The organism is Nonomuraea sp. NPDC049637 (assembly GCF_040675235.1).
Lineage (GTDB): Bacteria > Actinomycetota > Actinomycetes > Streptosporangiales > Streptosporangiaceae > Nonomuraea.
Genome location: NZ_JBFAOM010000028.1, coordinates 55,643 through 111,530 on the forward strand (window position 1 = coordinate 55,643; position 55,888 = coordinate 111,530).

Sequence of the window (55,888 nt, forward strand, 5' to 3'; positions counted from 1 at the left end):
CCCGCCGCGACGCCGACGGCGAACGGCTCGACGCCCAGTTCCCGTTCCGGCGGGTCGAACTGCTGACCCTGGTCACCCCCGACCTCTCGCCGCCCGCCGACGTCCTGCCGGTGCGCGAAGGGCAGCACGCCTTCTTCCCCGCCGTCCGCGACCAGGACCCGTTCCTGTTCCAGGTGCGCGCGACCGACCTGGCCGGACGGGTGACCGAGTTCAGCACTCCGCTGCTGTTCCTCACCGAGAACTTCAACAAGGGCGCCGACCTGGTGGCGGCGGCAGCGGCGTACAACGCCCTGGACCCCGGTCCGGCAGAGGCGCCGCCGGACCGGCTGAGCGCCGACCTGCACGGCGCCCGGGTCGCCGTCGCCGCGCCCGCCGCGCCCGACGACACCACCGTCGAGGCCGCGACCCTCGTCTGGGGGACGGCCCTGCCGACGGACCGCGAGGACCAGCTCCACCAGCGGATCCCCGGCTTCCTGCCGGTGCTGCGCTGGGCGTCGGCGGTGGTCCCGGCCGTGAGCAGGCTCACCGGCGCGTCCGGGCCCCGCCCGGTCCGGTACGCCCGGCGCTACCGGCTGGCCGCCTTCGACCGGACGCCCGACCGGCCCGGCGACCCCGTCAACCCCGGCGAGGTGTTCCTGGAGCTGGTCAGCGGCACGTCCCCGCTGGTCATGGACTTCGACGACCAGCGGGACCGCGCCGGCGGCCTGGCCGCGCCCACGTTCACCGTCGCGGGCCTGTCCCGGCTGACCGGCCCGGTCAGCGCCGCCAGAACACCCGCCGGAACGCCCGCCGCGGCGGCCGACCCGCTCGGCACGGTCGCCGACGGCACCTTCCGGCCCTCGGACTTCTTCGACGCGATCGGCGCGAAGCTGTTCGGCGTCATCCCGCTGTCCGCCCTGGTCAAGGCCGCCGGCCTGGACGAGGAGCTGAAGGCGCCGCGGTTCGTCACGCAGACCCTCAACGCCGCCACCGCCTTCCTCACCGACCTGCGCCGCGCCGAACGCCGGCTCACCGAGGTGGCCGCCCGCTTCCCGGCGGTGGCCGCCGCGGCCGAGCGGGTACGGACCACCGCGCTGACCCTCGCCGCCGCCGTCGAGGCGTTCATCGCGGGAACGGCCGACCTCGGCCGGGTGGACGCGGCCTTCCGCGACTTCAGCGCCGCCCTCGACGCGCTCGGCGCCGGCCTTCCCGCCGACGTGGACCACGCCGTCGTCACCCTGCTCGGCCACCTGCGACAGGCCCTCGCCATCTGGGACGACGCCCCCGCCGGGGTGCTGCCGCTGCGGCGGGCGATCGAGAGCGCCGGAGCCGGCCTGCGGCTGCCGGAGTCCGTCGCCGCCCGGCTGGAGTGGACGCCCGACATCCAGCCCTGGTCGTTGCGCGAGGGCGAGCAGCCGATCTTCGTCCCGCACGACGGCCACGGCGACCCGGCGCGCAAGGGCCGCTTCTCCGTGGTCGTCGACCTGCGCGCCGGGCTGCGGCCGGACACGCCTCCGGCCGCCGACGTGACCTGCACGCTGGAGGAGTTCGACCTGGTGCTGCTGCCGGGCGTGCTGGAGGCGATGCGGCTGGACTTCCGGCGGATCAGGTTCACCATGCGGGCGGGCGAGAAGCCCGACGTCGAGGTGGCGTTCCGCGACGTCGAGTTCATCGGGGCGCTGTCGTTCGTCGAGACGCTGCGCCGGATCATCCCGCTCGACGGGTTCAGCGACCCGCCGACGCTCGACGTCTCCCCGCGCGGCGTGCTGGCCAGGTACGGGATGCCGCTGCCGAACCTGGCGATCGGCGTCTTCAGCCTGGCGAACATCTCTCTCAACGCCTACCTGGACCTGCCGTTCGCGGGCACCCGGCCGCTGGAGATCGGGTTCGCGTTCTGCCGCAGGGACGCGCCGTTCCGGCTCACCGTCTCGCTGTTCGGCGGCGGCGGCTGGTTCGGGATCGTGCTGTCGCCCGACGGGGTCCGCGCGCTGGACGCCGGCCTGGAGTTCGGGGCGGCGGCGTCCGTGGACTTCGGGGTGGCCAGCGGCAGCGTGTCGGTGATGGCCGGGATCTACTTCCACCTCGACGCCGCGACCGGGCAGGCCGTCCTGTTCGGCTACTTCCGCGCCCGCGGCGAGGTGGACGTCCTCGGCCTGGTCTCCGCCTCGATCGAGCTCTACCTGGAGCTGGGGTACGAGGGCGGCGACGCGGTCGGCCGGGCGCGGATCACGATCACCATCGAGATCGGGTTCTTCGAGGAGTCCGTCGAGATCAGCTGCGAGAAGCGGTTCGGCGGCGCCCGGTCACTGACCGCCGCCGCGGAGCTCGCCGCGGGAGCGGTCATGGACGGCGGCGAGACGGCCGGCTCCGCGGCCACCTTCGCCCAGATGATGGCGCCGTACCGGGATCCGGTCACCGGCGCGCGACGAGACCCGGTCGCCGAGTACTGCGGCGCCTTCGCGGAGGTGGCCTGACATGAGCGAACGGACCGGACAGAGTACGGGGGAGCGCATGGGCACGTTCAAGGTTCTGTGGACGGCGTTGCCGGCCGGGGTGGCCGGACCGGGCGAGGTCCGGTTGTCGGTGGCCGTCGGGCCCCGGCTGGAGGCGCCGCGCGGCCGGCTCGACGACGTCGCGGAGTTCACCGACTGGCCGAGGACGTTGCGCGAGACCGTCCTGCCGGCCCTGCGAATCGTGTGGGACGGCCACGCGGCCCCGGTCGTCCCACACCCCGACCCGCGATCCCCCGCCCCCGACTCCGACCTGTGGGGCAGACTCTTCCCGGCCGCCTCGCCGGTGCGGTCGCGCTCCCTGGCCGCCGCCGCCCTCGGCGCGGCGGTCGCGGCCGGTTCGCCGGGCGTGCGGGTGTTGCGGTCGTTCCCCGCGGCGCTGGTCCACGAGCGCATCGCCACGCTGTACGACCAGATCGGCCAGGCCGTGATCAGCGACCGCCTCACGCCTCCGGGAAGCGGCGAGGCCGCCCTCGGCCGGCGCGGGGACGGCCCCCTGCGACGGCCCTGGCGTCAGCCGTACACCGGTCTGGTCCGCGAGCTCCCGGTGGTCGGCGAGATGAGCAGGTTCAGCGGCGACCCCCAGGCCGCCTACCGGGCCATCGACGGCATGATCGGCGGGGGCGTCCGCGCCGCCGCCGACTCCGGCCCGGCCACCCTCGACCGGACGAGCGAGGCCTACCGCAGCGACGAGACGAGGTTCGCGCTGGCCGAGGCCGTCAGGTTCTACGACCGGCCCAAACCCCCCGGCGACGGCGGCGGCCCGGCGGGCGCGGCGGCCGGCGGGGCCCGGCCGGAGCCGCCCGACGTGGAGTTCCACGGCGTCTGCGGCTTCCTGGCCGACTATCCGGAGCTGTGCCGCCGGCTCGGGCTCGTCCTCGACCTCGTCGTCCCCGTGCCGCCGGGGCTCGCCGCCGCCGGACGGCTGCGGGTGGCGTTCGAGGACGTGCCACCGCCGTTCGACACCGACCGGCTGCGGCCGTGGACGCTCTACGACTTCGCGCCGGGGGAGCGCTTCACCGCCGCGTCGCCGCCGGGGCACCCCGTCCAGGGCGGCTGGCTCGGCCTGGGCGGCGACGACTGGACGGTCACCGACGCCGACATCGACGGCTCGGCCATCAAGGCGGCCGACTTCACCGCGCTGATCGAGCGCATGCACGGGCTGAGCGGGCCGAGCGGCCAGCCGAGCGCCCAGCACCTGGGCACCGGCACGACGGCGCTCCAGGGCGCCGGGCTCACCGTCTTCCACCGCGGACGGGACGCCTGGCTGGCCGCCCAGATCGGCGACGACGCCGCCCACCAGCGTGGATCGGCCGACCAGGTGCCCGAGCTGCACGCCGGGCACCTGGTCCGCGGGTTCCGCGTGGACGCCGGGGTCGTCGGCCCGGACGGCGCGGTCACCGGCTGGCTCTCCCTGTGCCGCCGCCGGGGCTCCTACCTCATCCGCCGCGGCGGGCAGCCGCCGTACTGGATCGAGGGGATCGCCGACGACGAGGGCGCGGTCCGGGCCAGCGCCGTCACCCGCGACGCGACCAGGACCGACGAGCTGTACGTGCACCAGGCGCTGTTCGGCTGGGACGGCTGGAGCCTGGCCGCCCCGCTGCCCGGCCGCACGCTGGACAGGTTCGGCCGGCCGGTCGTCGCCGATCCGGAGGTGGACGCGAACTTCCCGCTCGACACCAAGTTCACGCCGGTGCCCGGCTCGCTGCCGGCGCTCCGGTACGGGCGCACCTACCGGCTGCGGGCCCGCGTCGTGGACCTGGCGGGCAACGCCCTGGCCCCGGAGGCGCAGGCGCCCGCGTCCGCGTTGTCGCGGGCGATCACGTACTCGCGGTGGGAGCCGGTGCCGCCGCCGGTGATCGTCGAGCGCAAGCCGTTCAACGAGGGCGAGTCCAGCCAGTGCCTGGTCATCCGGAGCACCGTCACGGCCGACGGACGCGACGTGCCCGCCTGGGAGTGGGCCCTCGACCGCCAGGACGTCCCCGGCCACACCGACCACCCGCCCGCCGCCGACGGGCTGAGCCGCCGGTACGTCTACTACGACGAGCGGTTCGTCGCCCCGCCCAAGACGTCGCTGCAGATGGCCGAGCGGCACGGCCGCTTCGACGACGCCATCGGCGGCGACCGGCCGCAGGAGGTGCGCAGAAGGTTCTTCACGGCCGCCGCGCGCGAGTCCGGCACGTTCCTCGACACCGTGGTGAGCTACGCCGACGACCCGCGCCGCACCCGCGACCTGCTGTTCTTCGGCGAGATCGCGGTCGCCAAGCACGACGCCGCCGACCCCGAGCCGGTCACCCGGCTGCCCGTGGCGCGCGGCGCCGGGCTGAAGCGGGGCGAGTTCGTCGTGCACACCGCCGCCGAGCTGATCCTGCCGTACCTGCCCGACGTCCTGGCCAGGGGCGTCACGCTGTACGGACTGCCGGGCGCGCCGCCCCTTCATCCCGTCTCCTTCTACGACGGCTTCCACGACGCCTGGCCGGACGCGGCGCCGTTCACCCTGCGGATCGAGGAGGGGGACGGGCCGCCGCGATGGCAGGACGTCCCGCGCCGGCTCACCGTCCACCTGCCCAAGGCCGAGACGGCGACCGTACGGCTCAGCTGCCGGCTCACCGCGGCCGACCTCGCCCTGCTGCCCGTCTGGCAGCGCCTGCTCGTCTCGGACTTCTGGCGCGACCTGACCGACGCCGAACGTGAGCTGATCGCCGAGGAGACCGTCGCCGGGCTGAACTGGCTGCTCACCCCGTACACGGAGCTGCGCCTCGTGCACGCCGTCGAACGCCCGTTGTCGCCGCCCGCGCTCGCCGGGCTGGACTTCGCCCGCGACCCCGAACAGACCTTCGCCGACCTGCGCGGCGCCCTGCGCGCGCACCCGCGCAGCACCGGGCACGTCGACATCGACGCCACCTGGACGCGCTGGATCGACGACGTCACCGAACCGGCCCCCCGCCGGATCAGGGAGCACGCCCACGTCGGCCGGGTCGAGCTGGCCTACGCCGACCGCGACGAGGTGCGCCTGCCGCACTCGGCCACCCCGCTCCGCCATGACTTCGGCGACACGCTGCACCGCAACGTCGCCTACCGGCCGACCGCCACCACCCGGTTCCGCGAGTACTTCCACCCGTCGATCACCGCCGACCCGGGCCTGGTCACCAGCGCCGGCGAGCCGAGCGCAGGGCCGTCCGGGCGGGGCTGGCCGGTGCCCGCGAGCAGGCGGCCGGAGCCGCCGAAACCGTCGTACCTGCTGCCCACCTTCCGGTGGAGCCGGCAGCAGGACCGCCGCGAGCGGCGCTTCGTGTCGGTACGCGACGGGGCCGGCGTCCGGGTCCACCTGGACCGGCCGTGGTTCTCCTCCGGCGACGACGAGTTGCTGGCGGTCGTGCTCGACCCGCCCGGGGGCGACGCGCTGCCCGGCCGGCTGGCGACCCGGTGGGGCACCGATCCCGTCTGGTCGGACGCGACCGTGCTGCCCCCGCCCGCACCCGGCAACTTCCCCGGACCCGTCACCGCCGTCGGGCTGCGGCTGGCCGAGTCCAGGGAGGGCCGCGAGCTGACCGGGGCGGTCGTGGCGTACGAGCCGTCGTACGACGCGGCCAAGCGCCTGTGGTTCGCCGACGTGGACGTGGACCTGGGCGCGGCCGGGCAGGCGTCGGCCTGCTTCCCGTACCTGCGCCTGGCCCTGGCCCGCTACCAGCCGCACGCGCTGACGGGGCTGGAGCTGTCGCCGGTGGTGCAGGCCGAGTTCGCGCAGCTCGTGCCGCGCCGGACCCTGACGGTCGAGGAGGTGTCCGGCGGGGGATTGCGCGTCGTCCTCGCCGGGCCCGCCGCCGCCACCGAGCTCGGCGCGCAGGCCGGTGCCGGGCTGCCCGGGGTCGCGGCGAGCCACCGCGTCACCGCGACCGTCCAGCGGCGGCCCTTCACCAGCGCCGAAGAACTGGACTGGACGGACACGCCGATCAGAGCCGAACTGACCTGCGGCACGGCCCAGACCGGCTACCAGTGGTCGGCGGTGATCCCGCCGGCGGTGCTGGACATCGTCTGGCAGTACCGCCTCCTGGTGGAGGAGCGCGAACGCTACCGCACCGACCCCGGCACCGCCGACGAGACGGTCGTCATCGACGCGGCCGGGGGTGGCGCGCCGCAGCGGATCCCGGTGGGCGAGCGGCTCGCGCACGCCGACAGCGTCCCGCTGCGGGCCCGGCTGGGGCGGCTGGTCATCGACTTCGACGCCTGACGCCTCCCCGGACCGCCCGGCCCTGACCGGCGGCGACGGCCGCCGGTCCCCCCTTCGGACGGCCTTGGGACGGCGGGCGGCCTCCTATGGGCGGGACTTCCGGCAATGGGCTGGGCTCAGCGGTCGCGTGGCGGGACTTCCGGCCATGGGCCGGGGCTCACCGGTCGCGTGGCGGGGCTTCCGGGGCGGCCAGCAGGCTCAGGGCGCGGCCCGCTCCCGGCACCCGGGCCAGATTGGCGCTGATGCACGCCGCCGTCTCGCGCACGGCGTCGGCCAGCAAGGGCAGCCGGGACGTGCCGACCACCACGACGGCCGCCGCGGCCACCACGGCCCCGGTCGGCGCGCGGACGGGGGCGGCCACACATCCCAGGGGCGGCAGGGCCGCCTCGAAGTCGAAGGCCACCCGCCGCTCGCGGGCGTCGCCGACCCGCCGCGCCCACTCGGCGGGGGAGTGCCCCTCCGGCAGGCTCCAGCCGGGGTCAGGACGGCGGCCCGACGCCGGGTTGCCCACCGCCAGCACGACCTCCGCGGCGCTGGCCGCCGGCAGCACCAGGCCGGGACGCATGCGAAAGACCTCGTCCACGGCCGGGTCGCCGATGCCCGAGACGACGATGACGTCGTCGCCGTCCCTGACCGCGATGGTCACCGCGCATCCGGCGGCGGCCAGCCGGCGCAGCGGCCGCACGGCGGCCGTGCTCAGCACCTGGGCCGGTGACCAGCGCTGACCCCAGCGGAACATCCGCGTGCCGATGCGGTAGCGGCCGTCCTCGCGGTGGACCAGGCCGAGGTCGGTGAGCCGGCACAACAACCGGTGGGCGGTCGCCTTGGGCAGGCCGGTGGCCACGGCGAGCTGCGTCAGCCCGGCCTCCTCCACCCGCGCGAGCTCCTCCAGCACCGCGAACGCGCCGTGCAGCACGCCGCGCCCGGCGGCGGGCCCGGCTCGTCCGTCGGCACCGTGGCCGCCGAGCTCTTCCGGGCAGAATTCCATCGCGCACCCCCCGGGGTCGCACTGACCCACCCGTTCGTATCACCAGGACGGGCGCGCTCCCCAGAATCCCGATCGCCATAAGTGACTAACCAATCACGCACAGTGATGGTGCGAGGCGAGTGCACACTTCAGGGCCTGCGTCGCAAGAGGTGCGGACGGCTATAGGCGAGTTTCTCCGTCGATAGGGTGACGTGTCGCAATGACACGACTACTTATCGTGTGCGAGCGGTATCAGTCGTTCGGCCGGACGGACACCGGCGACGGGTGCGAACAGTTCGCGAAGACGCGTCCTTCGCCGGTCCTTTCCCGTGTCCCGCAAAGCCCCGCCTCCAGGAAGGGACTACATGCGCAGCAAAGTCGTCGCGGTCTTCCCGGGCAGCGTAGCCATGCCCGCCGCCGGGGTGCTGGCGCCCCTGGCCGCCCGTACGCCGGCCGTCCAGGAGCTCCTGCCGGAGATCGACGCCGTCGCCGCCGAGTACGGCTCGCCACCGCTCAGCGCCTACCTCCTCACCCCGGACGCCCCCCGCCAGCCCGGCCCCGAGAGCCACTACCTGGCCCTGATGGCGGTGTCGTTAGCCGCCTTCGACACCCTCGTACGGGAGGGGCTCCAGCCGTACGCGCTGGTGGGCCACGGCCTCGGGGAGCTGTGGGCCCTGGTCGCCGCCGGGGTGCTGAGCGCGGGCGACGGCGCGCGCCTGGCCTGCGCACGCAGCCGCGCACTGACCGGCCTGGACTGGCCGGGCACGATGATGTCCCTCGACGTCTCCGCCGTGCAGGCCCGGCGCCTGGTCGCGCTGCTCGACCATCCCCATCTCGTGGTCGGCTGCGACGACACGCCGCGGCGGTGCGTCCTGTCGGGGCCGCGCGAGCTGATGCCGCAGGCGGCCCGGATCGCCGGGCATCTGGGCTGGACGAGCGCCCCGCTCCAGGTCCCGCACCCCGCCCACACGCCCGCGGTCGCCGCCGCGGCCGCCGAGCTGAGAGGCCGCCTGCCCGGCGTCAGAACGGCTCCGGCGCGCTGGCCGGTGTTCTCCCCGACGCTGGGACGCCTGCTCACCCCCGACGACGACCCCGTCGCCGTCACCGCCGACGCCATGGTCGTCACCGTGCACTTCCACCAGGCCGTCCGGGGGCTGGCCGCGCGCGGCGCGGAGGTCTTCCTGGAGTGCGGGGCGGGCGAGGACGCGGTCGCGCTGGTCCGCGCCATCGTCCCCGCCGCCACCGCCGCGTCCCCGCTCGCCGCCGGGGGCCCGTGGCGGCCGGGCGAGCCGCTCCACCCCGCCGTCCCCCTGAACACCCCCGCACCGAACGGCTCCGCGCCCACCTCGGCTCCGGCGACGCACGCCGGCCCTGCCCTGCTCCTCGACCGAATCGGACCGCCGCGGCACGACGAACCCGCAGAACCCGCCCAGCGCGACGACCCCACAGAACCGGCCCCGCCTGACGGATTCGCAGAGCTTGCCCAGCGTGACCGGCCCGCAGCGCTTGGCCGGCGCGGCGAAGCGGCGGAACGGGGCACGTCGCCGCAGGCCGGTGCCGGGCTCGTGCCCGCCCCGGCCCGTCCGGGGGACGCCGATCAGGAGCCGAGCCGGTCGGGGACGGCCCACGTCACGCCTATCGGTCAGGAGGCGGGCCGGTCGGTGGTCGGTGCCACGGCTCTCGGTCAGGAGGCGGGCCGGTTGGGGGCGGCCGGTGTCTCAGCTTTCGGTCAGGGGGCGGGCGGGTCGATGGTCGGTGGTGCGGCTTTCGGGGAGGTGGCGCGGCCGCGGCTCGCCCCTGCGCCGCCACTGGCGCCGCCGCTGTTCCCGTCCGTCGAGCGGATGTTGCCCCCGGCGACGCTTCTGCTGTGCGGCGGGGCCGACGTCCTGGCGTTGCGGGCGCTGACCGACGATCGTGACGACGTGGTGGTGGCCGACGCCGACACCATCGACTGGACCTGGCTCCCCCTGACGCCCCGGCACCTGCGGGTGGTCGCCCGCCCCGGCCCCGACGCCGGACCGGTGCACGAGGCGATGATCGCCACCGCGGCCCGCTTCCCGCACCTGCACAGCATCGCCGCCCTCGTCCTGGACGCACTGCGCCAGGAGGTGGTGCCGCACCCGATCGCCGGCCTGTTCGCGGGGACGATCCAGCCGCTGGCCGCCGAACTGGCGGGTTGCGCCTGCGTCGCGGTCGCGACCGCGGACGTCGACCTGCCCGCCGCGCTGGACGTCCTGGCCGCCGAGCTGGAGGCGGCGCCCCCGCTGCTGGCCGCCTTCTACCAGGGCCCGCAACGGCTGCTGTACGAGCTCACCCCGGCCTTCGGCGACCAGCCGTGGCAGGGAAATGGAGGATCGTGGCCCTCGCCGACCAACACGGCATGAGCACCCCGCCTCCCTGTCGCCGACGCCCGGGGAAGCGACTCCTGACGAAACCGCGCCTTCCGTCTCCGCCACTCCTTGCGTACGCTGCATGACGGTAAGTGACAGACCAGCATTCGTTCAGGAGGGGCATTGCGCAAGACAAGGCATGTCGCGGCGGTCGTCGCCGGGTCCGTCGCCCTGCTGTCGCTGGGGTTCACCGCGCCGGCGTCGGCCGCCACGGTCCTCGACTGCGACACCTTCGTCCACAACAACGACAACTACCTCGGCATCGCGATGTGCAGCAACCCGACGGGCCAGACCTGGCGGTTCCGGGCCGTGATCACCTGCGGCTGGGCGCCCGACGTCGTCGGCGACTGGGTCGACCTCCCGCCCGGTCGTTCGGGCCAGTCCCAGGGCGTCTGCGGCCGGCTCGGCACGGGCGTCGGCGCCGTGGGCGTCGACGAGCGCCGCGTCTGAACCTGAAGATCGGAAACCGACGGTGAAGGCCCTCGGCCGTGCTCAAGGAGCCCTTCACGACCGTCAGGATCGGCCGATGCCCTCTCCGTGCGGCGTGCGGGCATCGGTCCGTTCCTCACGCAGTGGGAGAGCTGGAGCGCATACCAGCTCTCCCGCGCCCACCTGCCCTCCTGGCGATTCGGCAGGGCGGGCGGATGGTGGATGGGGAGTCAGTCGGTGGGCTCCGCGCCCGGTTCCTCCTCGCCGGAGTCCGCGCCGGAGTCCTCGCGGGACTCCTCGGCCACCTCGCGCCGCTCCTGGGCGACCTTCTCCTCAGGGTCGGGCGGCGGCTCGACCGGCTCGGCGGGGATCGGCCGGGGAGTGTCCCGCACTTCGACCGCCGCCCGTGCGGCGGTGGTGTCGCTCTCCCCGTTGACCCGTCCGACCGCGGGCGGCATGTCCTCGGGCAGCTTGTCCTGTTCGTCCATGACTCGCAACTGCCCTGACCTTGACCTCTTGAACGAAAACCGACACGGGCCCCTCTCCGGGCACACTCCGTACCATCCGGCCATGACGCCTGCGCCCGCAATACCGCCTATCGATGACTGAACCGGTTGTTCGGAGTGAGACTCAACAAAAGCGAGATCACCCTCATTCACGGATAAAACTGGTGCGAGTCGGACATAAAGGTGCTGTAGTTACGTTTGGGTTCTGCCGCGAGGGACTCTGTCCGACAAAATGCGCAAAACAGTAGTTCGCGTCATTTCCTCCTTACGGACACGCCTGAGGCAGGAGTATCTTTGACATCCTTGGCGGCGGGCGGCAGCAGCAGAGGATGGCATTGATGCAGTTAATCCGCTTCGAGTCCGAGGATGGCGCGGCTATTTACGTCGAGATCGACGACAACGAACCGGGAGTCGTCGCCGCGTCCCGGCTGAGCGAGTCGATCGCCGCGGCCGCCGGATCCTTGGAAGGCGGTCTCGACCAGATTCGCGGACTGGCCCGCACCACCTTCGACCGGCTTGTAGCTTTGCCTCACCCTCCTGACGAAGTCAACGTCGAATTCGGCGTCCGGCTCAATGCGAAGGTGGGCGCCGTCATCGCGCACAGCGAGGGCGAAGGCCATCTCAAGGTGTCCATGACCTGGCGGCGGGTGCCGGACGATCCGGCCTGACGCGGATCACCCGGCAGGCGGGATCGCCGTGCGGACCGGCGGTGCGAGGGGCGGCGTCGCCGTGCGGCCCCGACGGTGTGGACGAGGGGCAGGGAGGCGAGTCGTGGGGCCCGAACGGGGACAGGTGCGCGTGTTGTCGCCCGACGGCGCGCTCTGGGGGGCGGGCGTGCTCACCATGGTGGGCGCGGCCGGTCTGCACGTCGTCACCTGCGCCCACGTGGTCACCGCCGCGGGCGGCGAACCGCCTGGCGAGGTGACGGTCGACCTGTACGGCCGGGGCTGGACCACCGTGGCCCGGTCGTCGCCGGAGGCGTGGTCGGCCCCGCCCCCGCTGCAGGAGTCCCCGTCCGGCCTCTCCCTGGACGGCGACGGCGACTTCGCCGCGCTGACCCTGCGCGCGGGGCACCCGCCGCTGCCACGCGGATGCGGCCCCCTGCCGCTGCTGCCCTGCGGCCCTCCCGACGGACGCAGAGTGGCGATCATCGGCTACCCCCGCGGCACGATGTCGGGCCTGATCGCCACCGCCGTCCTGGTCGGCACCGGCGGCCCCTACCCCGACTGGGTCCAGCTCGACGGGCTGCGGCCCACCGGCCCCACCGTCGAGCGCGGCTTCAGCGGCGCCGCGGTGTGGGATCCCGCGGCCCGGCGGGTGATCGGGCTGGTCACCGCCGCGCACACCGACCGGGCGGCCAAGGTCGCGTGGATGCTGCCCGTGGAGGCCGCGGTGCGGCTCTGGCCGCCGCTGGCCGCCGCCGTCCGCAGCGCCGCTCCCGCCGCGTGCCGCCCGCCGTCCCCGCAGGACCGCTACCGCCTCGCCGACGCCCTGCTGGAGGTGCCGCAGATCGATCACGACGCGGGCGACATGCTCAGGGAGGCGCTGCCCGCGGCCATCCGCCGCGACGTCCGCAGGCACCCGTGGCCGCGTCAGCAGGTTCAGGCCATCGTGCAGGCGTGCGTCGACCACCAGGACGGCTGCGCGGCGCTGCGCGCGGCGGTGCTGCACGTGGGCGGCGAGTCGGACTCGGCGCTGAGGTCCCTGGGAGTGCTCGACGAGGTGTGCTGTTCCGGCGGCCCCCGACCGGAGGAGGACGCATGAGGGTGGCCACGCGAGTCCTCCCGCGCTACCTGGTCGACGCGGTGGCCGATGTCAGCTGTCTACGGGATGCGGAGACGCTGCGGAACATCGTCGAGAGCCTCGGCGCCGACCGCACCCGCGCGAGCTTCGACGTCGCGGGCGGCGTCTCCCTGCGCGGCGTGATCATCAAGCTGATGAACGAGCTGTCCGAGCAGCCGACCGGCCTGGCCATGCTGGTGGAGGCGCTGGAGCGGTGGGAGGGCGGTTCCGCGGCCATCCGGCGGCTCAGGGTGGCCACCGCCGCCTGGGAGGTCGAGCTGCTGGAGAACGAGGAGTGGGACCAGCTCTTCACGCTGCTCGACCGGGTGCGCATCCCCGATCTCCACCGCCAGTACTGCCTGTTCCTCCAGAGGTGCGGGCTGCCCCTGCCGCCCGTGCGGTGCACCGAGCCCTGGACGGTGTTCCTGCACGCGGCCACCCTGAACGCCCGCCCCGGTTCGGCCCTGCCCTGCTTCGACGTGCTGCGCGACCTGCTGGCGATGGGCGCGGAGGCCGACAGCCAGCTGGAGATCCTCGACTGGGCCGCGGAGCACGACCCCCATGCGCCTCTCGGCGACGAGCCGGTGGCCGGCGACGAACCGGTGGTCAAGGGAAGCGTCTGGAGCCCTTCTGACTACCTCATCATCAGGGTCCGTCCGCTGCTGGAACGAGGCGAGGGCAGCGACGCGATCCTGTCCCACTGGCAGCGTACCCATCCGGGCGGGCAGATCCGGGGCGCGGACCGCCGCGTCTCGCTGAGGCACGCCGAGAAGGAGGTGCGGACACTGATCAGGCAGATCGAGTCCGACCTGGCCCACCGTTCCACGTCCGACCTGGCACTAGAGTTCGTGCTGCCGCGCGACCTGCTGCACCTGCGGGTGGAGCAGTGGAGGAAGGAGTCCTTCCAGGGAGCCGTCGGCGTCCTGGGGGAGGATCACGAGGTCGTCGTGCGCAGCATGGAGCGGCTGGAGCGGCTCGACCTGCACGGCCGGTGGATGAGGCGGTGGAAGGCGTTCTCGGAGGAGCGGGCCGGGCGCGTCCACTGGTTCCCCGAGGACGGCCGCCCCCACCTGCTCTCCGATCCGCCGCCCGCCGTCGTCGTCCTCAGCGTCGCGCCCGGCGAGGTCACCGGGAGACCGGCGGCGGAGGGGCCGGCGCTGGACGAACTGGGCGAGGCCCTGCGCGTGGGCGTCCCCGTGATCGTCTGGGCGCGGACCGGGGCCGACAGCGCGACGTTCCGGGCCGCACTCAGATCGCTGCTGGAGCACCGTGAGGGTACTCGCGACCTGCCGAGTCTTGTCAAGGCGCTACGGATAGCGTCCAATGGGCCGCAAACGCACGATGACGCGCTGATCGGCCGGCACGTCGCTCTGCTGTGGGACGACCCGACCCGGATGCCGGTCGCCTCCGGAGCGGGGGGTCCGTCCGACTCTTCAGAGGTGGAGGGCGCATGATCCACCCCGACACCCCGTCCGGAGCCGCCGACGCCCTCGGCGTACGCCCCCGCTGGTGGATCTACCGCGGCACGGGCGAGCCGCTGCGCGACACCCGGCTGGGCGAGTTGCTGCCGCCGCCGCCTCCCTGGCGCACCTTCGCCGGCGGCGACGTGCTGCAGCCGCCTCCGGAGGACGACGCGGAGATCGTGCGCCGGCTGGGCACGCGATGGCCCGAACGCATCCTGTCCGACGCGGTGCGGCACGAGGCGGAGATGGTCAACGCCGCGCTGCTGCTGCGCCGGCCGTTGCTCGTCAGCGGGCGTCCCGGCACCGGGAAGTCCAGCCTCGCCTACCGGATCAGCCGCGAGTTACGCCTCGGCCGGGTGCTGCGCTGGCACATCACCAGCCGCTCGACCCTGCAGGGCGGGCTCTACGCCTACGACGCGATCGGCCGCGTCCAGGACACCGCCGCGTGGCGGGCCGGGACGGCCGACGACCGCGACGGCGGCGGCGGCGAGGTCCTGCTGCCGCCGCCGGAGATCGGCGAGTACATCCAGCTCGGCCCCTTGGGGACCGCCCTGCTGCCCTACGCCGAGCCGCGCGTGCTGCTGATCGACGAGCTGGACAAGAGCGACCTCGATCTCGCCAACGACCTGCTCAGCGTCTTCGAGGAGGGGGCGTACGCGATCCCCGAGCTGCTGCGGGCGCGGCGCAGGCATCCCACGGTGCGCGTCCGCACGGACGACCCGGACGGCGAGGCCGACATCTCCGGCGGGCGCATCACGTGCAAGGCGTTCCCCATCGTCATCATGACGTCCAACAGCGAACGCGAGTTCCCGCCCGCGTTCCTGCGCCGGTGCCTGCTGCTCGATCTGCACGAACCCACCCGCGAGGACCTGGCCGGGATGCTCGCGGCGCACTTCGGGCCGGAGACGGCCGACGAGCTGGGCGGCATGCTGATCTCCCGCTTCCTGGAGCGCAGCAGGGAGCGCGGGGGCCTGTCCATCGACCAGTTGCTGAACGCCCTGTTCCTGGCGACCTCGCGGCGCGACGGCAAACAGGACGACATCGTCCACATGGCGGACTCGTTGTGGCACCGATTGGACGGGCGGGCGTGGGAATGAGGTCACGATGACCCCGTCAGCCGATCAACCACCCGAACCGTCGTGGTTGGAGCTCCGGGACGCGCTGTATCTGGCCGCCTACCAGGACGCCGCCGCGCCCAGCCGCCGCCGGGACGTCCCGGCGCCCCGCCGTCCGGACCCGGCGCCCGACGGCGGCGCGAGCACCCCGCCGGCCGGGAAACCCCGGGACGAGGCCGCAGGGGAGGACCCGCCCCGCGTTCCCTCCCCCACGACGCCCGGCGACGACGCCGCGGAGGAGACCCGGGAGCCCGGCACGGACGACCCGCCGTACGAAACCCCGCTCGGACAGGGCGCCGGGCCCGACCGGACGCCGCCCCGGCGCTCCACGGGCGGCCGGACCGCGCTGCCGGGGGGCCACGCGCTGGGGCTGGCCTTCAAGCCGTTGAGGTTGTCGCGCCCCTCTCCCCACGACTGGGAGCTCGACGAGGAGGCGACGGCGGAACGCGTCGCCGCCGACCGGTTGTGGCTGCCGGCGTGCCGGCCCGCCGCCGAACGGCTGCTGTCCCTCGTGCTCGTCGTGGACGCCCACCCCTCGATGGTGCTCTGGGAGGACCTGGTCCGACAGTTCCGCGGGCTGATGGAGCAGACGGCGGCCTTCCGCCACATCACGGCGATCTCCCTCGACATCGCGGAGGCCGGCGCCTGGGCGCGGCGGCGCGGCGGCCCGCCGCGCGGTGTCGGCGAGCTGGGGCCGAACCAGCTCGTGCTGGTGCTCACCGACGGCCTGTCCAGAGGCTGGCGCACCGGGGACGCCGCGGCCTTCCTCCATTCCGTCGCGGTGACCTCGCCGGCGGCCGCGCTCAGCCTGATGCCGCAGGAGGTGTGGGAGTTCACCTTCCCCACCGCCGTGGGGGCCGGGCTGGACGCCCATGGCCCGGCACTGCCCAACCGGCTGCTCAAGATACGCGAGATCAGGGCCTTCTCCTCGTGGCTGAGCGAGCCGTCCAGGGTGCCGCCGCACGCCCCCGTGCCCGTGCCGCTGATGGAGCTGACGCCCGGCTCGCTCGGCCGCTGGTCGAAGCTGGTGGGCAAGGGCGGCCGCCATGACATGGCCGTGCTGCTCACCTCCCCCCAGGGCGACCTGAACGGACGCGCCGGCCCGCACGATCCGGTCGCCGCGCCCGTGCACGGCGACGCCCGCCAGGTGGTCGAACGGTTCATGTCGCGGGCCACCCCCGCGGCGGCCGGACTGGCCAAGAGGCTGGCCGCGGCCCCGCTCAACCTGTTCGTCCTCCGTGTGATCCAGGCCATGAGCCCGCATGCCCAGCTCTGGAACCTCGCGGAGATCATGCTGTTCGGCCTGCTCCGCCGGTCCGGCCGGGACGCGGACATGGAGGACGCCGGACAGGTGACCTTCGACTTTCCCGAGGGGGTCCGCGAGGAGCTGCTCGGGAAGAGCACGCGGGCGGAGACGCTCAGCGTGCTCAAGGAGGTGTCGCGATGTCTGGGGCCACGCCTGGAGGCGCTGATCGCCAACGGGGCCGCCCTGGTCGCCTGGCAGACCGACGCCCCCGACCCGCCCGTCACCGGGAGGACCCAGCCCTTCATCCGGACGCTCTGGACGGCTCTTTCGGCGCTGTCCGGACCCTACCTGGCCCGGGCCAACCGTCTGCGCGGCCTGCTGGCCGAGGAGCGAGCGCGGGCGGAACCGGTACCGGATGAAGACGGGCTGCCCGCGATGACTACGGTAGGTAATAGTTCAGATACTCTTAGTCCTAGCTCTTCTCCGTCTGATCAAGGAGAGCTATCTCCGGCTTCCCTGGGAGGTCTTGTGTCTGGTTCATCCAAGATTGCGTCGCCGGTTCATCACGAAGAATCCCAACAAGGGCCGCGGCGGATCGGTTCTAATCTGCCCTTGCGCAATCGCAACTTCACCGGCCGGGAAGAGTTGCTCACCGAACTCGGGCGGCGGCTCGCCAGTGAGGCGACCACCGCGGTCCTGCCCGAGGCGCTGCACGGCATGGGCGGCGTGGGGAAGTCTCAGATCGCCATCGAATACGTATACAGAAACAGCAAAGATTATCAGCTCATCTGGTGGATTCCCGCGGAACAGACAAACTCGATAGTACAGTCCCTAATCGAGCTCGGTGAGCAAATGGGACTGCAGGCGGGAGCCGACCGCAGTGCCGTTCCGGCGGTGCTGGAAGCCTTGCGGGTGGGCCGGCCCTACTCCAACTGGCTTCTGGTCTTTGACAACGCCGAGAATCCGGGCGAGGTCAGGAAATTCTTTCCCAACGACGGACCCGGGCGTGTGATGGTAACCTCTCGTAACTCTCAATGGTCGACCATGGCCAGCTCTCTTGAGGTTGATGTTTTCTCCCGGTCGGAGAGCATCTCGCTTATCAAGCGGCGCAGCCCGCAGATTCCGCACGAAGCGGCCGACAGTTTGGCAGAGGCCCTGGGAGACCTTCCACTGGCCGTCGAACAGGCCGCGGTGTGGCTGGCCGAGACGGGGATGCCCGCGCACCAATATCTCGAACTCTTCGAGACCAAATGCGCCGAGCTGCTGGAGGTGGCCCCGCCGGCCGACTACGACCTGCCGGTCGCGGCGGCCTGGAACGTCTCCCTCGACCGGCTGCGGGAGGATTATCCGGCGGCGCTGCAACTGCTGCAGTGCTGCGCGTTCTTCGCGCCCGAGCCGATCGACCGCGACTTCTTCTCGGCCGTCCGCGGGATCAGCGCTCCGCCTGCGCTGCGGGCCGCGCTCGACGACCCGATCAAGCTCTCCCAGGCCGTCCGCGAGATCGGCCGTTACGCCCTGGCCCGCATCGACCATCGCAATTCCACCATCCAGGTGCACCGCCTGGTGCAGCGCGTGCTCATCGAGCAGATGAACCCGCAGGAACGCGCGGAGATGCGGCACTGCGCCCACGAGATCCTGGCCAACGCCGACCCCAGGAACCCGCAGCGGCCGAGCGAATGGGCCCGGTACTCCGCGCTGCTGCCGCACGTGCGGGCCACCACCATGGTGGAGTGCGAGGACCCCTGGACCCGCCAGCTCGTCCTCAACGAGGCCCGCTTCCTGCTGGCCCGCAGCGACTACGCCGAGGCGCTCGAACTGGCCGAGGAGGCCGCCAGGATCTGGCGGCGGGTGCTCGGCGACGACCACGAGCACGTGATCCAGGTCGACCAGGTGCGCGCCGAGGCGCTGCGCTGGCAGGGCCGCCACGGCGACGCCTACAAGCTCCAGTCGGAACTGGTCGAGCGCTGCCGCCGGGTGCTGGGCGAGCGCAACGAGAACACCCAGCGCGCGCTGAGCGTGCTGGCGATCCTGCTGCGCCTGCGCGGCGACTTCTACCGGGCCCGCGAGCTCGACCAGGCCGCCTACGAGACCACGCTGCGCGAGTTCGACGCCGACGACCCCGGCACCCTGCAGGCGGCTCACAACTACGCCGTCAGCCTGCGTCTGGCCGGTGACTTCGAGGAGGCCTACCGGCTGGACGAGGACACCCACCAGCGGCTGGTCGAGGTGCTCGGCGACGACCACCGGCAGACGCTCAACAGCCTGCACTCCCTCCACATCGACCAGCAGGAGCTCGGCCGCTTCCAGGCGGCGCTGGAAGGACAGGAGAAGCTGCGTGACCGGGCAGTGCGGCTGCTGGGCGAAGACCACTCGCTGACCATCTGGGTCGCCCGCGAGCTCTCGGTGACGCGACGCAAGACGGGCGACCACCAAGGCGCGTTCGAGCTCTCGCTCCAGGTGCTCGAACTCCTGCAGCAGGTGCAGGGAGGCAGGTCGCTCGACACGGTCCGGGCGGCCCTGAACCATGCCACCGACCTGCGCCAGACCGGCGACCTCGCGGGGGCGGCCGAGCTCGGCCGGGAGACGATGGAGCAGTGCGGCGCGCTGCTCGGCCCCCGGCACCCCCACACGTTCGCCACCCAGACGAACCTCGCCGTGACGCTGCGGCTGCTCGGCCGGCTCGACGAGGCGTTCGAGCTGGACAGCACGGCCGTCGAGGGCCTCGGCGAGGTCCTGAGGGCCGACCATCCGCGCACCTTGCTGGCCCGGACCAACCTGGCCAGCGACCATTTCGCGATGGGCCGCTTCCAGGAGGCCTACGACATCGACACCGAGGTTCTGGAACTGAGCACCCGCGCGCGGGGGGAGCGGCACTCCGCGACCCTGGCCGTCATGGCCAACCTGAGCCTGGACATGCAGAGCCTCGGCCTGACCAACGAGGCCAAGGAACTGCAGAGCAAGACGCTGAGGTTGTTCCACAAGGTCCACGGCGCGGAACACCCCGCCACGGTCGACATGGAGAACGGCGTCAGGGCCAACTGCGACATCGACCTGCTCAGCATCTGAGGCGGTCGTGGCCCGCGGCTCATGAGCCGAGCCATTCGGCCAGTTCCTCGGGCCCGGGCGGCTGCACGCCGCGGCGCAGCAGCGCGGCGTGCAGCGCCAGGACCAGTTCCGGGCGTTCCACCAGGAGCGACGTTCGCGAGTCCGCCGCCAGGCCCAGCCCGATCCAGGCTTCCGGGCTCGGCGTCGAGCGGCGGTAGAGGTGCCGGGCCTTGGCGGTGTCCTGCGACACCAGCGCCGCGTCGGCGGGCGTGGCGTCGGTTATCCCGAAGGGGCTGGTCGCGCCCGTCTCCAGCGCGGCGCACGCCTGCTTGAACGCCTGCTGGTCCGTGCACCGCAACCGGGCCAGCCAGATCCGCGCGTTGCCCGGCAGGCTCGGGCGGCTCGCGCCCATGCGCGCACCGGGCAGTGCCGGCGGGGACAGGCCGGCCGACCAGCGGCGGGCCAACTCGTCGGCGTCGCCCGGCCGCACCACCAGGTGGGCCGCTCGCCAGCCGGCCACCAGGTCGCGGCAGCACAACTCCGCCAGCCGGGCGCCAGGGCCGTTCACCTGCTCGGCCCACAGCGGGCGGGCCGCGTCCGCGAGCGCGGTGACGATGCGGCCGCCTGCCTCGGTCAGGCCGGTGGCCCCGCCCAGCGCGGCCAGTGCCGTGCGCAGCTGCCAGCGGTGGAAGGCGAACTCGAAGTCGGCGCGGTCGCCGTCCTGCTTCCGCCGGGCCTGCCAGAAGGCGGTGACGCCGGCGAAGGCGTGCGCGCCGTAGAGCAATCCCCGCAGCGGGCGTGGGTCCCCTCGCCAGGGGGCGAAATAGGTCGGCTCGGGGCCTTCGGGGGCGGGAGCGAGCAGCGGCATCAGCTCGTCGACGGTGCTGAGGAGCTGGTGCCGCACCTCGTGCACCAGCGTGACGGCGAGCGAGGCGGCGTCGGCCGGCAGCGACATCGTGACCGCCCCGTAGGCGTCCGGCACCGTCGCGCTGACCACGCGCAGCGTGCTGGGCCCGTCGACGGGCACCAGGGAGCGCACGGTCGCCGTCACCGCCCGGTACGCGCCGGGATGGCGCTCCTTCAGCAGCTCGACGGCCGCCCGCAGCAGGTCGCGCCAGCGGCCGAGGTCCTCGGCGGCCAGCGGGGCCGGGTCGTGCAGGCCCCGGAAGTCGCGGTGGGGGGAGAGATGGTCGAGGGCCACGCGGCGCCCGCCGTCCGCCGGTTCGGCCACCGGCAGCGGTGACCAGCCCTCCACCGGACGGGACATGTCGTCGGGCAACCGCAGCGATCCGCTGTCGCCGAAGACGACCGTGCCGTGCGCGCGGCTCTCCACGCCCACGACCGGCCATTCGCCACGTCCCACCGCCCCCGTGAGGCCCAGGGAGGGCAGCCAGAGCCGTCCTCTCCTGGCCGGGACCCGTAAGGAGCAGCGCATGCCCGCGCGAACGGCCGCGGCGGCGGCCATCGAGCCGAACAGTCTCGCGCAGGCCCCCGCGACGGTCTCCGCCGGACCGGGCACGGCGCCCTGCGCGACCGTCCGCAGCAGGTGGAAGGCGCAGGCGCCGACGGAGGGGTCGCGCAGCACCTCCTCCACGGCCTCCGGCGAGCTGCGTTGCGCTGCCGTCAGCACCGACCAGGACACGGTCAGCGGGGTGGGCGGAATGTCGTCACGCCGCGGCCTGGGCTGGGCGGCATGACCGAGCTTCAGCAGGGCCGCGAGCGCCGTGAGCAGCCGGCTGCGCTGCGCGGATTCGAGCACGGCCAGATCGGCTGCGCTCACGTCGCCGGTGGCCACGGCCACGAGTGTGGGAATCGGAACCCGGTAGGGCTCAGGTCTGATCAAGAGCGGTGATGGCCGTGCTCGGCACCGTCACGGGCACGGTTCCGCACAGGGCCGCCATACCGCTCTCGCACAACGGGGTCGCGTGGTCGGTCAGCCGGCCGCACAGGGTGGCGATGGCTCCCTCCAGCCCACTGATCTCTCGCAAGGCGTCCAGAGGCACCTGCGTCAGGTCGATGAGGTGCGACTCCAAGCAGGCATTGGTCTCCGTCGCAAAGGTCATGAATCCATGGTGACTCACGTCTCAACGCCGGGGAAGCCTTCGCGTCACGGAACTTGCGCCGTCCGGCGGTCAGGCCGGACGGCGGGCGCGGTTCAGCACGAGGACGCCGAGGACGACGGCGGCCAGGCCGAGGATCAGGTCCAGGTAGCCGCCGACGATGCCGTAGCCGGTGCCCGGACCGCCCTTGGCGGCGCCGATGACCCAGCCGCCGATGACGATGCTGGTCACCCCCGCGACCAGGGCGACGACGGCCCCGCGCTTCCCGGTAGCGGCCACGGTCCCGGCCACGGTCCCGGCCACGGTCCCGGTGCCGGTGCCGGTGCCGGTACCAGTGCCGGGGGTGGCGCGGCGGCGGAGGTGGCCGGTGGAGCGGGCCAGGGCCAGGCCGCCGGCGGCGACGCCGGCCAGGCCCAGCCCGGCGGCGATCAGGGACCACATCCGGCCGGTGGTCATGGCGTACGCGGCGACGGGGTCGGCCTGGGCCGCGAGCAGGTGGTCGATGAACATGGCGGGGTTCCCTTCGGCTGGACGTCAACGTGGAAGAGCATGACCGCCGGGCCCGCCGCCGGTCGTCCGGCGGGAGCGGGCTTGTCGGGGTGCCGCCGGCGCCGCAGCCGGCTACCGCACGGGTGGCAGGCGGGCGCGGACGTACCGCGTCCGCGGTAGGCGGCGGGTGATCCTCCGGCCGGAGTCGTACGGCCGGACATGCGGCTATGGTGCGCGTATGAGCACAAGGCGGCTCGGCGTCGGGGCCGGGGTGATCGACTGGCTGATCGCGGCCGGCGTGGCGGCGGCGCTGGTGGTCACCGGGTTGTCCGGCCAGCCGTCCGCCACCCGTCTCGCGCCGCTCGGCTACGCGCTGCTGGCGGCGGGCGGACTGGCGCTGGTCGCGCGCCGCCGGGCGCCGGTGCCCGTCCTGGCCGTGACGGGGTTGTGCGCGGTGGGGTACCAGGCGGCCGGGTTCGACGTGCCGGCGGTGGCGTACCTGTTCGCGGTGTACGCGGCGATGCGGGCCGGGCGACGGCTGGTCACCGTGGCCGCGAGTGTGATCGTGCTGGCCCTGCTGCCCCTGGCCGCGATGGCCTCCGGTCTGCACGACACGGGCGAGGCGTTCGCGCAGGCCAGGGGCGCGCTGGAGCTGGCCTGGCTGGTCGCGGCCGGCGCCGCCGGTGAGGCGTTGCGGCAGGCGGAGGGACGGGCGGAGGAGGCCGAGCGCACCCGGGAGGAGACCGCGCGGCGGCGTGCCGACGAGGAGCGGCTGCGCATCGCGCGGGACCTGCACGATTCGCTCACCCACCAGATCTCGGTCATCAAGGTGCAGGCCGAGGTGGCCGTGCACGTGGCCCGCAGGAAGGGGGAGCAGGTGCCGCAGGCGCTGCTGGTGATCCAGGAGGCCGGACGCGAGGCGACCAGGGAGCTGCGCGCGACCCTGGAGGCGCTGCGCGACGACACGACTGCGCCGCACGGCCTCGACCGGGTCCCCGAGCTGCTGGAACGGGCCCGGACCACCGGCCTCGACGCGACGCTGACGATCGAGGGACAACGACGGGACGTCCCGGCCGCGGTGGACCGGACCGCGTACCGGATCGTCCAGGAGTCCCTGACCAACATCGCCCGGCACGCCGCCGCCGCGACCGCGCAGGTCCGCATCGACTACCGTCCCGACGCGCTGGCGATCCGCGTGGACGACGACGGCACGGCCACGCCGGACGCCGCCCCCGTGCCCGGCGTGGGCCTGATCGGGATGCGGGAACGCGTCACCGCGCTCGGCGGCAGCCTGCGGGCGGCGCCGCGCGGCGCGGGCGGCTTCACCGTCCAGGCCGAGCTGCCGATGGACCGCACGCCGTGATCCGGGTCCTGCTGGTGGACGACCAGCCGCTGCTGCGCGGCGGGTTCCGCGCGCTGCTCGACCTGGAGGACGACATCGAGGTGGTCGCCGAGGCCGCCGACGGGGCGCAGGGCCTGGCCCTGGCCAGGGAGCACCTGCCGGACGTCGCGCTCATCGACATCCAGATGCCGGTCGTGGACGGCATCGAGGCGACCCGCCGCATCGCCGCCGACCCGGCGCTGGCCGGCGTGCGCGTCGTCATCCTGACCAACTACGGCCTGGACGAGTACGTCTTCAACGCGCTGCGCGCCGGCGCGGCCGGGTTCCTCGTCAAGGACGTCGTGCCGGAGGACTTCCTGCACGCCGTGCGCGTCGCGGCCCGCGGTGACGCGCTGCTCGCGCCGTCGATCACCCGCATGCTGATCGACCGGTACGTCACCCGGCCGCCCGCCGCCACCGCCGGCGAGGAGCTGCGGGAGCTGACCAACCGCGAGCGCGAGGCCGTCGCCCTGGTCGCGCGCGGGCTGTCCAACGACGAGATCGCCGCCCACATGGCGATCAGCTCGATGACCGCCAAGACCCACGTCAACCGGGCGATGGCCAAGCTGCGCGTGCGCGACCGCGCCCAGCTCGTGGTCCTGGCCTACGAGTCGGGCCTGGTGACGCCGCGCACCGCGTGACGCGCCGGGAGTCACCGGTTCAGGGGCGCTCGCGCACCACCGCGACGGTGCAGCGCGCGTGGTGCAGGACGCCGCGCATGACCGAGCCGAGCACGAACGAGCCCAGCCCGCTCCTGCCCTGCGAGCCGAGCACCAGCAGGCCGGCCCGGTCGCCCGCGGCGACGAGCGTCTTGACGGGGTGGCCGCACTGGACGTCGGCGATCACCCTGACGCCGGGATGGCGGTCCTGCCACGGGGTGAGCTGCTCCCTGGTGACGCGCAGGTGGCTCTCCCGAAGAGCCTCGATGTCGCAGGAGAAGTCGGGCGCCAGCGCGAACGGCAGCGGCCAGGCGTGCACCGCACGCAGACCGACGCCGCGCAGCTCGGCCTGCCGGAAGGCGTAGTCGAGGGCCGGCTCGCAGGCGGGGGAGCCGTCCACGCCGACGACGACCTCGTCGTGGGAGGCGGCGTCCCCGTCCCGGACGACGACCACCGGGCCGGGCGCCTGACCGGCCACGCTCATGCTGACCGAGCCGAGCACGGCGCCGGCGAAGCCGCCCGCCCCCTTGCGCCCCACCACCAGCTCGGCGGCCTCGGCCGCCTGCTCCCGCAGGACGACCGACGCCTTCCCGGCCATGACCCGGGTGCTCACCTCGACCGTGGGCCGGCGTTCGCCGGCGATCTGCTGCGCCTCGGCCAGGATCCCCCGCGCGCGTTCGGTCATCGAGCTCTCCCACTCGACGGCGGCGATCTGCGGCACCTGGTACGGCCAGGTCTCCACCACGGACACGATCCGCAGCGCGGCCCCCGCCCGCAAGGCGTCGTCGGCAGCCCACGCCACGGCGTCGAACCCGGACGGCGATCCGTCGACACCCACCACGACCAGCTCAGACATCGCTCTTACCTCCCTTACTCATTCAGCCGTCCGGGAGGTGAGCGGACAGGATCGCCAGCCCCAAAACTTGGAGAAATCTGGCGGCGAAGGCGATCCGGGACGGCTCCGCACGGCTTCCGGCCCGCGAACTTGGGCTTTCTTCGCCCGCTCCTGACTTTGGGCAGGCCGGGGCCGAGGAAGATCCACGGCCGGGAGGCAGCATGCCGGGACGCATCATGGTCGGCGTGGACGGGTCCGCGCCGTCGGACGCCGCGTTGGGCTGGGCCGCCGACGACGCGGCGCGTACGGGGGCGGAGTTGCACATCGTGCACGCCCTGGACCGCCAGCCGTACAGCGTCGGCAGGTTTCCCGACTTCGGGCAGTGGAACAACCTGCTGCTGGCGGCGTCCAGGGTGCTGGAGCGGGCCGAGGCGGCCGTCCGGGCGCGGCAGCCGTCCGTGCCGGTGCACGCCGAGATCGTGGAGGGGACGCCCGCGGCCGTCCTGCAGGATCAGGCGCGGCGGGCGGACGAGCTGGTCATCGGCAAACGGGGGCTGGGCGGGTTCGCCGGCGCGCTGCTGGGGTCGGTGACCATGCAGGTGGCCGGTCAGGTGCGGTGCGCCGTGGTGGTGGTGCGCGCGGACCCGCCGGAGCGGGTCGGCGAGATCGGCGTCGGGATCGACGACTCCGACGTCTGCGAGCCGGCCATCGGCTACGCCTTCGAGCAGGCGAGGCTGCGCGGCGCCCGGCTGCGATTGATCCACGCCTGGCAGGTTCCGGTGCACGCCTTCGCCCCGGAGATCGCCTACGACGTGGACGAGGTCCGCGCCGCCCAGCGCGAGGTGGTCCGGACCAGGACGGCCGGATGGCGGGAGCGGCATCCCGAGGTGACGGTCGTGGAGGACGTGCAGAGCGCGCACCCGGTCGAGGCGCTCACCGGCGCGCCCTGCGACCTGCTGGTGGTCGGCTCCCGCGGCCGGGGCGCGTTCGGCTCGCTGCTGCTCGGCTCGGTCAGCCGAGGGGTGCTGCACCACGCCCGCTGCCCGGTCGCGGTGATCCGCCCCGCCGATGACCCCGGGACCAGCCCGTCGCGGTGACGGAGCTCGGGGTGGTCAGGGGCTGCGTCGCCGTCCCCAGTCCTCGCCGGCCCGTGCCCACTGGACCTCCCACTCCCGGTACCGCCGCCGATCCGTCCAGCACCGGAACGCCGCGAACCCGCCCGCGGCGGCCAGGGCGATCACCGACATGAGCAGGAGGCCGGTCACCACGCCTCTCGTCCGCAGGACCGTACGGGGGGTGGGCGGCGGCACGGGCCGGCCGGCGGCGTCGATCCACAACGGGACCGTCGAACCGGCCCTGGCCACGCCGGGGACCGGCACCTGCCCGCTGCGCGCCGCGCCCGAGGACGTGGTCCAGCTCGCCATCGCCCGCTGCTCGCCCACCGGCATCTCGGTGAGGGCGACGCGGGCGGCCGGCGCGTCGGCCAGCAGCGTCGCCCTGACCTGGTGCCGCCCCACGGCGTGCGCGCTCTCCTCGTGCAGCGCGCCCTCGTAGGCCAGCCGGCCCACGAGGACGGCGGGCCAGACGCCCGCCAGCACCACGAGCCCGGTCACCAGCACGGCGAGCGCCTCCAGCCGGTCGGAACGGCGGCGCAGGGGATTGCCGTCGGGACGGTACAGGCGTACGCGCCGGGCCAGCAGGTCGATCAACGCTTCCAACGGGCACCTCCTTGAAGCACTGTGCGGGTGCCCCGGCGGGGGGCGGCAGGGGCGGGCGGCTCTTGACGGGAGGACCTTCGTCCCGCGTCGTCAGGACGGACGGGGCGGCCCCGCGTTCGGCTCACGGAGGACAAGGCGTGGTCACCCCGCCATCATGAACGAACCAAGAGATCAACATGGCCGTTCTCCTGGGAAGACGTGCCAAGAGACACCCCGGCCGGCCTCAGCCGGGCTCCAGCGAACGGGGGATCGAGTCCGACGGCCCGGCGGGATGCCCGGTACGCCCCGCCGCGTCATAGATCTTGACCCACCGGATGGCCGGGAACTGCTTGAGCGTCGGCCTGATCTGGTCGGCGACGGTGAAGGCCGATCCGCCGCCGTCGACCGGGCCGGTCAGGTGGACCCTGGCGATCCCGTCCGCGACGGTCAGCCTGCCGAAGCCGGTGGCCCCGGAGCTGACGAAGCGCAGGCCGCGCGCCCGCTCGGCCTCGGTCGGGCCGGCGAACAGCCGTTGCAGCGCGCCGTAGGCGGTCGCCGGCGCGGCCACCGGGCGGGTCACCGGCGCCGTGCGCGGGCTCCGGCTGCCGGCGTCGAGGAAGTGGTCGCGTACGGGCACGGTCCGGTAGGACGTGGTGAGGTCGACGACGACCCGGCTCGGCCGGGTGAGCGTGCGCACCTGGTAGGGCACGCGTCTGGCCAGGCCGACGCCGAAGGTGAGCGTGGCCTCGAAGTGGCCGGTGTTGACGACCTGGACGACGCCGGGCAGCGCGTAGGTCCGGCGGGTGGGGCCGTAGGTGACCCGGCCCCGGCGGTCGTGGCCGTCGGCCTGGTCGAAGCGGACCTGGAGGAGGGCGTCGCCGACCGCGCCGACCGTGCGTCCGGAGCCGTCGGCGATCAGCCGGGAGACGTAGCGCACGTCGTGCCGGGCCGGGACCGGGCCGCGGAACTCGAAGACCAGCCGGTCCAGGCCGGGCAGGTGCGCGGCCCGGATGCCGACCAGGACGGGGACGGCGGCCTGCCGCGCGGCCAGCGCGGGTGAGCCCGGCACGCCGGTGACGGTCACCGCCATGGCGACGGCGAGGAGGGAACGGATCGGGACCATGGTCATCATCTCTTTCCCGTGAACGATCCTGGTCCCAGACTGACGCGCGCGACCGCTGGGCGACACCGCCGGACGTCCTGAACTCCGTGGCCTTCCGGCTTCTAGAATCCGCGGGCATGGGGACTGACAGGCTGCGCCGCAAACCGTACGAGAAGGAACTTCTCCGCCTCCAGGCGGAGCTGGTGGAGGTGCAGGAGTGGGTGCGGGCCGAGGGGCGGCGCGTCGTGGTGATCTTCGAGGGACGCGACGCCGCGGGCAAGGGCAGCACGATCAAGCGGGTCGCCGAGTACCTGAACCCGCGCGTCGCCAGGATCGCGGCGCTGCCCGTCCCGACCGACCGGCAGCGGTCGCAGTGGTACTTCCAGCGGTACGTCGAGCACCTGCCGGCCGCGGGGGAGATCGTGCTGTTCGACCGGAGCTGGTACAACCGGGCCGGGGTCGAGCGGGTGATGGGGTTCTGCACGCAGGAGGAGTACACGCGCTTCCTGCACCAGTGCCCGATCTTCGAGAGGCTGCTGGTCGAGGACGGGATCCTGCTGCGCAAGTACTGGTTCTCGGTGAGCGACGCCGAGCAGGAGCGGCGCTTCCGCGACCGGCTGGCGGACCCGATGCGCCGGTGGAAGTTGTCGGCGATGGACCTGGAGTCGATCACCAGGTGGGAGGAGTACTCCCGGGCCAAGGACGAGATGCTGGTGCACACCGACATCCCCGAGGCGCCCTGGTACGAGGTGGAGAGCGAGGACAAACGGCGGGCCAGGATCAACATGATCGCGCACCTGCTGTCCACGATCCCCTACCGGCGGGTCGAGCGGGCGCCGCTGGAGATCCCGCCGCGACCGCCCGCCACCGGCTACCGGCGTCCGCCGCGCCGCCCCGGAGGGTACGTCCCCGACGTCACGGCCGGCCTCTGAGCTCGGGGCGCCCGTCCGGGGGGCTCCGCGCCGATCAAGGAAATCCGGCGTACCGGACTTGATCCTCCCTTGTGGGGGAAAAGATGATTGTCTTTGCTTGTGTCCGGTGATCTGCTCGACGTCGTCCTGGTCGTTCTGGTGGTCGGGTTCGGCGTGGCGGGCTTCCGGCAGGGGTTCGTCGTCGGGGTGACGAGCTCGATCGGGTTCGTCGCCGGATGCGTGCTGGGCATCGCCGTCGCCCCCGCCGTGACGAACGCGCTCGTGACCGGCGACATCGCCCAGACGGCCCTCGCGGTCGTCATCGTGTTCCTGGTCGCGCTGGCCGGCCAGTTCGCCGCGTCCACGCTGGGGGTGCGGTTACGCACGTACCTGCGCGGCGAACCGGCCCGGATCCTGGACTCCCTGGGCGGCGGGCTGGTCAACGCCACGTTCGTGCTGCTGGTCGCCTGGCTCCTGGGCAGCCTGCTGGTGTCCGGCCCGTGGACGCTGGTGGTGGAGCAGATCCGCGGCTCGGCGCTGCTGTCCACGCTCGACGGGGCGGCGCCCGAGGCGGCGCGGAACTGGCAGCGGCCCTTCAAGCGGTTCATCGACCGGTCCGACTTCCCGCCGGTGCTCGACACGATCGCCGGGATGAGCCCCGTCCGGGTGCCGCCGCCGGACGTGGCCGTGCTGCGCAGCCCGGCGCTGCGGCAGGCCAGGGCGGGCATCCTGCAGGTCCAGGGGACGGCCTCCTCCTGCGGCAAGCGCATCACCGGCACCGGCTTCACGTACGCGCCCGACCACATCATGACCAACGCCCACGTCGTGGCCGGGGTGGACACGGACCTGCAGGTGGTCGACCACCAGCAGCGGCCGCACCCGGCGCAGGTCGTCTGGTACAACCCCCGCCGGGACGTCGCGGTCCTGTACGTCCCCGGCCTCGGGCTGCCCGCGCTCTCCTTCGACACCCGGGCCAGGGAGGGCCAGGACGCGCTGGTCGCCGGCTACCCGAACGGCGGCGGCTTCACCCCGGAGCCCGCCCGCGTCGCCGAGCGGCAGCGGGCCGGCAGCCCCGACATCTACCACGCCTCGCAGGTGACCAGGGACGTCTACCTGGTCCGGGGCAAGATCCAGCAGGGCAACTCCGGCGGCCCGCTGCTGGCCGTGGACGGCCGCGTGCTGGGCGTGATCTTCGCCGCCGTCGCCGGCCAGGTGGAGACCGGCTACGCGCTGACCGCCGGCGAGGTCGCGCCCGACGCCCGCCAGGCGGCCACGGCCACGACCCCCGTCAGCACCCAGACCTGCGACTGACCCCCGCCCGCCCGCGGCGACGGCGCTCAGCCCGCCGGCGGGAGCGGGTCGAAGGCGTGCCCGGCCCACAACCGGCGCGACGCCTCCTCCGGGTACGCCGCCGTGCCCGGCTCGGCGTCGATGATCCAGGTCAGCCGCTCGCGCGGCTCGTACGCCGGCCAGCCCGGGTCGCCGGTCGCGGCGAAGGCGGTCCACGCCGCCCGCACCCGGGCCGACAGCTCGGCGGCCTCCGGTGGCGGCTCCTGGCCGAGCAGCAGCCCGGCCACGCCCGCCGTCAGGTTGCCGAACGTCAGCGGCAGGCCCAGCCCGTGGCAGGCGCCGAGCGTCCCGCCCATGCCGGGGGCCGGCCAGGTCAGCTCGTACAGGTGGGCCCGGCCGTGCCCGCCGTGGGCCTCGGCCAGCCGTACGGACGGCATCCGGAACAGCCAGTCGGAGTGGACCAGCTCGTACAGCCGCTCGTCGCCGGCCTCCGGATGGGCGGCCCGGTAGGCCGCCGGGTCGGGGGCCAGTGCCCGCAGCGCGGCGGCCGCCTGCTCGGCGGTGACCTGGCCGAGCTCGCCGCCGAGCGCCATGAACAGCCGGTACTCGTCGCGGTTGTGCCCCACGAGCAGGTCCACCCCGCCTGCCGGTGACCGCCAGGGCGTCGCGGGCAGCACCTCGCCGTCCACGACCGGCGCGAACGGCGTGCGGACGTGCGCGGCCAGGCCCCAGCGCGGGCTGCCGCCCATCCCGGCCGCCACCGCGTCGCCAGCCTCGATCAGCCGTTCCGGCGGCAGGCGCGCCAGCTGGCCCGCGTGCGGGGCCGCCCCCAGCTCGGCGGCCACCGCGGCGGCGAGATCGGCGGCCAGCTCGGGGGTGAAGAACAGGCCCGGCACGCTCTGCGCGATCGCCCGGTGGAACAGGCCGGCCGCGGCGGGCATCGTCATCAGCGCCGCGATGCTCCCGGCTCCGGCGGACTCGCCGAAGACGGTGACCCGGTCGGGGTCGCCGCCGAAGGCCGCCGCGTTCTCGCGCACCCAGCGCAGGGCGGCCACCTGGTCCAGCAGGCCGCGGTTGGCGGGCGCGCCGCGGAAGTGCCCGAAGCCCTCGGCGGAGACCCGGTAGTTGACGGTGACCACGACGACGCCGTCCCGGGCGAGCACGCCGCCGTCGAAGAGCGGGTCGCCGGACCAGCCGTACATGTAGCCGCCGCCGTGGATCCACACCATCACCGGCAGCCGGGCCGCGCCCAGGTCGGGGGTCCACACGTTGGCCGTCAGCCAGTTCCCGTCCGGGCCGGCGCCGCCGGGGGCGCCCAGCAGCCTGGACTGCGGCGGCGGCGGGCCGAACGCGGCGGCCTCGCGCACGCCGTCCCACGCCTCGGGCGGCGCCGGGGCGGCCAGCCGCAGCGCGCCCACCGGCGGGCGTGCGTAGGGCACGCCGCGGAAGACGGCCACGCCGCCCTCGATCCGGCCGCGCAGCCGGCCCGTACGCACGGTGACCTGCGGATGAGCGGTTCCGGCGGCGCTCATGGCATGCTCCTCGTCCGGGGGACGGCTCCGACGGCCGTGCGCGGCCATCCTCACCCCGGACGCGGGCCGGCCGCATCCCGTTTTCGACGGCCGCGCCACGGTGCGCAGGCATGGGACGGCCAGGCGCGGGTATGCGGTGCGGATCTCCCGCCCCGGAAGGAGCCGCCGGAATGTCTGACCGCATCGCCGATCCGTGGGGTTCGCGCACGCCGTACGGGCCGCGCGAGGACGGCAGCGCCGAGAGCTGGCCGGTCCGGGTGGACGCCTGCCTGGAGGAGGGACTGACCGAGCAGGACGTCGAGTCGTGGGCCCAGTCGGCGTCCGTCCTGCACTCCAACGGCGACGCGATGGACATCGCGGTCAAGGACGGACGCATCGTCGGCGTGCGCGGCCGTGCCGTGGCCCGGTCGAAGGAGCTGCTGCGCGGCCCCGGCGGATGGGGGCACGCCCCGGCGGTCAGCCGTCGAAGACGATCAGCTGGCGCAGGGCGGCGCCGTCGGCGAGCTGGTCCATCGCCTCGTTGACGGCCGCCAGGCCGATCCGGGCCGAGACCAGCCGCTCCACCGGCAGCCGGCCCTCGCGCCACATCCGCGCGAACACCGGGATGTCGCGGGCGGGCAGCGCCGAGCCCAGGTAGCTGCCGATGATGCTGCGCCCGCCGGCCACCAGGGCGAGCGGCGAGATCGAGGCGCGGGCGCCGGGCGCGGGCAGGCCCACGCTGACGGTGCGGCCGCCGGGGGCCGTCGCGGTCACCGCGGTCTCGAACGCCCGCGCGCTGCCCGCCGCCTCCACCACGACGTCCGCCTGGCTGGGCAGGTCGTCCGGGCCGTACACCTCGTGCGCGCCCAGCTCGCGGGCGGTGGCGAGCTTGGCCGGGTTGGCGTCCACGCCGATCACCCGGACGTCGTCGAGGGCCAGCGCGGTGAGCAGCGCCGCCATGCCGACGCCGCCCAGCCCGACGACCGTGACCGTCTGCCCGGGGCGCGGCCGGCCGGCGTTGAGCACGGCGCCGCCGCCGGTCAGCACGGCGCAGCCGAGCAGGGCGGCGACCTCGGCCGGCACGTCGGGATCGACCGGGACGACCGAGCGCCGGTCGACCACCACGTGCGTGGCGAAGGCCGACACCCCGAGGTGGTGCAGCACCGGGGCGCCGTCCCTGTGCTGGCGGACCGCGCCGCTCAGCAGGGTGCCGTCGTTGTTGGCGGCGCTGCCCGGCACACAGGGCGTCACGCCCTCGGTGGCGCAGCCGGCGCAGCCGCCGCACCTGGGCAGGAAGGTCATCACGACGCGCCGCCCGGGGGCGAGGTCGTCGACGCCGGGGCCGGTCCGCTCCACCACGCCCGCCGCCTCGTGGCCGAGCAGCATGGGCACGGGACGCACCCGGTTGCCGTCCACCACCGACAGGTCGGAGTGGCACACGCCGGCCACCTCCACCCGCACCAGCAGCTCGCCCGGCCCCGGCGGATCGAGTTCGAGGTCGCAGACCGTCAGCGGCCGCGACCGCGCGTAGGGCCGGGACCGGCCGATCTCCTCCAGGACCGCGCCGCGAATGCGCATCAGTTCGCCCTTCTTCGTGTCGAGAGGTTGGCCAGCAGCACCCCGCAGCCGCCCAGGACGAGCCCGGCCACGGCGAGCGGGGGCAGCGGCTGCCCGGCCAGCGACCAGGCCAGGACGGCGGTCACGGCCGGGGTCAGGAAGAACACCGTGCTCACCCGGCTGGCGGGGGAGCGCAGCAACATCCGGTTGAGCAGGATGAACGCCGCGATGGAGTTGACCAGCGCCATCCAGCCGACCGACAGCCCGAACGCCGTCCAGTCCGACACCCGGACCGGGCCGAGCGCCAGGCAGGCCAGCCCGGCGGCGGGGGCGCTGACCAGCAGCTGCACCGCGGTGCCGCTCAGCGCGTCCATGCGGGGGGCGTAGCGCTGCTGGTAGAGGGTGCCCGCGCTGAGCCCGGCCAGCCCGAGCAGGCACAGCGCCACCCCGGAGGCGGACAGGCTGATCCGGTCGGCCACCGCCAGGACCACTCCCGCCAGGCCGAGCGCGAACCCGGCCCACTGCCCGGCGCCGACCCGCTCGCCCAGCACCCGGCCGACCAGCAGGATGACCACCGGGTTGAGCCCCTGCACGAGGGACACGACCGCGGCCGGCAGCCCTTCGCCGAGCGCGCTGTAGAAGGCGCCGAACTGCACGGCCTGGATCAGCAGCCCGGCCACGGCCACGTGCGCCAGATCCCGCCCCCGGGGCCACGGCACCCGCCTGACCAGCGCGTACGCCCCCAGCAGCACCCCGGCGACGGCGAACCTGCCGAACATCAGCAACAACGGCGGCGCCGCCCTGACCCCCGGGATGCCCGCGATGAACGCGCTGCTCCACAGGACGACGAACACCCCGGGCGCCACCGGCCACCGCCTCCCGGCGCGCCGGACGGGGGCCGCAGGGGCGGCGGTCTCCCGCACGCGGGCAGGCGTCATCGCAAGGTCCTTCCGGATGAAGACGGATCAGGAGGCGCGCAGGGCCGAGCGGCGCAGCCCCCACAGCTCCTCGTCGGAGGTGCACACGCCGACGGCCCCGTGCCGCAGCGCCTCCACCACGTCGTCCGCGCTCTGCACGAACCCCGCGGCCAGGCACGGCACGCCGACCGCCCGCACCTGCCGCTCGACGTGCCGCAACACCATGGCCGGCATGAGCTGCACCAGGTCGGGCCGCGACCGGGTGATGGACTGCAGGCTGCGCCGCAGGTTCGACCGGTCGGTGACGAACACCTTCTGCATGGTCAGCAGCCCGAGCCCGGTGGCCCGCTCGATCATCGCCTGCCGCGTGGAGACGACCCCGACCGCGCCGATGCCCTGCAGGTACGCCAGCGCCCCGGGATCGTGCCCCAGGCCGGGGGTGGAGTCGATGTTGACGAACCCGATCTTCCGGGCGTCCACCGTGCGCTGGACCGTGGCCGCCAGGTCGCCGAGCGGGATCGAGGCCAGGATGCCGATCGGCGTGGGGGAGGAGGTGAACCGCTCGACCATCTCCACCCCCACCAGCGACGCGGCGACGGGATGCTCGGCCAGCGCGGCGAGCAGACGCTGATCCAGCGGGGCCTTGTGTCGAGAGTTCACCGCATCCACCTTAGTGCGCCGTGTTTTCGAAGGGCGCGGGCAGCCCCAGCTTGCCGGGGTTCATGATGCCCCGCGGGTCCAGCGCCTGCTTGACCGCCACGAGCGTGGGGTAGCCGCTGCCCAGCGCGTCCCGCATGTACGGCGAGCGCAGCAGGCCGACGCCGTGGTGGTGGCTGATCGCCGCGCCGTGCCTGACGAGCACCTCGGCGGCGGCGTCCCAGGCGGCCCGGTACCAGGTGCGCCGCTGGTCGCGCTCGACGTCGCCGCGCAGCGAGAAGTACAGGCAGGCGCCGTCGGTGTAGGCGTGCGACTGGTGGGCCGAGGCGCGCAGCGTGCCGGGGACGGCCTCGATGGCGGCCACGACCTCGTCGTACAGGGCGGGCAGCGCGGCCCACGGCCCGGCGATCTCGCAGGTGTCGGAGACGAAGCCCGGCCCCCGGACGAAGCCGTCGGCGGCCTTGCCGACGATCATCCGCTCGTCCAGCCAGCGGGCGAAGACGGCCTCGCCGTCCAGCTTGACCGACGCGCGTTCGGCGCAGACCTCGTCGGCGATCTTCATGACGGCGTCGACCAGCACCGGGTCGCCCTCGTCGGCGACCAGCAGCAGGTTGGTGCCGGGCTCGCCGAAGTGGGTGCCGCTCTCGTGCGCGTCGTACAGGCGCAGCGCGGCCGGGGTGGCGCCGCGCTGCAGGATCTCCCGGCACGCGTCGAGCCCGGCGGCGAAGGTGTCGAAGCCGTAGGCGATGCCCACCGTGTAGTCGGGCAGCCGGTGCGTACGCAGCCGCAGCCGGGTGATGACGCCGAGCGTGCCCTCCGAGCCGATGAACAGCTGCCGCAGGTCGGGGCCCACCGCGGCGCGCGGGTAGGTGCCGTAGCTGGCGGTGGTGCCGTCGGGCAGCACCACGTCCAGCCCGACCACCATGTCCTCGATCTTGCCGTAGCGGGTGGAGAGCTGGCCCGCGCCGCGGCAGGCGGCCCAGCCGCCGACGGTGGAGATGGCGAACGCCGACGGCCAGTGGCCGGTGGTGGCGCCGTGCGTCTCCTGCAGCTCCTTCTCGAACAGGTCGCCGAACATGCCCGCCTGCACCTCGACGATCATGGATTCGGCGTCGAAGGACAGGATGCGGTTGAGCCGGCACACGTCCAGCACGACGCCGCCGTGCACGGGCAGCGCGGCGCCCAGCACGTTGCTGCGGCCGGCCGAGACGGTCAGCGGGATGCGGTGCTCGTGGCAGATCCGCACCACGGCGGCCACCTGCTGCTCGTCGTCCACCTCGACGACGACCGCCTCCGGCGTGGCCGGGCGGCCGTCGGTCTCGCCGATGGAGGTGCCCGCCCACCAGTCGCGGGTGCGCAGGACCACTTCGTCCCGGTCGGTGTGCACGGCGGCGCCGAGCGCGCGCAGCTGCGCCACCACGCTCTCGGGGACCGGCACGACCTGGCCCTGCAGGCTGGCCGGGCCCTTGCCCGGCGGGCAGTCGGCGGCCCAGCGCGGCGGCGTGGGCGCGCCCACGACGTAGTCGCCGCGGTTGAACGGGTGCGTGACGGTCTGCCTGCTGATCATGAAAGTCCCTCCATCAGAACGCTCTTCTCGCGGTCCACGCCGCGCACGTAGTCCTCGACCTGCCGGGCCACCTCGTCGTCGGAGAGGCCGAGCTCGCGCTGGAGCAGCCGGCCCACCTCGGGGGCCGCCTCGACCGACAGGTCGCGGGCGAAGACCCGCATCCGGGTGCGCCGCGACAACACGTCGTCCACGTTCCTGGCCAGCTCGCAGCGGGCCGCGTAGACCACCTCGGCCCGCAGGTACTCGCTGCCCTCGACGACCGGTTCGGCCAGCGACGGGTCCTCGGTGATCAGCTCGGCGACGAACCGGGCCTCGGTGCCGTACCGCTCGCCCAGGTGGGCGCCGAGCCCGCCGGTCGCGGTGGTCGCCTCGGCGTCGTAGCCCGCGCCGCCGAGCAGCGGCAGCCGCGCGGTGCGGCAGCGGGCCCTGCGGCCGAGCACCTTCAGCGCCTCGTCCACGGCCAGCTCGCCCATGTGCCTGCTGGTGGTCAGCTTGCCGCCGGTGACCGTGACCAGGCCGAAGCCGTCGGTGATGATCCGGTGGTCGCGGCTCATGTCGAGCGTGGCGCCCTCCTTCTCGCCGACCAGCGGGCGCAGGCCGGCGATCGAGCCGATCACGTCGTCCGGGGTGAGGTCGGCGTCGAAGGCGGTGTTGGCGCCGTCGAGCAGGTACTGCATCTCCTCGCGGGTGCACAGCACCTCGTCCGGCGAGCCGTCGTAGTCGGTGTCGGTGGTGCCGACCACGACCACGTCGCCCCAGCGGGTGCAGGTGGCGCGGCGGGCCCGGCCGGGCACCGGGACGGTCACGGTGCCGTCCACCGGCAGCCGCGTCCACGGCACCACGATGTGCACGCCCTTGGCCGGACGCACCCGCGGCCGGTGCGCCGGGTTCGACAGCGCGTCCAGGGTGTCGGTCCACACGCCGGTGGCGTTGACGACGACCCCGGCGCGCACCTCGACCGTGCGGCCGTCCACCTCGACGCGGGCGCCGCGCACCCGGCCGCCCTCCTTGACCAGCTCGCGGCAGGTGGCGCCGTTCAGCACGGTGGCGCCGAAGTGGGCGGCGGTCCTGGCGATGGTCAGGGTCAGGCGGGCGTCGTCGGTGCGGCTGTCGTAGTAGAGCAGGCCGCCCTTGAGCCGGTCGGCGCGCAGCCGCGGCGCCCTGGCCAGCACCTCGGCCACGCTGAGCCGCTGGTGCAGCCGGCCGATGCGCCAGCCGCCCGCCAGGTCGTAGGTCCACAGCAGGCCCTCGAAGGCCTTGGCGATGCGGGCGTCGAAGACGCCGTCCTCGGCGAGGATCGGCAGCACGAACGGCAGCCGCCGCACCAGGTGGGGGGCGTTGCGGCGGAAGCGCTGGCGCTCCAGCAGCGAGCGGCGCACCAGCGGCAGGTTGCCCTGCTCGATGTAGCGCAGGCCGCCGTGGACCATCTTGGAGGACTTGGAGGAGGTGCCCGAGGCGAAGTCGTCGCGTTCCACCAGCGCCACGCGCAGGCCGCGGGTGGCGGCGTCCAGCGCGGCGTAGCAGCCGGTCACGCCGCCGCCGACGACGAGCACGTCCACCGGCTGCGCGGCCAGCCGCTCGATCTGCGCCTGACGGTCCAGCCGCAGCGGGGTGCGCCGGATGGCGCTCCTGGTCTCCGATCTGGGCTTGCGTTCTGGAAGCCGGATCACGAGGGGGATTCCTCCTGTTGGTACGAGATGTGCCGGGTGAGCAGGTCACGCCAGGCGGCGCGGGCCTCCTCGCGGGCGGCGTCGGGCAACGTGGGCTCGAAGACGGGGACGTCGCCGAGCCCGGCGAGGGCGGCGGGCAGGTCGGGCCAGAGCCCCGCGCGCACGCCCCCGAGGTAGGCGGCGCCGCGCAGGCTGGCCGTCTCGTTGGCGCGGGCGCGGCGGACCGGCCGTCCGACGAGGTCGGCCTGGCTCGCCATCAGCACGTCGCTGCTGGCCAGGCCGCCGCCGCAGAACAGATCGGTGACCGGCGCGCCGAGCGCCTGCTCCACCCCGTCCAGCAGGTCGCACACCGAGTGCGCGATGCCCTCCAGGACGCCCCGGGCCAGCTCGGCCCGGGTGGTGGACAGGCTGAGCCCGGTCAGGACGCCGCTGGCCTCGGGTGACCAGACCGGGGTGCGTATCCCGGCCAGCGCGGGCAGGAAACGCACCCGGCTCGGCCCGGGATGCTCGCGGGCCAGCGCGGTCAGCTGGGCGGGCGAGTCGAACAGCCCGATCTCCTCGCACAACCAGCGCACCGCCGAGCCGGTCGTGGCGGCGTAGCCCTCCAGGCTGAACACCGCCGCGCCGCGCGAACGCCAGCCGACCAGCGTCAGCACCCCCGGCACCGCCCGGCGATGCGCGGGCGGCCGGTCGCCGGCCACGGCGTCCAGGAACGTTCCCGTGCCGTGCACGCACATCGCCTGGCCCGGCCGGTGCGCGCCGAGCGCGATCATCGCGGCGTGCTGGTCGCCCATCACCGACAACACCGGCAGCCGCACGCCGAGCACGTCCGGGTCGGTGTGGCCGTAGTCGCCGTCCTCGTCCAGGATCTGCGGCAGTACGTCGCGGGGGCAGCCGAGGAAGTCCCGCCACGGCTCGTACCAGTCGCCGGTGCGCAGGTCGTAGGCGCCGGCGGCGACCGCGTTGGTGGCGGACATGACGTGCCGCGCGCCGCCGGTGAGCCGCCACACCAGCCAGGTGTCGACCGACCCGAACGCCACCCGTCCCGCCTCGTGCGCCCGGCGCACGGCCGGGTCGTCGTGCAGCACGTCGGCGGCCCACAGCAGCGGGGCGCGCGAGCCGACCGGCCGGCCGGTGTGCTCGACCAGGCGGGCGTCCCAGCCGGGCTCCCATTCGCGCAGCCGGGCGGCGTAGCGGCGGTCCTGCCAGACCACGGCGGGGGTGAGCGGCTCGCCGGTGACGGTGTCCCACAGCAGCACGGTGGCGCGCTGGGTGGCGATCGACACGCCGGTGACCTCGACGTCGTGCGCCCGCGCCCACTCCAGGGCCTGCGCGCAGACCTCGGCGGTCTTCGCCCAGATCTCCATGGCGTCCTGCTCGACCCGCAGGTGGTCGGGGGAGTGGACCGAGATGGGCCGGTAGGCGGGCGGGGCCGCCGAGCCGTCGTCCAGGACGACCGCGGCGCGCGTGCCCGTGGTGCCCTCGTCGACGCTGAGGATCCCGCGCCGGGTACGGCCGGTCATCGGCGCTCGTCCCTGTTCCGCAGCGCGATCTCCTCCTCCTCCAGGTTGACCGCCACGCGGGTGGGGTCCCACTTGATCAGCAGGCAGGTGACCAGGCCGGCCAGCGGCACCACCGAGAGCACCATGAGGCTGGCGCCGACCCCGATGCCCGCCTGCAACTGCGGGAACAGGTACAGGCCGGCGACCGAGCCGAGGCTGCCTAGCATGCCGGTCACGCCGGTGCCCAGGGTGCGGATGTCGCTGCGGTAGGACAGCGCGGCGATCGACTTGCCGTTCGGGCCGGGCCCGGCGGAGTGGAAGAAGATGAACAGCACGGGCAGCAGCGCGGCCAGCGCGACCGGCAGTTCCTTGAACGTCGCGCCCATCACCAGCAGCGCCACGAACACCACCGCGTACCCGGCCATCGAGCTGACCCGCAGGCCGAGGCGGCGGCCGGTGTAGGCCGCCAGGCAGCCGCCGACGATGCCGACCGCGTTGAACGCCATCGACCCGATCGTGGCCTTCTCGAACTCCTTGCCGAACAGCTCCAGGCTGATCACCGGCAGGTACCAGCCGACCGCGAAGTACTGCATGGCCTGGGTGAGCGAGATGACCGTGGACAACACCGTGCGCGGCAGGTACGGCCGGCGGAACAGCACGCCCGCGTCACCGAACCCCACCTGCCGGCCCTGCTCGGCCGCGACGCCGTCCCGCCCGGCGTCCTCCTGGACGGCGAAGCCGTACATGCGGCGCAGGGCCGCGGCGGACTCGCGCAGCCGTCCCTTGGCGGCCAGCCACGTCGGGCTCTCCACCAGGAACGTGAGTTGCAGGACCAGCAGCACGACGGCGAAGACGGCCGAGGAGCCCACCGACCAGCGCCAGATGTCCGCGCCCACGTCGAAACGGTAGAACACCAGCGTGAGCAGCAGGTTCGTGGTGGTGGCGGTGTACCAGACGCCTTGCCAGAAGTTGAGCCTGCCCTTGAGCGCGGACGGCGTGTACTCGGCCAGCAGCGCCATGGCCACCGCGAAGTCGATGCCGTACGCGATGCCGACCAGGCCGCGGCCGGCGAAGACGGTCTGGAAGTCGGAGCCGGCCGCGGTCAGCAGCGCGCCGAGCGCGAACACCACCTTGGTCAGCAGCAGCGGCTTGACCCGGCCGATCCGGGCGGCCAGCCAGCCGCCGAACGGGTTGGAGACGATGGCGATGGCCGGCGCCATGGCGGTGAGCACGCCCACCTGGCCCGGCGACAGGCCCAGCTGCTTGACCATGGGGGACAGGCCGGCGCCCAGGGCCGCGTTGGAGTAGGCGTCCAGGAACAGGCCCGCCAGGGCGAGGAACCAGATCCAGTTGGCCCGGCCGGCCAGCCTCGTCAGGGTGTTGATGGCGTCGGCCGCGTCTCCGGCGTTGCGGATCAGCGTGACCGAGGTGTTCTGCACGGGGGCGTCGCTCATGCCCAGCCGCCTTTCAGGGGGGTGTGATCCCTTGCCAGCGGTCCGGGTACGACAAAGGCACAGACGAAGACCACTGACAGGGATCTCTTCGTCTGTGCCTGCCGATTGACGGGACACTATGTGCCGGTTGTCCGGTATGTCAAGCAGCCGGGGTCGTATCGCCGCAGCTCGCACGCCCCTGCCCGGTGCGCCGGCCGGTCAGGAATACCGGATCTCCCACCAGCCGCGGGTGCACGACCACTTGCCCGCGGCCTTCACGCACGCCCGGAACTTGCGGCCGTTCGGGGCGTCCACCGCGTACGACGTGACGCTGCGGCGTCCGCCGCCCCTGACGACCGCGTGGCAGGCGTGGTAGGTGCGGCCCCCGTCGTCGGTCCAGTCGATGGAGATCCGGTCGCCGGAGCGCAGGCTGGTGCCCCATGCCCACCACACGTCCCGGCCGCGGTAGACGCCGCCGGCCTCGTACAGGTAGACCATGCCGCGGCGGCCCTTGGCCTTCGCCATGCGGTGCCAGGTGTTCCTGGGCACGTCCCGGCTCACCCGCAGCCGCGCGCCGCACGAGTAGTTGATCGGCCCGGCGGCCTGCGTCCGCGACGCCTGCCGGGCGTCCTGCGCGGCGGCGCCGGCGGGCGGGGCGACGGTCAGGAGGCCGCCGGCCACCACCGCGGCGACCGCCAGGGCTCGAAGGTCACGCATGTGCTCCCCCTTGGTGCGGAATCGTGTGATCGCAACCTAGGGGGGCCGGTGTTGAGGATCCGTTGAGCCCGTGTTGATCTCCGCCGCGGGCCGCGCCGCCGCCGGTCAGGCGCCCGGAGGTTCCCGGGTCCCGTCCAGGTCCGCGCGGACGATGCCGTACATCACGCCGTCCCGCCACTCGCCGGCGCGGAAGCCGCCGCCGCGCAGCACGCCCTCCCGGGTGAAACCGGCCTTCTCCAGGGCCCGCTGCTCGGCCACGTTGCCGAGCTCGGTGGTCGCCTGCACCCGGTTGACCGGCGAGTGGTCGAACAGGTAGCGCGCCAGCAGCCGCTGCGCCCGCGTCCCGTGCCCCTTGCCGCGGAAGCCGGGCGCCACGATCAGGCCCATCTCCCAGCAGTACGACACCCGTGAGGTGAGTTGTCTGCGCCACGACACGAGGCCCGCCCGCTCCTCGCCGGAGGCGATCACGAGCATGCCGCCGTCGTCGCCGAGCATGCCGTTGTCGTCCCAGAGGCGGCGCAGGCGGTGGGGGTCCTGCCAGCCGTACCACTGGTACTCGCCGCTGCTGTCCGGGTCGCCGATCAGCCGGGTCAGGAACGCCAGGTCGTCCTCCCGGACGGCACGCAGTTCAATCGTCATGATCGCGACACTATGTGACAGGTGCGACGTCGGCGCGGGCCCGGCGTCCGGCCCGCAGTGCCAACGCCAGCGCCGCCAGCAGCGCCGCGCCCGTGAACGGCAACCACGACAACCCGGACGGCGGCCCGAACGTCCCGCCCGCCCCGGCACGGTCGAGCACCGCGGCCACCGCGAGCGCGGGCACCGCCTGGGCCGCTCCCGAGACGAGCGCGAGCACGGCGAGCCAGGCGACCCGCGCCGCGTTGCCGCGGCGGTACGGCTCGCCCTCGAACACCGACGTCAGCAGCCCCCCGACCAGGAACGCGGCGACGAGCGCGCACAGCCCGCCCACCAGCACGTCCGCCCGGAAGAGCACCTGCTCGGCCACCGTCGAGTCCCAGACCCGCAGCGGCAGCTCCCCGTCTCCCAGGGAGAGGCCGCGGGGCAGCTTCACCCCGCTCAGCCCGAGCCGGTCGGCGTCCTCCAGGCGGGGGACGACGCGGACGACGATCTCCCCGCCGGCCTGCGTGGCGCCGTTGACGGCGTAGGCGACCCCCCACACCCCCGCGACGGCCCCGGCGAACCTGACCACGTAGAGGGCCAGCCGCACGAACAGACGATCCATGGACGCTCCAAGGAGACGGACCGATGGTTGTTCATCATGCCCGCCGGGCCGGCCCCGCGTACAGAGGGCCCCGGCTCACTCGCAGGTCCTGGCCTCAGGACTGCAGAACTTCACCTCGGGGACGTCGGCCGACGGCTCGTCCAGCAGGGGCCGGGGCTGCCCGCGCAGGTGCCGGTCGAAGAAGGCGGTGACGTAGGCGCGGGTGACGTCGAGCGCGCGGGCACCCGGCACGGTGGCGCCGTCCTCGATGCCGAGCTGGTCCATCAGGACGCCCAGGTCGGTAAAGGACGTGTGCGCGGCCCCCGTCAGCAGCAGCCAGCGCTTCCATCCGGTCAGCCGCGCCCAGACGCGCTCCCACGTGGCGGCCGGATCGCCCTTGCCCGGCGTGTACGTGGCGGGCTTGCCCAGGAACAGGAACGGCCGGGACGTCCCGGCCTCCGGGAGCGTCGTCTCCACGCTGCCGTCGAGGTCGATGCCGGCGCGCAGCCGGGTGTCGGCCGCGATCGACGCGACGGTGGCGGCGCCGCCCGCCGAGTGCCCGGCCATGGCGATCCTGGACGGGTCGATCAGGCGGGACCCCTTCCACGACGCGTGCGCGCCGGTGAGCCGGTCGAGCACGAAGGACACGTCGGCCGCCCGGCTCTGCTCCAGCTTCGCCCACCAGGCCGGGCCCTTGTCGTCGATCTCGCAGGTGACGCAGGTGGTGACCCGGCCGTCCGGGAAGGAGGTGGCGACGTTCTCGTAGGTGTGGTCGACGGCGGCCACCACGTACCCGTGGCTCGCCAGCTCCTCGGCCAGGGCCGTGAGCTCGGTGCGGGGCTTGCTGTGCCCGGGGGACAGGACGACGAGGGGGAGGCTGCGGGGGCGTCCGGCGGGGCGGGCGTCGGTGAAGGCGTTGGTCCGGGTCCTGCTCAGGGTGTCGGCCGGGAGGTGGGTGATCCCGCCGTCCTTGAGCAGCAGCTCCGACGCCTTGGCCGTCATGTACGGGGCACGCCGGCGGCCCGGCGACCTGGCCGGGTACCAGAGGGAGACCATGAGCTCGCGCGCCTTGACCGAGGGGACCCACGGGTCGGGGCGCGAGGTGTCCTTCAGGTACAGGGACGTGGTGCCGACCGGCCGGGAGCCGGTGGGGGCAGGCAGGTACGTCGCGGGCGCGGGCGCCGCCGATGCCGACGCGGCCGACGCAGCCGGCGCCACGGACGCCGCCGCCGGCGAGCCGTGCACCAGCCCGGCGGCCAGGACGACGGCGAGCCCGGCGACGGCCGCGGTCCCGCCGGCCCGGTTCGTTCTGAGGTGCTTGATCATGCACCGCAATGTACTCCGAGAGTATATACGCGGTGTATAAGAGAGCGGAGTGCGGGACACCCCCAGGGAGGGGCCCCGCCGCGCGGGTCAGCCGGCGGGCGGGGCGGCGGGCGGAGCGGCGCGGAAGCGGAAGGCGAGCACCGCCGCGCAGAGCAGCAGCACCCCGCAGACGCCCTGCTCGGCGACCATCCAGACCGGCAACGGCAGGAACAGCAGCACCCCCACCACCGCGACCAGGATCACGACGAGCACGATGCGCAGGCGCAGCAGCGCCCGGTCGCCGCCCCGCTGGGCCCGCCGGGCGAACACGAACGTCAGGACGGACGTCGCCGCCACGATGACGCCGCGCCCCCATGCCTCGGGGGTGACCAGCGACGGCGCGACGGCGGACAGGACGGCGATCGCCGCGACGGTCAGCAGGCTGAGCGCGGCGTAGGCGGCGACCAGGATTTCGGCCGTGTGCAGGCCGGAGCCGGGGAGCGCGGCGGGAGGGGTCGGCGTGGTCATGGGACATCCTCCGGATCTGTGCTGCTGGAGACCGCTCGGAAGGCGTGGACGGCGTCGGTGAGGATGACGCTGATTGGACTCTCCCCCACGGGGAGACCCCACGCTATGGGGGATTCCACCCAGATCTACCCGGAGGATCCATGACCCCGCGACTGGTCCATTGCCATCCCGTCACCTGTCTCAACGTCACGGGCATGGGAGAGCCCGGCGGCCCCGAACACCTGTCGGCCATCGGCGCCCTGTACGCCGTGGCCGCCGCGATGGGCGGCGCCGCCGGGCCGCTGGAGGGGCGGTGGTGGGTGGAGGACACGTCGCTGCCGCCGCTGGAGACCCCTCGCGACCAGTGGCGGTGGCACCTGCTGCTGCCGTTGCCCGGGATGCCCGAGCCGGGCGCGGCCGAGGCGGCGCGTGAGCGGGCCCGCCCGTCGGGGGCCGCCGTCGACCGGGTCCAGGTCGTCACCTTCACCGAGGGCGAGTGCGTGGAGCTGCTGCACGAGGGGCCCTACAGCGAGGAGAAGAGGTCGCTGGAGGTGATGGAGGCGTTCATGGCCGAGCACGGGCTGGTGCCCAACGGGCTGCACCACGAGATCTACCTGACCGAGTTCACCGACCCCGACCCGAAGACACTGCTCAGGCAGCCGGTCACCGCCCGCCCGGAGGAGGCGGCTCACCGGTAGAGGGCCGGGGTGCGCGGGGGTGCGCGGTGTCAGCGGGCGCCGGTCACGTCCGTGCGCCGGACCGCAGCGCGCCCCGTAGCAGGGGGCGGGCCGCCAGGGCGACGAGCACGGCGGCCAGCACCCCGACGCCCGCCATGAGGACGGCCCTGGTCAGCGCCCACGGCAGCGACTCGACGCGGTAGACGCTCACCAGGGTGAGGATCACCACGGCGACCCCCGAGACGGCCGCCACCACGCAGACCGGCAGCGCCGCGACGACCGCCTGCCGCACGAGCACCCCGCCCAGCGCCCGCTCCGGCACGCCGGCGGCGGCCAGCGCGGCGAACGAGCGGCGATGGTCGATCAGCTCCTCCGCCTGGTGCACCACCAGCGCGATCGACGAGGTCGTCAGGGCCAGCAGGAGCGCGACGTCCACCAGGGCGTGGCCCTGGGAGTAGCCGACGGAGGCCTGCTGGGCCCCGGCCCCCGCGCCGAAGAAGACCGTCAGGCTCACCACGGACAGGGCCCTGGCCCACGCCCGGGGGTCCGCCTCGACCAGCCGCGCGGCCAGCAGCGTCTCCGGAGACCGGGCCCGCCGGCCGGCCCGGCGGGCGTACGCCCTGATCAGCCAGGTCGTGGCCAGGGTCGCGCCGATCAGCAGCAGGACCAGCCCGGCCGCCATGGCGGTCACCGTCCCGTACTTGCCGACCACGGGGAAGCGGCCCTTGACCGACAGCCCGAGGACGAGCAGGCCCACGCCCGCCGCGAACAGGACCAGGTCCAGCGCCCGCGGCCCCCGCACGCGGGTGCGGCGGGTCACGCCCAGCGGCGAGGTGACGACGTGCCGGCCGGCGCGGGCCCCCGACAGGACACCGCCGAGCGTCACCAGGGCGACGACCACGGGGATCTGCGGCAGCGGCCCGCCGAGGTGGGTGACGAGGTAGAGCGCGCCGCCGGTCAGCGAACCGGCCAGCGCCAGCAGGCCGCCCTCCAGCGCGCCCAGCCGCCGTACGTCGCCCGGCGTCGCGCCCGCCAGCCGCAGGGCGGCCAGCCGCCGTTCCCTGGTGGCCGAGGCCAGCCGGTTGGCCTGGTGGACCAGGCCGGCGACCGGCACGGCCAGCAGGGCCAGGCCGAGCCCGGTCAGCGAGCCGTCCTCGTCCTGGAAGTCGGCCATGCCGACGGCCGTGCAGACCAGGAACGTGGCCACCGCCGCCCCGGCGGCGACCAGCCGGGCGCGCACGCGTTCGGCCCGCGAGCGTCCCCTGTGCAGCATGCGGAGCACGGTGATCATCGTTCCGCCCCCACCAGGACGGCGCCGTCGCGCAGCGGGATCTCGCGGTCGGCGTAGGCGGCCACCCGGTTGTCGTGGGTGACCAGGACGACGGCCGCCCGGCCGGCGCGGGCCGCGCCGAGCAGCGCGCCCATCACCTGCTCGCCGCCGAGCGTGTCCAGGGCTCCGGTGGGCTCGTCGGCGAACACCACACGCGGGCCGGTCACCAGCGCCCGCGCGATGGCGACCCGCTGCCGTTGCCCGCCGGACAGCTCGCCGGTGCGCCGCCCGGCGCAGTCGGCCACCTCCAGCCGGGCCAGCCACTCGGCCGCGGCGGTCGTCGCCTCCTGCCGGCCGTGCCGGTTGAACAGCAGCGGCAGCGCGACGTTCTCCGCCGCGGTCAGCTCGGGCACCAGCTCGCCGGACTGGAAGACGATCCCGAAACTCTCGCGTCGCAGCCGGGTCAGGTCGTCCTCGGGCAGCGTGTCGATGCGCCTGCCGTCGAGGACGACCTCGCCGGACTCCGGCCGGACGACCCCGGCCAGGCAGTGCAGCAAGGTCGACTTGCCCGCGCCGCTCGGACCGGTGACCGCGACGATCTCGCCCTCTGCGATAGCGACCGAGACGCCGTTCAGCGCCCTGGTGCCGCCGAACGACTTGCCCAGGCCCCTGGCCTCAAGCATCGATGTCCTCCTTCATCCGCGCGAGCGCGGTCTCGATCCAGCGCAGGTCGGCGTCGAGGTGCTGGAGCGCGTAGTCGGCCGCCAGCACCTGCGCGGGCGAGCCGGTCGCCTTCTCGGCGGTCAGCTCCCGCATGCGGGCCAGGTGGGCCTCGCGTTGCCGCAGGAGGTAGCCGTCGGCGGCCTTCCCCGCGACGGCGACCCGGGCGAACAGGGGACTGGCGACGTACGGCGCCGACGGCTCGACGGCGTTCAGCCACCGCTCCAGCTCCGCCCGGCCGGCATCGGTGATCGCGAACAGGGTGCGCTCGGGACCGCCCTCCTGCTGCGTCTCGGCCACCTCCGCCAGTCCGTCGCGTTCCAGGCGTTGCAGCGTGGCGTAGACCTGCCCGTACGCCAGGGGCTTGGCGCCGGCGAGACGGTGATCATGCTCTTTCTTGAGCTCGTAGCCGTGCTTCGGCCGCTCGACGAGGAAGCCGAGCAGCACGTGACCGGTTGACATGATCACGACTATACATTCAATGAATAGTCGTGTGGATGGAATCGGCGGGCTTACGCGAGGGGGGCCTTGTGCCCGGTGAGGACCAGAGGTGCACGCGGGTGCAGCCTGCTGGCGTGCGCAGGGCTCAGGGCAGGGCGAGGAGGCTGACGGCGAGGGCTGCGGTGCCCAGGCCGACGAGCTGGCCGCGGTGGATGCGTTCGGCGAGCACGCCGCGGGCCAGCAGCACCGTGCCGGCCGGGTAGAGGGCGGTGACCACGGCCACCACGGCCAGGTCGCCGCTGCGGGCCGCGAGCAGGAACAGCAGGTTGGCCACCGAGTCGAGCACGCCCGCGGTGGCCGACAGCACGTACGCGGGCCGCTCGGGGCCCAGCCGGCGGCGCAGCAGCCCGGCCGCGGCCAGGGTGACGGCCGAGGAGACCGCCCGGCCGACGATCAACGGCGCCACCCCGCTGTCGGACGGCGCCTGGTGCAGGAAGACGAGCTGGAGGGCGATCGCCGACCCGGCGCCGAACGCCAGCAGCAGCGCCGTCCGCGACGGGCGCGCCGACCCCGCGCCGTGCCCCGCGCTGACCAGGACGACCGCCACCAGCGCGAGCGGCAGCCCCACCAGCCCGGCGGCCGACAGGTGCTCGCCTTGGAGCAGCCCCACGGCGACGGGCAGCGCGGCCGAGACCAGCGCGGTCACCGGCGACAGCACGTTCATCGGGCCGATCGCCAGCGTGCGGTAGAGCAGGGCGAACACGGCCGCCGAGGCGACGCCCGAGGCCGCGCCCCAGCCCAGCGCGGCGGGGCTGAACGACGCGCCGAGCATCGGCCACAGCAGCAGCTCGACCATGAGGCTGGCCGGGGCCGCGACCATCACGGTGCGCAGCACGTGGGCCTTGCGGGCGCCCAGGCCGCCGAGGAAGTCGGCGCAGCCGTAGGCGAGCGAGCTGCCCAGGGCCAGCAGCAGAGCGATCACGACACCTCCCGGACCATCAGCGGAACGACCAAAGAGTACATTAGACTGACCGCTGGAGGACAACGGACCGACCGCGCAGTACATTGCACCGGTCCGTCCCGCGAGGAAGGTGAACAGATGGCCGAGCCGGCCCGCGCCCTGCGCACGGTCGCCCACAACGTCAAGGCCGCCCGCACCCGCGCCGGCCTGTCCCTGGAGGAGCTGGGCCGGCGGGCCCAGGTCAGCAAGGGCGCGCTGGTGGCGCTGGAGAAGGCGCAGGGCAACCCCAACCTGGCCACGCTGGTCCGGCTGGCCGACACCCTGGGCATCCCGGTCTCGGACCTGATGCAGGGGCCGCCGGAGGGCCGCCTGCGCGTGGTGGCCGCCGACGCCGTGGCCCCCTTGTGGACCGGGCCGCGCGGCGGCCAGGCCCGGCTCATGCTGACCACCACCGGCCCGGCCCCGGTCGAGGTCTGGCGCTGGCGGCTGGAACCCGGCGAGGAGTACCCCAGCCAGCCCCATCAGGCCGGGGTGGTGGAGACCCTCAGCGTCGTCTCCGGGCGGATGACGCTCGTCCTCGACGGCGCCGAGCACTCCGTCGAGGCCGGCCAGACCGCCACCTTCGACGGCGACGCCCCGCACGGCTACCGGGGCGAGGGCGACGGCGCCTGCGACATGATCATGACGGTCCACCTGCCTCCGGGCCCCCGGACGCCGTGAGCTCCGCCCGCCGTCAGGAGGCCAGGCGCTCGATGGCGAAGGCGGACAGGAAGCCCACGGTCGTGATCAGCCCGGTGAGGACGTGCGCCTGCTCGAACGCCTCCGGGATCATGGTGTCGGCCACCATGGCCAGGATGGCGCCGGCCGCGATCGCCGTGATCAGCGCGATCGCCTCGGGGGAGGCCGACCGGAGGGTCAGATAGCCGGCCAGGGCCGCCACGCCGCTGATCACCGCGATGCCGCCCCAGACGCCGAACACGTACGCGGGGCTGCGCCCGGCCCGTCGCATGCCGGCGGCGCTGGACAGGCCCTCGGGGACGTTGGAGACGAACACCGCCGCCACGACGGCCAGGCCGATCTCGCCGCCGTGCAGCAGGGACAGCCCGAGCACCACCGACTCGGGGATGCCGTCGAGCAGCGCGCCGACGGCGATGGCGGCGCCGCTGCCCTGCGCGTCGGCCTCGCTGGGCTGCTGGTCGCCGGAGCGCTTGCGGTGGCGGGCGCCGTGCCGCGCCAGGATCGCGTTGGCCGCCACGTACGCGCAGGCTCCGGCCAGGAAGCCGACGGCGGTGGGCAGCAGGCCGCCCGACCGTTCGGCCTCGTCCAGCAGCTCGAAGGAGAGCGCCGAGATCAGCACCCCGGCGCCGAAGGCCATGACGGCGGCGATCACCCGCGCCGGGACCCGCACCAGCATCGCCACGGCCGCGCCGAGGACCAGCGCGCCTCCGGCGACCAGCCCCCATGTCCCCGCTTCCAGCCACTCAGGCATGTGCACCGATCCCTCTCCACGTCCTCGTCCCCAGGTTCTCTTGCCTGTGTCCTTCCCGTCACGCGTTCCGGAGGCGGGGATTGGGGTGGAACGCCCCGGGTAGGGCAGGCGGCGTTCCGCCCCCGTCGTGAGGAGACTTGGATGGAGCACCGCCACACCTCTTGCACCCCGCGTCCGGCGCGACAGCTCTACGAGATCACCGCCCTGGACGCGTCCGGCGAACGCTGGCACACCATCGGCTGGGGGATCGACCAGGCGGAGGCCGAGTCGGCCGCGCGCGCGTGCGTCACCTGCCCGGCCCCGCCCTACCGGGCCGCCCGGATCCGGCGCGACGGCCGGGTCCTCGCCGAGCACCGCCGCACCGCGTGAAGGCGCCGCCGTCGCCGCGCGTGGCGCTGCCGGTGATGTGCCACCGGTGGGCGCATATCACGTTCGTGCACTGGCGCTACCCCGTCGAGGCGGTCCGCGAGCTGGTGCCGGACGAGCTCGCCGTCGAGACCATGGACGGGTCGGCGTGGGTGGGGGTGACGCCGTTCCTCATGGAGGACGTACGGGTGCCCGGCCTGCCCGCCGTGCCGTGGTTGTCGGCGTTCCCGGAGACCAACTGCCGCACGTACGTGCGGGACGCGCGCGGCCGTTCCGGCGTCTGGTTCCTGTCGCTGGACGCGGGACGGCTGCTGGCCGTGCTCGGCGGCCGCTCCGGCTACGGGCTGCCCTACCACTGGTCCGACATGTCGGTCCGGATCGACCGGCGGCGCCGCCGCTACCGCTGCCGCCGGCGGTGGCCGGGGACGCCGGGCGTGCGGTGCGACGCCGAGGCGGAGGTGGGCGGCGTCCTGCGGGAGCACGAGCAGGACGAGCTCGCGCACTTCCTGACCGCCCGCCACCGCCTGTTCACCAGAGTGGCGGGCCGGCTGGCCGCCGCCGAGGTCGAGCACCCGCCGTGGCCGCTGCAGCACGTCGAGCTGACCGGCCTCGACCAGGACCTGCTGCGGGCGGCCGGCCTGCCCGACCCGGCCGGCCCGCCCCTCCTGCACGCCTCTCCGGGCGTGGACGTACGCGTCGGCATGTGGTCGTGGTGACCTGACGCCAGGCCCGCGTGCAAGCCGATCGCGACGGCCGTGGACGGACGCGTCGACGGCGAACCGCCACTGAGGGGACGCCGGGCGGAAGGTACTCAGGGATGACTCCGGTCTCCTCCTCCAGTCGGATGGTCTTGTCGGAGGAACTGACCGATGATCAGGTCCCCGACGATTGGAGTCGCGATGCGAAGACCAGTCCTGATCCTCACCCTCTTATCGGCCCTCGCGGCGCCGCTCGCGCCGGTCCCTGCGGCGGCGGCCGCCACCACCGCCCCGGCCGTGCGGTGGACGCCGTGCGCGGAGGATCCCGCGGCCGACTGCGGGACGCTGACCGTGCCGGTCGACTGGAACGATCCGCGCGCCGGGACGTTCGAGCTGGCCCTGGCCCGGCGCCGGGCGAGCGACCCGGCCGCCCGCATGGGGTCGCTGGTGATCAACCCCGGCGGCCCCGGCGGCTCCGGCGTGGACGCCGTGGTGAACAACTGGCTCGGCTTCACCCCCGAGATCACCAGCCGCTTCGACGTGGTCGGCTTCGACCCGCGCGGCGTGGGCCGCAGCCATCCCGTCACCTGCTCGCTGGAGCTGGCCCAGCAGGCGCCCGACCCGCTGTCGATCAAGGACCAGGCCGGTTGGGACGCCCTGCTCGCCTTCAACCGGCGCTACAGCGAGGACTGCCGCCGGCGCACCGGCCCGCTGTTCGACAACGTCCACACCGGGTACGTGATCCGCGACCTCGACGCCCTGCGCGCCGCGCTCGGCGACGACAAGCTGACCTACTACGGCGTCTCGTACGGCACCCTGATCGGCCAGCTCTACGCCGAGCGCTACCCGCGCCGCGTCCGCGCCCTCGCGCTGGACAGCAACATGGACCACAGCCTGGGCACCCAGGCGTTCCTGGACACCGAGGCCTGGACCTCCCAGGACTCCTTCGACGAGTTCGTGGCCTGGTGCGGCCGGACCGACTCGTGCGCGCTGCACGGCAGGGACGTCCGCGCGGTGTGGCACGAGCTGCTGGCCAGGGCGGAGCGGGGCGAGCTGACCTTCCCCGGGCAGCCGGACGTCAAGCTGCGCAGGCTCGACCTCATCGGCCTGGCCTTCGGCGCGTTCTACGGCCCGGCCTGGAGCCAGCTCGCCGAGCTGCTGGCCGCCATGGAGAGCGGCGGCGGCCCGGTCAGCCCGCTCCTCGCGCCGCCCGTCCGGGCCGCCGGGGAGACGGTCAACGACGCGAGCTTCGTCTTCTGCCAGGACTACGCGCTGCCCGTCCGCGGCTACCGCGACTGGGACCGGCTGCTGCGCAGGTCGGCGGCCCTCGCGCCGGACATGCTGGTCAGCGCCGCGGCGCACCCGCTCGCGCTGGCCTGCCAGGGCACGGCCACGCCCAACCGGCAGCACCGGCTCAGGGTGGACGGCTCGCCGGCGCTCCTGCTCGGCAACGCCCTGCACGACCCGGCCACGCCGTACGTGTGGGCGGCCTCCACGGCGCTGCAGGCCGGCCGGCAGGCCCGCCTGCTGACCTACGAAGGCTGGGGGCACGGCATCTACGGGCGCGGCGAGTGCACGACGGCCGCCTTCGACCGCTACCTGGTCTCCCGTGAGCTGCCCGCCAGGGGCGCCCGCTGCCCGGCCGTACCGCCGGGCGAGTTGTCGCTCAGGCGGGTCCCGAGCCCGAGCCCGCTGCCCGGCCGCCCGGGGTGGACGTCCGTCCTGCGGTAGCCGGATGGTGACGCGGCCTCGCGGCCCCCTCTCCGCGAGGCCGCGTCCTACCCCCGGGCGCCCGAGGTCAGGCGCTCGCGGAGGGCGTCGAGGCGGGTCATGGCCGGGGTCGCGGTGATGCCGTGCAGGACGACCGAGAGCACCACGGTGAAGGCCGTCACCGCCCACAGCTCCTCGGGCGGCACGCCGAAGTCGGCGTGACCCAGCGCGTACGCCAGGTAGAACAGCGAACCCACTCCCCGGATGCCGAACAGCGAGATGACCCGGCGCTCGCGGGGGCCGGCCGGGCCCCGGACCTGGGAGAGCCAGCCCGCCAGCGGGCGGATGACCAGGATCAGCAGCGCCCCGACGAGGGCGCCGCGCCAGGTGAGCGGGGCCAGGCCGCCGGCGGCGACGAATCCGCCGAGCAGGAGCAGCAGCCAGGAGGTGAAGAGCCGTTCGAGCTGCTCGACGAAGCCGTGCAGGACGTTGTTGTAGCCGTGGCCGTGCTCGACCCGGCGGATGGCGCAGGCGGCGACGAACACGGCGATGAAGCCGTAGCCGCTGACCAGCTCGGTGACGCCGTAGGCGAGCAGGGTGGCGCCCAGGGCCACGAAGCCGTCGCGGCGCTCGGCCAGGCGCAGCTCCTCGGCGGGGGAGTGGAAGAACAGCCGGCCGAGCAGGCGGCCGATCAGCAGGCCGCAGACGACCCCGGCGACGATCCGGTAGAGCACGTCCGTCAGCGCCCACTCGCCCGTCCAGCCCAGGCCGCCGGCGGTGGCCAGGGCGATGGCGGCGTACACGAAGGGGAAGGCCAGGCCGTCGTTCAGGCCCGCCTCCGAGGTGAGGGCGAAGCGGACCTCGTCGTCGGCGTTCTCGGCGTCGGCCGGCTCGCCCACGCTGACGTCGGAGGCGAGCACCGGGTCGGTCGGCGCGAGCACCGCCCCGAGCAGCAGCGCGGCGGCGAGGGGCCAGCCCAGCACGCCGGTCGCCGCCGCCGTGACCCCGGCGACGGTCAGCGGCATCGCCCAGCCGAGCAGCCGCCAGGTCGTCGACCAGCTCCGTAACCCGATCCGCCGGTTGAGCGCCAGCCCCGCGCCCATGAGCGAGACCAGCACGCAGATCTCGGTGATGTGCTCGACGGCCGCCCGGTGGGCGACGGGATCGGGCTCGGGCAGCCCGATCGGCAGCAGGTACAGCCCCATGCCGCCGAGCAGGTAGACCAGGGGAGGGGAGAAGGCCCGGCGGGCGAGCAGGCCGGGCAGGACGGCGGCGAGCAGCGCGGCGGCGCCGCCGAGGGCCAGGACGAGATCGGGGGTGGACATCCCGGCCCCACTGCCCTGATCAACTCAGGACAATCTTCCTTTTATGCTCGCAAACCGCTCAGTATCGCCCGGATCGGCGAGCCTCGGCTGTCGTCGGCATATCGCGGCAATATGCACTAATAGCTACTTTTCCGACCCCTCGCTGCGCGCCTACCGTGACAGGACCCCCCAACTTCTGGAGGAGGATCCGTGTCAAGGTCTCTCCGTGTCACGCTCTCCGTCGTCCTCGCCCTCTCCTTCCTGCTGGTCACCTCCCCGGCCCAGGCCGCCGTGCTGGTCCGGGTGCTGCGGTACGACGCCTCCCGGTCGGCGGAGTTCGTCACCGTGATCGACCAGGCCGCCCAGGTCTGGAACGCGAACGTGGTGAACGTCCGGCTCATGCGGGGCACGCCCGCGAGCTTCGTCGTCCTGGCCGACAACAACTGGCCCAGGACGCTGCCCACCAGCCTCGGCCGCGGCACGATCTGGATGGGCCGCCAGGCGGTCGACCAGGGCTACTACCCGCTGCGGATCGCCACCCACGAGATCGGCCACATCCTCGGCCTGCCGGACCGGCGCACCGGGCTCTGCGGCGACCTGATGTCCGGCTCCAGCGCGCCCGTGAGCTGCACGAACGCCACCCCCAGCGGGGCCGAGCGGGCCGAGGTGGACCGCAACTTCGCCGGCAGCGCGCCCGCGGTCGAGTTCGGCCGCGTCCACGAGGACCGCTGACCTCCGACGCGCCGCGCCAGGCCAGGTCACTCCGTGCCGCCCCGCCGGTTCGTCCGGCGGGGTTGGCCGGCGGGCCCTGATCGTATTGTCTGGGAGCAATCGCCCCCCGACGTGAGGATCAGCGCATGCCACGTTCGAGAGCCGTCCTGTCAGCCCTCGCCGCCGCGGTCTCGGTCCTGGCGGCCGGCGGATCGGCCGAGGCGGCGGCGGACGTGCCGTTACCCTCGGCGGTCTTCCGCGCCACGCACAACAGCTACTCGGGCAACGTCGCCGGCGCCAGGAACTCGATCGCCTACCAGCTCGACCACGGCGTGCGCTTCGTCGAACTGGACGTGCACGACAACGGGTACGCCACCGCCCGCGACTACTCCGTCGGCCACGACGCCCCCGGCGACGAGGTGGACCACGCGGGCAACCCGGCCTCCAACCTCCTCGGCGACTGGCTCGCGGTGATCGCCGGCTGGTCGGCGGCGCATCCCACGGCCGCGCCGATCGTCGTCGCCCTCGACCTCAAGGACGACCTGACCGACAACCCGTCCTACGCCGCGGGCAACCCGGCCGCGCTGAACGACGAGCTCGTCGCCGCCTTCGGGCCGCGGCTGCTGCGGGCCGAGGACTACCCGGCCGGCCCGCCTGCCGTGGACGCGTTGCGCGGCCGCGTGCTCGCCGTGATCTCCGGCGACGGCACGACCCGCACGCTGTACAAGCGCGACCTCGGCGCCAACCCGGCCGTCGCGGCCAACACCCGCGGCCAGGTCGTGGAGGTGCACGACTCGGGCGCCGGAGCGCTGTGGTACTGGACCGGCGTGTACGGCGCCGACGGCCGGGTGACCTGGCTGCGCCACGGCAGGTACGACAGCGGCGTCAC

49 protein-coding genes (2 of these 49 cut by a window edge) are annotated in these 55,888 nt (G+C 74.2%); 22 read left to right on the forward strand and 27 right to left on the reverse strand.

The genetic code is table 11. The features are described 5' to 3' along the window. Together AB0J71_RS32145 and AB0J71_RS32150 are read left to right on the forward strand one after the other, a co-directional pair. A protein-coding gene (locus AB0J71_RS32145) for a hypothetical protein (protein ID WP_364417525.1) crosses the window boundary here: on the forward strand, positions 1-2,453 show its 3' portion. Its footprint begins 1,027 nt before the window's first position; 2,453 of the gene's 3,480 nt are visible here — the last part of the coding sequence; its start codon lies off the left edge, out of view; the stop codon is at positions 2,451-2,453. A 1-nt stretch (position 2,454) separates the two neighbouring features. Then, positions 2,455-6,720 carry a hypothetical protein gene (locus tag AB0J71_RS32150; protein WP_364417527.1) on the forward strand — a complete coding sequence of 1,422 codons (4,266 nt, stop codon included), beginning with the start codon at positions 2,455-2,457 and terminating at the stop codon, positions 6,718-6,720. 157 nt (positions 6,721-6,877) lie between these two features. Here AB0J71_RS32150 and AB0J71_RS32155 read toward each other — a convergent pair whose 3' ends face one another. Further along, positions 6,878-7,708 carry a helix-turn-helix domain-containing protein gene (locus AB0J71_RS32155; RefSeq protein WP_352327233.1) on the reverse strand — a complete coding sequence of 277 codons (831 nt, stop codon included), beginning with the start codon at positions 7,706-7,708 and terminating at the stop codon, positions 6,878-6,880. 344 nt (positions 7,709-8,052) lie between these two features. On the opposite strand from AB0J71_RS32155, the gene AB0J71_RS32160 reads away from it, so the two are divergent. After that, positions 8,053-10,071 carry an acyltransferase domain-containing protein gene (locus AB0J71_RS32160; protein WP_364417529.1) on the forward strand — a complete coding sequence of 673 codons (2,019 nt, stop codon included), beginning with the start codon at positions 8,053-8,055 and terminating at the stop codon, positions 10,069-10,071. Positions 10,072-10,200: 129 nt separating this feature from the next. After that, positions 10,201-10,527 (forward strand): hypothetical protein, encoded by a 327-nt coding sequence (locus AB0J71_RS32165; RefSeq protein WP_352327231.1) that lies wholly within the window; start codon positions 10,201-10,203, stop codon positions 10,525-10,527. Between the two features lie 209 nt (positions 10,528-10,736). On the opposite strand, the gene AB0J71_RS32170 is transcribed toward AB0J71_RS32165, so the two are convergent. After that, a complete protein-coding gene (locus tag AB0J71_RS32170) occupies positions 10,737-10,994 on the reverse strand; it encodes a hypothetical protein (RefSeq protein WP_364417531.1) in 258 nt (85 codons plus the stop codon). Between the two features lie 347 nt (positions 10,995-11,341). Between AB0J71_RS32170 and AB0J71_RS32175 the strand changes: the two genes are divergently transcribed. The 5 genes from AB0J71_RS32175 (at position 11,342) to fxsT (ending at position 19,684) form a co-directional block, all read left to right on the forward strand. Next, positions 11,342-11,680, forward strand: coding sequence for a CU044_2847 family protein (locus AB0J71_RS32175; RefSeq protein ID WP_364417533.1), 339 nt, complete (start codon positions 11,342-11,344; stop codon positions 11,678-11,680). 103 nt (positions 11,681-11,783) lie between these two features. Beyond that, entirely contained in the window at positions 11,784-12,776 is a 993-nt protein-coding gene (locus AB0J71_RS32180; RefSeq protein ID WP_364417535.1) for a trypsin-like peptidase domain-containing protein, read from the forward strand. Further along, complete coding sequence (locus tag AB0J71_RS32185; RefSeq protein ID WP_352327227.1) at positions 12,773-14,248, forward strand: hypothetical protein; 1,476 nt, start codon at positions 12,773-12,775, stop codon at positions 14,246-14,248. Before AB0J71_RS32180 ends, AB0J71_RS32185 begins: the two co-directional genes overlap by 4 nt. Next, complete coding sequence (locus AB0J71_RS32190) at positions 14,245-15,354, forward strand: AAA family ATPase (RefSeq protein WP_364417537.1); 1,110 nt, start codon at positions 14,245-14,247, stop codon at positions 15,352-15,354. Before AB0J71_RS32185 ends, AB0J71_RS32190 begins: the two co-directional genes overlap by 4 nt. Positions 15,355-15,361: 7 nt before the next feature. Further along, positions 15,362-19,684, forward strand: coding sequence for an FxSxx-COOH system tetratricopeptide repeat protein (gene fxsT, locus AB0J71_RS32195; protein ID WP_364417539.1), 4,323 nt, complete (start codon positions 15,362-15,364; stop codon positions 19,682-19,684). A 19-nt stretch (positions 19,685-19,703) separates the two neighbouring features. Here fxsT and AB0J71_RS32200 read toward each other — a convergent pair whose 3' ends face one another. From AB0J71_RS32200 to AB0J71_RS32210, 3 genes are all read right to left on the reverse strand, one after another. Next, entirely contained in the window at positions 19,704-21,458 is a 1,755-nt protein-coding gene (locus tag AB0J71_RS32200; protein WP_364417542.1) for an HEXXH motif-containing putative peptide modification protein, read from the reverse strand. A gap of 34 nt (positions 21,459-21,492) precedes the next feature. Beyond that, positions 21,493-21,726, reverse strand: coding sequence for a hypothetical protein (locus tag AB0J71_RS32205; RefSeq protein ID WP_352327764.1), 234 nt, complete (start codon positions 21,724-21,726; stop codon positions 21,493-21,495). Positions 21,727-21,795: 69 nt separating this feature from the next. Continuing rightward, entirely contained in the window at positions 21,796-22,233 is a 438-nt protein-coding gene (locus AB0J71_RS32210) for a DUF6223 family protein (protein ID WP_364417544.1), read from the reverse strand. A 217-nt stretch (positions 22,234-22,450) separates the two neighbouring features. On the opposite strand from AB0J71_RS32210, the gene AB0J71_RS32215 reads away from it, so the two are divergent. Both AB0J71_RS32215 and AB0J71_RS32220 read left to right on the forward strand, forming a co-directional pair. Next, on the forward strand, positions 22,451-23,575 hold the full coding sequence (locus AB0J71_RS32215) for a histidine kinase (protein ID WP_352327762.1): 1,125 nt from the start codon (positions 22,451-22,453) through the stop codon (positions 23,573-23,575). Beyond that, positions 23,572-24,234 carry a response regulator transcription factor gene (locus tag AB0J71_RS32220; RefSeq protein WP_352327761.1) on the forward strand — a complete coding sequence of 221 codons (663 nt, stop codon included), beginning with the start codon at positions 23,572-23,574 and terminating at the stop codon, positions 24,232-24,234. The genes AB0J71_RS32215 and AB0J71_RS32220 overlap by 4 nt, the downstream gene beginning before the upstream one ends. A gap of 19 nt (positions 24,235-24,253) precedes the next feature. Here AB0J71_RS32220 and AB0J71_RS32225 read toward each other — a convergent pair whose 3' ends face one another. Then, complete coding sequence (locus tag AB0J71_RS32225; protein WP_352327760.1) at positions 24,254-25,108, reverse strand: universal stress protein; 855 nt, start codon at positions 25,106-25,108, stop codon at positions 24,254-24,256. A 200-nt stretch (positions 25,109-25,308) separates the two neighbouring features. On the opposite strand from AB0J71_RS32225, the gene AB0J71_RS32230 reads away from it, so the two are divergent. Then, positions 25,309-26,184 (forward strand): universal stress protein, encoded by an 876-nt coding sequence (locus AB0J71_RS32230; RefSeq protein ID WP_364417546.1) that lies wholly within the window; start codon positions 25,309-25,311, stop codon positions 26,182-26,184. A gap of 15 nt (positions 26,185-26,199) precedes the next feature. Here AB0J71_RS32230 and AB0J71_RS32235 read toward each other — a convergent pair whose 3' ends face one another. Together AB0J71_RS32235 and AB0J71_RS32240 are read right to left on the reverse strand one after the other, a co-directional pair. After that, entirely contained in the window at positions 26,200-26,805 is a 606-nt protein-coding gene (locus tag AB0J71_RS32235; protein ID WP_364417548.1) for a hypothetical protein, read from the reverse strand. Positions 26,806-27,028: 223 nt separating this feature from the next. Then, positions 27,029-27,907, reverse strand: coding sequence for a GerMN domain-containing protein (locus tag AB0J71_RS32240; RefSeq protein WP_364417551.1), 879 nt, complete (start codon positions 27,905-27,907; stop codon positions 27,029-27,031). Between the two features lie 116 nt (positions 27,908-28,023). Here AB0J71_RS32240 and ppk2 point away from each other — a divergent pair, with 116 nt between their 5' ends. Together ppk2 and AB0J71_RS32250 are read left to right on the forward strand one after the other, a co-directional pair. Then, a complete protein-coding gene (ppk2, locus tag AB0J71_RS32245) occupies positions 28,024-28,818 on the forward strand; it encodes a polyphosphate kinase 2 (protein ID WP_352327756.1) in 795 nt (264 codons plus the stop codon). A gap of 99 nt (positions 28,819-28,917) precedes the next feature. Continuing rightward, positions 28,918-30,108 (forward strand): MarP family serine protease, encoded by a 1,191-nt coding sequence (locus tag AB0J71_RS32250; protein WP_352327755.1) that lies wholly within the window; start codon positions 28,918-28,920, stop codon positions 30,106-30,108. 26 nt (positions 30,109-30,134) lie between these two features. Here the strand turns inward: AB0J71_RS32250 and AB0J71_RS32255 are convergent, their stop codons facing one another. Further along, entirely contained in the window at positions 30,135-31,619 is a 1,485-nt protein-coding gene (locus tag AB0J71_RS32255) for a carboxylesterase family protein (protein WP_364417553.1), read from the reverse strand. A gap of 170 nt (positions 31,620-31,789) precedes the next feature. Between AB0J71_RS32255 and AB0J71_RS32260 the strand changes: the two genes are divergently transcribed. Further along, positions 31,790-32,143, forward strand: coding sequence for a hypothetical protein (locus AB0J71_RS32260; protein ID WP_352329894.1), 354 nt, complete (start codon positions 31,790-31,792; stop codon positions 32,141-32,143). On the opposite strand, the gene AB0J71_RS32265 is transcribed toward AB0J71_RS32260, so the two are convergent. The 12 genes from AB0J71_RS32265 to AB0J71_RS32320 all read right to left on the reverse strand — a co-directional run bounded on the left by AB0J71_RS32265 (position 32,076) and on the right by AB0J71_RS32320 (position 44,673). Then, entirely contained in the window at positions 32,076-33,176 is a 1,101-nt protein-coding gene (locus AB0J71_RS32265) for an alcohol dehydrogenase catalytic domain-containing protein (RefSeq protein WP_364417555.1), read from the reverse strand. The two genes, AB0J71_RS32260 and AB0J71_RS32265, sit on opposite strands and share 68 nt — an antisense overlap. Then, a complete protein-coding gene (locus AB0J71_RS32270) occupies positions 33,176-34,093 on the reverse strand; it encodes a DMT family transporter (protein WP_352329891.1) in 918 nt (305 codons plus the stop codon). Before AB0J71_RS32270 ends, AB0J71_RS32265 begins: the two co-directional genes overlap by 1 nt. A 27-nt stretch (positions 34,094-34,120) precedes the next feature. Then, positions 34,121-34,732, reverse strand: coding sequence for a glycerol-3-phosphate responsive antiterminator (locus AB0J71_RS32275; RefSeq protein ID WP_352329889.1), 612 nt, complete (start codon positions 34,730-34,732; stop codon positions 34,121-34,123). 10 nt (positions 34,733-34,742) lie between these two features. After that, a complete protein-coding gene (locus tag AB0J71_RS32280) occupies positions 34,743-36,296 on the reverse strand; it encodes an FAD-binding oxidoreductase (RefSeq protein ID WP_364417557.1) in 1,554 nt (517 codons plus the stop codon). Continuing rightward, the gene (locus AB0J71_RS32285) at positions 36,293-37,966 is read right to left on the reverse strand and encodes a glycerol-3-phosphate dehydrogenase/oxidase (protein WP_364417559.1); all 1,674 of its coding nucleotides are present in this window, start codon (positions 37,964-37,966) and stop codon (positions 36,293-36,295) included. Before AB0J71_RS32285 ends, AB0J71_RS32280 begins: the two co-directional genes overlap by 4 nt. Beyond that, positions 37,963-39,489, reverse strand: a complete 1,527-nt coding sequence (locus tag AB0J71_RS32290) for an FGGY family carbohydrate kinase (RefSeq protein WP_364417561.1) — start codon at positions 39,487-39,489, stop codon at positions 37,963-37,965. The genes AB0J71_RS32285 and AB0J71_RS32290 overlap by 4 nt, the downstream gene beginning before the upstream one ends. Continuing rightward, positions 39,486-40,922, reverse strand: a complete 1,437-nt coding sequence (locus AB0J71_RS32295) for an MFS transporter (RefSeq protein ID WP_352327091.1) — start codon at positions 40,920-40,922, stop codon at positions 39,486-39,488. The genes AB0J71_RS32290 and AB0J71_RS32295 overlap by 4 nt, the downstream gene beginning before the upstream one ends. A 198-nt stretch (positions 40,923-41,120) precedes the next feature. Beyond that, complete coding sequence (locus tag AB0J71_RS32300; RefSeq protein ID WP_364417564.1) at positions 41,121-41,618, reverse strand: hypothetical protein; 498 nt, start codon at positions 41,616-41,618, stop codon at positions 41,121-41,123. 105 nt (positions 41,619-41,723) lie between these two features. Continuing rightward, positions 41,724-42,257 (reverse strand): GNAT family protein, encoded by a 534-nt coding sequence (locus tag AB0J71_RS32305; RefSeq protein WP_352327093.1) that lies wholly within the window; start codon positions 42,255-42,257, stop codon positions 41,724-41,726. Between the two features lie 10 nt (positions 42,258-42,267). Next, a complete protein-coding gene (locus AB0J71_RS32310; protein WP_364417566.1) occupies positions 42,268-42,861 on the reverse strand; it encodes a hypothetical protein in 594 nt (197 codons plus the stop codon). Between the two features lie 75 nt (positions 42,862-42,936). Continuing rightward, positions 42,937-44,166, reverse strand: coding sequence for an alpha/beta hydrolase (locus tag AB0J71_RS32315; protein WP_364417568.1), 1,230 nt, complete (start codon positions 44,164-44,166; stop codon positions 42,937-42,939). Between the two features lie 87 nt (positions 44,167-44,253). Next, positions 44,254-44,673 (reverse strand): hypothetical protein, encoded by a 420-nt coding sequence (locus AB0J71_RS32320; protein WP_352327096.1) that lies wholly within the window; start codon positions 44,671-44,673, stop codon positions 44,254-44,256. A 140-nt stretch (positions 44,674-44,813) separates the two neighbouring features. Here AB0J71_RS32320 and AB0J71_RS32325 point away from each other — a divergent pair, with 140 nt between their 5' ends. Beyond that, positions 44,814-45,350, forward strand: coding sequence for a hypothetical protein (locus AB0J71_RS32325; protein ID WP_352327097.1), 537 nt, complete (start codon positions 44,814-44,816; stop codon positions 45,348-45,350). A gap of 43 nt (positions 45,351-45,393) precedes the next feature. On the opposite strand, the gene AB0J71_RS32330 is transcribed toward AB0J71_RS32325, so the two are convergent. The 4 genes from AB0J71_RS32330 to AB0J71_RS32345 all read right to left on the reverse strand — a co-directional run bounded on the left by AB0J71_RS32330 (position 45,394) and on the right by AB0J71_RS32345 (position 48,742). After that, positions 45,394-46,620 (reverse strand): hypothetical protein, encoded by a 1,227-nt coding sequence (locus tag AB0J71_RS32330; protein ID WP_364417570.1) that lies wholly within the window; start codon positions 46,618-46,620, stop codon positions 45,394-45,396. After that, positions 46,617-47,282: an ABC transporter ATP-binding protein gene (locus tag AB0J71_RS32335; RefSeq protein WP_352327099.1), complete on the reverse strand. Its 666-nt coding sequence runs from the start codon at positions 47,280-47,282 to the stop codon at positions 46,617-46,619. The genes AB0J71_RS32330 and AB0J71_RS32335 overlap by 4 nt, the downstream gene beginning before the upstream one ends. Continuing rightward, positions 47,275-47,781, reverse strand: a complete 507-nt coding sequence (locus AB0J71_RS32340) for a PadR family transcriptional regulator (protein ID WP_352327100.1) — start codon at positions 47,779-47,781, stop codon at positions 47,275-47,277. The genes AB0J71_RS32335 and AB0J71_RS32340 overlap by 8 nt, the downstream gene beginning before the upstream one ends. 124 nt (positions 47,782-47,905) lie before the next feature. After that, positions 47,906-48,742 carry an EamA family transporter gene (locus tag AB0J71_RS32345; protein ID WP_364417572.1) on the reverse strand — a complete coding sequence of 279 codons (837 nt, stop codon included), beginning with the start codon at positions 48,740-48,742 and terminating at the stop codon, positions 47,906-47,908. Between the two features lie 117 nt (positions 48,743-48,859). Here AB0J71_RS32345 and AB0J71_RS32350 point away from each other — a divergent pair, with 117 nt between their 5' ends. Next, a complete protein-coding gene (locus AB0J71_RS32350) occupies positions 48,860-49,441 on the forward strand; it encodes an XRE family transcriptional regulator (RefSeq protein WP_352327102.1) in 582 nt (193 codons plus the stop codon). A 13-nt stretch (positions 49,442-49,454) separates the two neighbouring features. Here AB0J71_RS32350 and AB0J71_RS32355 read toward each other — a convergent pair whose 3' ends face one another. Further along, on the reverse strand, positions 49,455-50,210 hold the full coding sequence (locus tag AB0J71_RS32355; RefSeq protein WP_364417574.1) for a ZIP family zinc transporter: 756 nt from the start codon (positions 50,208-50,210) through the stop codon (positions 49,455-49,457). Positions 50,211-50,351: 141 nt separating this feature from the next. Between AB0J71_RS32355 and AB0J71_RS32360 the strand changes: the two genes are divergently transcribed. The 3 genes from AB0J71_RS32360 (at position 50,352) to AB0J71_RS32370 (ending at position 53,005) form a co-directional block, all read left to right on the forward strand. Then, a complete protein-coding gene (locus AB0J71_RS32360) occupies positions 50,352-50,579 on the forward strand; it encodes a hypothetical protein (RefSeq protein WP_352327104.1) in 228 nt (75 codons plus the stop codon). Next, positions 50,576-51,292, forward strand: coding sequence for a DUF2071 domain-containing protein (locus AB0J71_RS32365; protein ID WP_364417576.1), 717 nt, complete (start codon positions 50,576-50,578; stop codon positions 51,290-51,292). Before AB0J71_RS32360 ends, AB0J71_RS32365 begins: the two co-directional genes overlap by 4 nt. 183 nt (positions 51,293-51,475) lie before the next feature. Continuing rightward, complete coding sequence (locus AB0J71_RS32370) at positions 51,476-53,005, forward strand: alpha/beta fold hydrolase (protein WP_364417578.1); 1,530 nt, start codon at positions 51,476-51,478, stop codon at positions 53,003-53,005. A gap of 47 nt (positions 53,006-53,052) precedes the next feature. Here the strand turns inward: AB0J71_RS32370 and AB0J71_RS32375 are convergent, their stop codons facing one another. After that, the gene (locus AB0J71_RS32375) at positions 53,053-54,309 is read right to left on the reverse strand and encodes a cation:proton antiporter (protein ID WP_364417581.1); all 1,257 of its coding nucleotides are present in this window, start codon (positions 54,307-54,309) and stop codon (positions 53,053-53,055) included. Positions 54,310-54,498: 189 nt separating this feature from the next. Here AB0J71_RS32375 and AB0J71_RS32380 point away from each other — a divergent pair, with 189 nt between their 5' ends. Both AB0J71_RS32380 and AB0J71_RS32385 read left to right on the forward strand, forming a co-directional pair. After that, a complete protein-coding gene (locus tag AB0J71_RS32380) occupies positions 54,499-55,020 on the forward strand; it encodes a snapalysin family zinc-dependent metalloprotease (protein WP_352328386.1) in 522 nt (173 codons plus the stop codon). 125 nt (positions 55,021-55,145) lie between these two features. Continuing rightward, positions 55,146-55,888, forward strand: partial view of a hypothetical protein gene (locus tag AB0J71_RS32385; protein WP_364417583.1) — the 5' portion only. The gene runs 679 nt beyond the window's last position; the window shows 743 of its 1,422 coding nt (coding positions 1-743); the start codon lies at positions 55,146-55,148; its stop codon lies beyond the right edge, outside the window.

What these genes read in the sequence shown, in the direction of transcription:
- AB0J71_RS32310 (WP_364417566.1), bottom strand. Translation starts at nt 42,861, where the DNA reads ATGGATCGTCTGTTCGTGCGGCTGGCCCTCTACGTGGTCAGGTTCGCC.
- AB0J71_RS32290 (WP_364417561.1), bottom strand. Translation starts at nt 39,489, where the DNA reads ATGACCGGCCGTACCCGGCGCGGGATCCTCAGCGTCGACGAGGGCACC.
- AB0J71_RS32150 (WP_364417527.1), top strand. Translation starts at nt 2,455, where the DNA reads ATGAGCGAACGGACCGGACAGAGTACGGGGGAGCGCATGGGCACGTTC.
- AB0J71_RS32185 (WP_352327227.1), top strand. Translation starts at nt 12,773, where the DNA reads ATGAGGGTGGCCACGCGAGTCCTCCCGCGCTACCTGGTCGACGCGGTG.
- AB0J71_RS32320 (WP_352327096.1), bottom strand. Translation starts at nt 44,673, where the DNA reads ATGACCACGCCGACCCCTCCCGCCGCGCTCCCCGGCTCCGGCCTGCAC.
- ppk2 (WP_352327756.1), top strand. Translation starts at nt 28,024, where the DNA reads ATGGGGACTGACAGGCTGCGCCGCAAACCGTACGAGAAGGAACTTCTC.
- AB0J71_RS32355 (WP_364417574.1), bottom strand. Translation starts at nt 50,210, where the DNA reads ATGCCTGAGTGGCTGGAAGCGGGGACATGGGGGCTGGTCGCCGGAGGC.
- AB0J71_RS32155 (WP_352327233.1), bottom strand. Translation starts at nt 7,708, where the DNA reads ATGGAATTCTGCCCGGAAGAGCTCGGCGGCCACGGTGCCGACGGACGA.
- AB0J71_RS32205 (WP_352327764.1), bottom strand. Translation starts at nt 21,726, where the DNA reads ATGACCTTTGCGACGGAGACCAATGCCTGCTTGGAGTCGCACCTCATC.
- AB0J71_RS32270 (WP_352329891.1), bottom strand. Translation starts at nt 34,093, where the DNA reads ATGACGCCTGCCCGCGTGCGGGAGACCGCCGCCCCTGCGGCCCCCGTC.
- AB0J71_RS32335 (WP_352327099.1), bottom strand. Translation starts at nt 47,282, where the DNA reads ATGCTTGAGGCCAGGGGCCTGGGCAAGTCGTTCGGCGGCACCAGGGCG.
- AB0J71_RS32305 (WP_352327093.1), bottom strand. Translation starts at nt 42,257, where the DNA reads ATGACGATTGAACTGCGTGCCGTCCGGGAGGACGACCTGGCGTTCCTG.
- AB0J71_RS32230 (WP_364417546.1), top strand. Translation starts at nt 25,309, where the DNA reads ATGCCGGGACGCATCATGGTCGGCGTGGACGGGTCCGCGCCGTCGGAC.
- AB0J71_RS32210 (WP_364417544.1), bottom strand. Translation starts at nt 22,233, where the DNA reads ATGTTCATCGACCACCTGCTCGCGGCCCAGGCCGACCCCGTCGCCGCG.
- AB0J71_RS32240 (WP_364417551.1), bottom strand. Translation starts at nt 27,907, where the DNA reads ATGGTCCCGATCCGTTCCCTCCTCGCCGTCGCCATGGCGGTGACCGTC.
- AB0J71_RS32350 (WP_352327102.1), top strand. Translation starts at nt 48,860, where the DNA reads ATGGCCGAGCCGGCCCGCGCCCTGCGCACGGTCGCCCACAACGTCAAG.
- AB0J71_RS32215 (WP_352327762.1), top strand. Translation starts at nt 22,451, where the DNA reads ATGAGCACAAGGCGGCTCGGCGTCGGGGCCGGGGTGATCGACTGGCTG.
- AB0J71_RS32295 (WP_352327091.1), bottom strand. Translation starts at nt 40,922, where the DNA reads ATGAGCGACGCCCCCGTGCAGAACACCTCGGTCACGCTGATCCGCAAC.
- AB0J71_RS32175 (WP_364417533.1), top strand. Translation starts at nt 11,342, where the DNA reads ATGGCATTGATGCAGTTAATCCGCTTCGAGTCCGAGGATGGCGCGGCT.
- AB0J71_RS32170 (WP_364417531.1), bottom strand. Translation starts at nt 10,994, where the DNA reads ATGGACGAACAGGACAAGCTGCCCGAGGACATGCCGCCCGCGGTCGGA.
- AB0J71_RS32225 (WP_352327760.1), bottom strand. Translation starts at nt 25,108, where the DNA reads ATGTCTGAGCTGGTCGTGGTGGGTGTCGACGGATCGCCGTCCGGGTTC.
- AB0J71_RS32300 (WP_364417564.1), bottom strand. Translation starts at nt 41,618, where the DNA reads ATGCGTGACCTTCGAGCCCTGGCGGTCGCCGCGGTGGTGGCCGGCGGC.
- AB0J71_RS32340 (WP_352327100.1), bottom strand. Translation starts at nt 47,781, where the DNA reads ATGTCAACCGGTCACGTGCTGCTCGGCTTCCTCGTCGAGCGGCCGAAG.
- AB0J71_RS32315 (WP_364417568.1), bottom strand. Translation starts at nt 44,166, where the DNA reads ATGATCAAGCACCTCAGAACGAACCGGGCCGGCGGGACCGCGGCCGTC.
- AB0J71_RS32260 (WP_352329894.1), top strand. Translation starts at nt 31,790, where the DNA reads ATGTCTGACCGCATCGCCGATCCGTGGGGTTCGCGCACGCCGTACGGG.
- AB0J71_RS32265 (WP_364417555.1), bottom strand. Translation starts at nt 33,176, where the DNA reads ATGCGCATTCGCGGCGCGGTCCTGGAGGAGATCGGCCGGTCCCGGCCC.
- AB0J71_RS32190 (WP_364417537.1), top strand. Translation starts at nt 14,245, where the DNA reads ATGATCCACCCCGACACCCCGTCCGGAGCCGCCGACGCCCTCGGCGTA.
- fxsT (WP_364417539.1), top strand. Translation starts at nt 15,362, where the DNA reads ATGACCCCGTCAGCCGATCAACCACCCGAACCGTCGTGGTTGGAGCTC.
- AB0J71_RS32325 (WP_352327097.1), top strand. Translation starts at nt 44,814, where the DNA reads ATGACCCCGCGACTGGTCCATTGCCATCCCGTCACCTGTCTCAACGTC.
- AB0J71_RS32370 (WP_364417578.1), top strand. Translation starts at nt 51,476, where the DNA reads ATGCGAAGACCAGTCCTGATCCTCACCCTCTTATCGGCCCTCGCGGCG.
- AB0J71_RS32160 (WP_364417529.1), top strand. Translation starts at nt 8,053, where the DNA reads ATGCGCAGCAAAGTCGTCGCGGTCTTCCCGGGCAGCGTAGCCATGCCC.
- AB0J71_RS32375 (WP_364417581.1), bottom strand. Translation starts at nt 54,309, where the DNA reads ATGTCCACCCCCGATCTCGTCCTGGCCCTCGGCGGCGCCGCCGCGCTG.
- AB0J71_RS32360 (WP_352327104.1), top strand. Translation starts at nt 50,352, where the DNA reads ATGGAGCACCGCCACACCTCTTGCACCCCGCGTCCGGCGCGACAGCTC.
- AB0J71_RS32280 (WP_364417557.1), bottom strand. Translation starts at nt 36,296, where the DNA reads ATGATCAGCAGGCAGACCGTCACGCACCCGTTCAACCGCGGCGACTAC.
- AB0J71_RS32330 (WP_364417570.1), bottom strand. Translation starts at nt 46,620, where the DNA reads ATGATCACCGTGCTCCGCATGCTGCACAGGGGACGCTCGCGGGCCGAA.
- AB0J71_RS32255 (WP_364417553.1), bottom strand. Translation starts at nt 31,619, where the DNA reads ATGAGCGCCGCCGGAACCGCTCATCCGCAGGTCACCGTGCGTACGGGC.